The following is a 57,671-nucleotide window of genomic DNA, read 5'->3' as shown; positions in this document are numbered from 1 at the left end:
TCTGATAGGTAATCGTGAGGCATTTATTTTTTCAGGACTCGTTGTGTTGGTTGCTGCTTTGATAGCCACGTTTTTCGTGCATGAGAAAAAGTTCAATCGTTCAGCCGTCCGCTCATCCATTAAAGACGACATCAAACATGCCTTATCCAATCGAGCCTTCGCGACTTTGATTGCTCTAGCAGGATTAGCGACGTTCTCAGTCATGATCCTTGAGCCTTTGCTAACCGTATTCGTCATGCAGCTTGGTGTTACACCAAGCGAAGCGGCCTTAAAATCGGGTATTGTTTTCTCGGCCATGGGTATAGCAACATTAATAGCCGCTCCGCAATGGGGTAAATTAGGCTCACGTATCGGCTTTTCTCGTGTATTGTTTATTGGACTGCTTGGAGGAGGAATCGGCAATTGCCTGCAATTTTTCGTAAACGGCTATGTACAATTCGGCATACTACGTTTCATGTACGGATTGTTCTTTGCCGGCGTTTATCCTTCCATTAATGCCATGATTGTCAAAGTAACAGAAAGTGAATTCCGCGGTCGCGCATTCAGTTTGAATCAATCAGCCTCACAATTTGCGACAATGCTCGCGCCCGTCATCGGCGGAGTGCTTGGCGGGATCATTCCTATACGCTGGGTATTCGTCATTAACGGGGTGCTGCTCATTACGGCAGCTATTCTTGTGCGTAGGCAGCTGCGAGAGGACAAGCTAAAAAGAGGAACTACAGTAACTTCATAAGCTTTTACTCTTGAATTACAGCGACTCATAAAGAGGCAAAGGAACGGACGCGAACGCAATGGCGCCGATCGGTGGGTAGGATTCGCCTAATCTACATAAAAAGGCGGCAGTCTAGGACTTTTTTCTCGTCCCTGGCCGCCGCTTTTTTTGTTATTGGGGGTAAGTCTAAAATTTTATTTTCCTCGAACACTTGTCCGCTCATGCTTTCTTCCCTTACTTCTCTTACTTCTCTTGAGTAGGAGCAAGAGGAATGACCATATTCCAAGTATGATCGAACTGCCACATTTTTTCTCCCGAGCCGGTTGCAGCAAACAAATGCGTAGGTACGCCATTCTGAAAGAGTAAGTTAGGCCGCTCCAAATTGATCATTTCCGACTGGGTTCCGTCATCCCATTGAACCGTACGGGAATACGCTTTCGGGTTCGGGTGAATCGTCCAATTAACGCAATCCTCGCTTGTCGCATAGACGCCGGCCCCCCACTCTCCCGTTATACCTTTACTTTCATTCTTGAAATCATCCTTCATTAATAGATGGAACAGACCATCCGCATGCCATAAATAAGGGTCCTCGACATGTAAATCTGGATCAGTGAAACTCAAGATCGGATCATCCGTTAAGCGACGGAACGGTCCTTCGGGGTGGTCGGCAACGGCAATGCCTAATTGCAGGGTAGAACCGGCATACTCACGTGATTTGTATATCATATACGTCGTTCCATCCTCTAATATAGCTACCGCAGGATTAGTTGTTATCGTACAGTCCCATTTGCCTAAGCGTGGTTCTAATAGAGGCGTGTCTCTTCTCGTCCATGGGCCGAACACGGATTTCGATACTGCCAAGCCTATTCTTTTGTTATTCCAAACCTCAGTTACTCGTTCAGATGAAGGAGAATCTCCCGGACCTGGTATCGGTCCTCCGAACGTCGTTCCCATATAATAGAGATAATAGCTTCCATTCCAATACTTAATATGAGGGTTGTGCTGATTCATACCGTCAAAAAAGGTACGCCCTCTTCGTCCGAGCACCGTTTCTTCGTATTGATAGGGCCCTTCAGGAGTTGTGCTGGATGCTCTCACAACCTCGCAGTTAAACAGCCAGTGCGCTCCAAAACCAAGCTCTTTCTTCCATCGTGAAGCAAAGAGATGATACCGCCCATCTTCGCCTAAAACACAAGATCCGCACCAGATGTAGTGGTCATCCTCGCGATAGCCTCCTGTTCTCGATGCTGGCATTAATCGACTGAATATTGGGTTTTCCATACGATATAAACCTCCCATTTATTGCTAATACTATCCTTTAACGCTGCCCATCACAATACCCTTCATGAAATACCTTTGCAGGAATGGATACACCATAAGAATCGGAAGCGTACCTAGAAAGATTTGAGCAGCTTTTGATGTACGATCAGAAATAATACCGAGCAAATATCTAAAAAAACCGTAAATAAATACCACCGATCGCTGATCAGTGATTTTTATCTACGGTTTTTATTTGGAACGTTTTATTAGTCTACCGCTATAAGGCAACGAGAATCAATGACTATTTCTAGCTGAATGTAATTCATGCTCATTTTGATGCAGTTCTTTAAGCATGTGCTGATAGAAGCTGCTCTCCTGAGAGCTAAGCCCTTGCTTATTATTCTTCTTAATCATCGTATCAATATTACGTTTCAAGATCGTGCTCCGACGTCCTAACATGTCCGTATAACCCAAGTAAAATCACCCTCCAGTTTATGTCTCTCAATCGGTCTATTTAAGTATAGCGAATATTCAAATAATTGAAAAACCGCTTATCCACGCCTTTTCTTCGATAATTAGCGCTGAGATAGGATGTGATTTAACTACCACAACCTATTCGAAAACATCCTGCAATATCCTCCATGTAACGTTATTCATCATCCTCATTTACTCAACCTTTTTCTGTTTCAGTGGTATAATAATTGGACTACATTCTCAGGAGACTAAATATTTATGAACCCTACCGATACGATGGATGATATGCAATGGAATATGCTCATACAAGATGTAGCTGACAATTTTGATCAAAAAACGATAAATCGCGGAGCGCCTTATTTTAGACAAGGCCGCGTAAAGCAGATGACCCTACCTGGACCTCGATTGGTTCATGCTGTCGTTGATGGAACCGATCGCTATTCCGTAAAGCTGAATTTGGACTTTTTTTCACTGAGTCATTGTAATTGTCCGGTTGGCGGTCCCTGCAAGCATATGTTTGCCGTTCTTCTCGCTTATGCCGATCTGCAAGAAAGGCCTGTCGCTATGCTCATCGACGCCGAAGCATTTGCCTTGCCCAAAATAAGAAAAAAACCTACGCCGCAAAATGTAGCCTACCAGCAAGCACTTCAAATAGCAGAGAAAAAGAAAGAAAATCGAGCTAAATTAAAAGAGCAAGCAAAACGAATACCGACTATGAGCATTCCAGAATGGCATGAGTTGTTTGAGCTTTGCAGCTCCTCATTAGAGAATAACACTCGAAACAGTCAATACGTGAAGGAAGCTTTGGATTCTATTCATAAAATCAAACCTGCGCTCCCACCTGTATTGGATAAGCTTTTTTCACTGCATGCTCACCTCTACGTGCTTCAGCAGGTCACTCAGAAAGCTGAAATTTCTGGCTTCAATTATGGGTCCTATATGCTGTTCCACACGCATGTTGCTGCATCAGATTTACAAGGCTCGTTCGAGCGTATCTTCGCCAATAAGTCTGAAATAACTAGAGATTCCGAGTATTGGCCGTACGTCCTCGAAACATTGACCTTTTTGCGAAAACAGATGCTGATCGAAACCCAAGAGCGCAGTTATTTCCTCAATCATTATGACCAGCTCTGGAAAGATTGGCTTATTCCTTATTTAACGGATGGGCAGATGTTTGAAGAGGAGTTACAGCACCTGCACTCAGCCGAAGATGAGTTAGGCACCGAGCTTTACCGCTCACCCTGGCTGTTAGCTCAGAGCTGGATGCATTTCTATTTATCACAGGATCAAGAAGCTTGGACACTTTTGAAGACCCTCAGCAATCGATTTAAAATACAGCTTGAGCATTTATTAGGCTTCCTTTACAAATTAGTTGACGCTGAGGAATGGCCGCGGTTAAGCCAATGGTTAGTTGTATTCATCCCCCTAATGGAGTACCGACGAGATGGCTTGAATGAATACACCGGTATTTGGGATATCGTTATTGAACATATTCCCGAAGCTGAACAGCAAATGTGGGAAGCGCTCATTCAAATGCTGCCTGCTTCTTATTCTATTTATGAAGATAAACTGCTTGCTAGAGGTAAATGGCAGCAATGGATGGACTACCAATTAAGCTCAGGTGGTGAGCCCTTAAATTTTCGCGCCACTGTATTTGCACCTATAGAAAAAAATGCACCTGAGGTGCTGCTGCCCTTTTATCATCAAGCCGTTGAGAGATATGTGCTGCAAAAAAATAGGGATAGCTACAAAGCAGCTGTCAAATTGCTGAAACGTTTAGCGAAGATATATAAAAAAATGAGGAAAGAGTCGACTTGGGAGCTGTTCTTCGACGCTTTTACCTTGCGCCATAGTCGGTTGCGTGCGCTGCAAGAAGAGTTGCGGAAAGGAAAGCTTATATCATGAGCATGTATACAGAAACCATAACTGTCAACGTTACCTTAAGTACACACGGTGACGCCCTTCTATACGGAACGACATCAATGAATGGCACCATATCTGGCATAAGATTAAAGCATTGTCTGTTTGCATGGCATGAGCCTTCTTTCTACGGAACTGAGCTTGCCCTACAACAGGTTCAAGATGTCGAGCTCGTCATCCTGCCCGCCGAGCATGTCCTTTCATTTTTCGTAGAATCGAAACTACTAAGTCATTTGGAATGGGTATGGGAAGGCGATGCCTCGCAAATAATAGAGCAGGCTTCCTTACTAACTAGTTGTATTGATCAAAAAAAATATATACCCAGCTTCTCCTCCTTTCAGCAAGGCAAGCTGAAATGGACTTGGGATGAAGCCTCTTTAGACGAGCAAACGCTCCAATCATTAACCGAAACAAGCAGTGATGCTCGCTTTACAGAAGGCTTAAAGGCTGCATTTTCTGCCACTGTATTTGTACGCTATTACGGAACGGAAGTGGCTTCTACCGATTTAAGGAGAGAATATCCACTGCTATTCGCGAAAGCTGCTGCAAATATGGCTGGTTTAGATCCACAAGCATGGCTAGTTGCAATAGGTTGGAAATCTGATGTTGCGCCTTTCCGGCCGCTGCTGCAGCTGCTTGAGCCAGATGAAATAGAGGCAGCTTGGCGACTTAAGCTTGTTCTGCAGGACAAGCAGGACGCTGCAGTGCTCGCAGATGTACGCCTCGGTGAGGACGGAGCAGCATTTGGCTCCTTTCCTGCCGCATGGTCGGCACTCGTGCGTGAACGCTCTGCCGGTTGGCTGAATCATCTGCGCTCAAGTCTGCCTGCCGAAAGATTGGCAGGTCCTAGGGAAGATGTGCTTCAAAGTCCATTGACCGATGAAGCTGCTTGGCGATTCTTAACGACAGACAGCCTTCGTCTGCTGGACGCCGGATGGCAGGTTCTTCTGCCTGCTTGGTGGGAAGCGGCAAGTCGGAAGAAGCCAAGGCTTCGAGCCAAGGTGAGCTCGGGGGCAGGAGGCGGCGCAAGCCAATCGCTGTTCGGGCTGGATTCGATCATTGATTTTGATTGGCGCATAGCTATTGGCGAAACAGACCTTACCGAGGCGGAATTTGCCGAGCTTGTTGCTCGCAATGAACGGTTAGTTCGTTTCAGAGGGCAATGGATATCGCTTGATCCTTCCTTGCTGGCCCAAATTCGCAAGGCAATGGCTAGTGTAGATCGTACGCAAGGCTTGTCCTTTCAAGATGTGCTTCAGCTGCATTTGCTTGGGGGCGGAAATGATGCGCAAAAGGATGAGCCCGAGCAATCTCCTGAGGACGCAGCGCGCATCAAGCTTGAGATCGAGCTGAATGAGCATCTGCTTCAACTTATTAGTCAGCTTAGCCAGCAGTCACAAATGCCAGCACTTTCAGTACCTGCTGGGTTGAAAGCGGATTTGCGTACTTATCAGCATGACGGATACGCATGGCTTGTCTTTTTGCGTCGCTTTGGACTTGGCGCATGCCTAGCGGATGATATGGGACTTGGCAAAACCGTACAGCTTATTGCTTATTTGTTACAGCTTAAGGAATCTGCTGCAGCCGATAAAGTAACCCAGCCGCCTTCTCTTATTATTTGCCCGACTTCGGTGCTCGGCAACTGGCAAAAGGAAATCAATCGTTTTGCTCCATCGCTTAATATCATGCTCCACTACGGAAGCAAGCGTCTTAGCGACGAGACCTTTTATGAAGAGGCTAGTCAAGCAGATGTTGTCCTGACCTCCTATTCTGTAGCAGCTCTGGATCAGGCGCTGATCGGGGATTACATGTGGTCTTCCATTTGCTTGGACGAAGCTCAAAATATTAAAAATGCCCAAACCAAGCAGTCTTCAGCCGTGCGAAGCTTCTCTGCGAAGCATCGTATCGCGCTTACTGGAACACCGATCGAGAATCGTCTGTCTGAACTTTGGTCGATTTTCGATTTCATCAATCCTGGATTCCTGGGCAGTGCGCATGGCTTTAATCAGCGGTTCACCAAAGCCATTGAATTGGAGCACAACGAGGAGCGTACGGCTGATCTTCAGAAGCTGGTCAAGCCATTTATGCTTCGTCGCAAGAAGAAGGATCCTGCTATTCAGCTTGATTTGCCGGATAAAAATGAAATGAAAACCTATATACATCTTACAGCCGAGCAAAGTGCTCTTTACGACCAAACGGTCAATCAGCTTATGGAGCGCATGCAAAAGCTTGAAGGGATTGAGCGGAAAGGCGCTATTCTTGCCGCGCTTACTCATCTCAAGCAGCTTTGCGATCATCCAATGCTCTTAACGAAGGAGCCTATTCCGGATCGTGTCTCTACCGCTGAAGGTGAAGTGGATATAGAAACGCTAATCAATCGTTCTTCCAAGCTTGAGCGTCTGCTTGCAATGGTCAAGGAGCTGCGGGAGGAAGGCGAACGTTGCCTGATCTTCACGCAGTATATTGGGATGGGTCAGCTCTTGCAGCTTGTGCTCCAGCAGGAGCTGCAGGAGCCCGTTCTTTACTTGAATGGGAGCATATCCAAGTCAGCACGTGATGTGATGATTGATAAATTCCAATCCCAAACATTGCCGCCTGATGAGCAGCCCAATGTGTTCATTTTATCGATAAAAGCAGGCGGTGTCGGTCTGAACTTAACAGCTGCCAACCATGTGTTTCACTTCGACCGTTGGTGGAATCCAGCTGTTGAGAACCAAGCTACCGACCGCGCCTACCGTATTGGTCAAACCCGCGACGTGCAGGTGCACAAGTTCATTTCGATGGGTACACTCGAAGAACGCATAGATGAGATGCTGGAGAATAAACAGCAGCTTAGCGACAATGTCATCTCCAGCTCTGAGGGCTGGATAACTGAGCTATCTACGGATGCGCTGAAGGACCTGTTTACTTTGCGGAGTGATTGGAGTGGCTAGTTACGGTACTCAGCTTGAATACGATGACGTAGCAAAAATAAACCCTCGGCTGACAGCGGTCGGGGGTTTATTTTATATAGCGAGGTTGGATCATAAAAATAAATTGTACCTGATTGTATGATCTTAATGGTGAAAAAGAAGCCGCTAAGTGGATCATTGAACTGTGACCCACAAGAGGGTACTTTTTTTCAAAGTGTCCTTCTTGTAGGTCACAGTTCATCATTTGGCAAATTGCAAAATAGCTATAGCCGCCCGCTCTCTTCGGTCGGAGTCCGCGCTTCCCATAGCTTCTCTCAAAATTTCTAGTGCTTGCTCAATCGTCTTGCTGTCTACCGTTATTGGAGTACCAGTCTCCGTCTCTAGTGCAATCTCCTTCGGTTTAGAAATCCAATGTTCCAATTCTTCTTTAGACACAGGACGCTTAAACCTCGCAATTGCTCCTGGTTCATCCAAAAATAGCTGCAGCTCCTTCACTAGTTCCAGTCGCATAACACTCTTTAACCATGTTACACCTCGCCGATGGCACATGAAGTTATCTGCATTGTCGAATTGGTCGATGTAATAATAGTCGCCAAGGTCTCCGAGATGAACCCACTCTTCCTGTTCAACTAACAGATAATCGCCGTCCTGCATCACATGTACGAAGGTGCTCAACTCTTCCAATCGATTAGCCATTTCTTTCCCCTCATACTTGTAAACTTGAGTTAAACGATCCTTAAGCTCATCCTTGCTTATATACTCTAAATCTCCGATATCCGGATAGCCAATTGCAACAAAATTATCCCTCAGAAATTCCGTCATTCCGTCCTGCCCGCTAAGATCTGATTTCATCTTAAATAGTTGCAAGGGTCATTCCTCCACAGTCATCAGCTTCATATTAATTCGCTATTAAGTAGTAATAACGAGTATACCTTTTAATGAAATAAATAGGGAGGGCAGAATGATGTCGTCTAATTGGAAGAACAAGTTTCGCCAGCCATTCCTAACAACATGCAGTATCGGTTGGCGATTATATCGAAGAAAATAACGGAGTCACTGTGGAGTGGAAAAGCTATACGAAATCACTAGTGGTCGACCGATGCCACCGAAGGTATTCCCTGTCACCGACTCCCTTCGGGTCGGTCTAACAGTCTTCATCAACTAGCCTCTGGCGGAGACGAGGCAGCGCTAGCACACCCACGCCGCTAAAACGGAAGCACCTGAATGACATATCCCTTGTTGCTGCCTTACGGAATCAACAAGGGATACAGTTTAAAAACAATTCATACAAAATACATATTGTGCAGCCTTCAAGTGCGGTTCTTTTTCTTTACTTTCCTTGGGTGAAACCTCATATTAGTCACTCTATTCCTGGCTCTATTTAATTGGATCCTCCGCATCCCTCGTTGCCTTCCCACTCAGCCACAAGCATTTGATGAATGTGCAGTTCGGGGATGATGGCGTGGAGCACCCCTTCCTCCAGATGCCACTCCACTGGCCGTCGTTCTGGGGCCAAATAAACACGGGCAGGCTTTTGGGGAACTCGAATCCGAACGGGAATATCTCGCCTCACCGGCAGCTCTTCAATGACCGTATGACCGGTATGCCGTTTGGCGCCGTATTGCACCAGATGCAGCACCCAGCAACGCCCTCCGCCCGGCGCCCGCTGCTCCATCAGTGAAATTTCCACCGACGGACTGGCCGCGTCGACCTCCACAAGACGCTCGGAAGGAACAATCAACCAATCTAACGCGTTCGTGACCATCAGGCGCAAATGTCGGCTGCCGATGCGGAAATATTCCTGTCCGAGCGGGGCCGCGAAAACGGCGATCTTCCCTTTGCCGTATTCGTTCATAACAACTGCCGGATACTCCGTATCTTCGCCAGCCGGCGCATGAAAGTGGCCGAACCGCCGATTTAGATCAACTTCCTCATAAGACTGTACAAGACGCGCCGCCATTTGGGCATTGTCCCCCATCTTCCAAAGCGGAACCCGATCCTTGAATATAAAAGGAACTTCCGGTACGTTCCTGAAGAACTTCTGCATCGGACGGAAATAAGCGCCTCCTTCAGCTTTGAAGCCCTCCATTTCAACATTTGCCCAGCGTTCCAAATAAGGCCGCCATTCCGGACGGCTCCATAATCCACTGCCGGTAACCAGCAGCTTGCCGCCCTCCCGAACGAACGCCTCGATCTGCGGCGCGAGCTTGGCATCCAACGTCCGATTCTCAGCCAGCCATAGCAATTTATAGGGTGCAATATCACTTAGTTCGTCGATGACGTCGAAATGGCGGCTGTCCTCGAGCAGTGCGAGACCGGAACCATACAGCGAATCCGTCGTCTGATGATCGTAATAGTCCGGGCCGGCGGCCCGGACCTCGGCATTACGCTGCAGATCGGCAAGGACAGCGATATATGGCACGCTGCGCGCATTCAAAGCCCATTCTTCCCGTTCCTCCACGAAACGATAAGCTTCGCCGATCAACTCATATACGCCCTCGTCCGGCCGACCGGACGGATGCAGTTGGTCGCCAATGCAACAGGAGCCGAGCGTGGACAAAATGGTCGCGCATTCGAATTTCAACTGCGTTTCATTGTTCAAACTGCCGAAATAGCCCCAGTTGTGGGGAAACCGAGTCGTCATGCCGCCGGAAGGTACCGGCAACGTACGGATATAGCGTGCCATGACAGGATAATGATAGGAGTTCCAGCTAACAGGTGCTTCCAACTCGACGAAATCGAGCGATTCGCTACGCGCGCCTCCAATGAACCATTGATTGTTACAAGTGAACTCCATATCCGGGTTCAGCTCGCGGATAATCCGTCTCGTCTCCGCCATGAACCGTTCGAGCGTGAGCTGTTCGAAGCGCTGCATATGTTCCGTGCGATTAATGTCCAGTCCGGCCGCCGCCGCTTTCTCGCGGCAGTAAGTACAGTAGCAAGTGTCCGTCGGAAACATAACCATATCTAGGAAGATGCCGACCACATCAGGATAACGTGGAACAAAGTCCCGTAACTGCGGCCAAAACCACTCCTCCACGAATGGGCTGTTCAGGCATGGCCAGCCCCATTCCTGACCTTCGCGCGTGTCGTAAAGACTCCCGTCCTTGCGCTTCATCGCCCACTCGGGATGCTCAAGCACCGCGCGATCATGAATACCGATGGAAAAATGGACGTAAATAGCAATTTCAGCGCGCTTGGCCGCTGGGAGCAGCAGACCGAGCAAATCTTGTTCCAGCCCCGGGTGAACCTGCCCTGCCGGGCTGTCGTAGTAAGCATTGCCGCAAGCGCAATAGCCGAACACGGCTGTAACTGCGTTGACGCGCGCCTTCTGCCAGACGGCGACGAGCGCTTCCGGGTCGAAATGTTGTCCCACCTGCTGCACCCAGTGAGGCGTATGAAAATCGAGATGGATTTTGCGATTGATGGTATGCTGTAATGCTTCCATTGGTGGATCAAACTCCTTTCGAGGGTGTAACTAATATTTTCCTATATTTCAAAAAATGCAAGGCGGCAGGCATAGCCTGTCCGCCTCACTTTGATCGCTTAGTCTTCAAGTTACCGCCAAATCTTCAGGCGCAGGCAGCGACTGGAAAGTCACATGCGGCTCCAATTGATACCAGAATGTCGTCGAAGAAATGTCATCCTGCAGCGGCAGATAACGCCGACCGGGAGGATTACTCCAACCGAGCGCCTGGATGGTCACGCGCAGCCGCTTGCTGAAGCGGATCGGATCCATGATGTGCCACCTATACATTCCGAACCTCTGTTGGCTCTTATACAAGCCGTCTGGCCGGATCACCTGCGGCATGCCGAGGAATGGCGTCGAATAGCTGCCGTATTGGCCTCGTGGCTCTTCGAAGTTCCACGCTCCACCGAAATAATCCTCCGTACCGGTCCCGCATATCGTCGGGAAATCGGTGTCGTCGTCCATGTAAAACTTAATCTCACCCTCGCCCCACCAATTGTTGTTGTTGACTCCCCAGGCAATATAAGTACCGACGTAATGACCGGACCCTTCGATGCCGTCGATGAGCGTGTGCACCTCTTTTTTCTGCAGCGGGTTGCTGCGTCGAAATGCCGCATGCAAATACCCCGCGTCTTCCGGTACCTCGGTGAGACTGTACGTAAATTGATAGAAAAGCACTGCGTCTTCATGCGACGTGTTTTCCATCGTGATTCGCGCCGAGCCACGGAATGGCATCTCCCAATACGAGTTAAAGCCTCCGGCCGGGTTGACCGCGATCGGCAGCGAATTGACTTTGCAGCCCTCCGTCCAGCCATTGCAGAAAAAGTCGCCGATAGGCACTTCTATAGACGGAGTCACCTCGTCATCCCAGTAGACCCGGAACAGAAACGATCGCCAAACCTCAGGCCCGCACGTCATCCAGATATGTTGGATCACACCCGGTCCCTCGATCTCCGCCAGCGTGAACGTCGTGCCGGCCGGAATGACAACGGAAGGAGACACTTTCCAGCCAATGCCGAGATCTGTGGAAGGGCCTTTGCCCGTGCCTTCAGTAGCTCTGCCGCCTTGTCCCGGAGCCCCAGTCGGGTTTTCCGCGCTGATAGAGCGTGTCTGTGCCGAGGTGACTCGGCTTACGCCGCCGAGCCCCATTCCCCATTGTTGCATCATATGTTTGTCTCCTTTACCTGTATTTTGTAACCTATCACGTTTCCAGCGCACAATCTTTTCTTCGAATGTAGATGAGCGACGAGTTTTCCTCCGGCAAATGTCCGAACGTCAGCCCTTCCGACATCAGCCTGCGACCGGTCCAAACGGGGTTAAACGCCGCTTCCCCTCCGTCCCCGGCTCCGCCGATCTCCTCTAGAGCATAGAACGCGTCGGATTCCAGCCCTTCCAGCCGGATCGTCCGCTCCGCCTCCCCTCCGTCAAGCCGGAAGACGAACAGCAGCATTTCACTGCGGTCCGGCATCGCATACTGGAAGGCCGCCCATCGATCGCCCAGTCCGTCTCGAAGGGGCTGTTCCGTCAACCGATAAACGTCCGCTTCGCGCACGAACCGCTTGATTGTCTCCCGGTAAAGAGCTGCATGCGCCTGAAAGCGCTCGGCCACCCAATCCGGCAATATTGGAAGCCGCTGGGATATACCAAATGCGCCCAGCATCCCCGTCCGGATGAAGTAGTCGAGACGCCCCGGCGTCAGGCTCGGATCATCGGGCTTAAACCGCTGCGACGGATGATCGCCCACCCAATCCGAATAACTGAAATGCAGGCACGCATCCGGCGGAAGCATCTCAGAAGCACCCCAGAACACCTGGAGACTGTGCTCCGGCCAATCAGGATCGCTCAGAAACGCCGCGTGGACGTGCTGCAAAATGCCGAGGTCGATGCGCAGCCCGCCGGACGAGCAGCTTTCGAGCAGTACTTCGGGAAATTCCGCGCGGATCCGGTCAAACACTTCGTACAGGCCGATGTAATGCTGGTGCAAGCCGTCGCCGTCACCATGTCCGTGATCCGTCCGGTTGCAGCCCGCTCCGGGATCGAGATTGAAGTCGATCTTGATCCAATCGGCGCAATAATCGGTAATGAGGTGGCGCAGTACGCTATAAGCCCATTCCCGTACCTCAGGGCTGCCGAAGCAGGCATAGCCCAACCGTTCGCCTTCCCGTAATGCTTCATACTGAGGATATTCCACTGCTGTAACCGATTTTTTACCGAACGCTTCGATTTCGCACCAGATGCCGAACTTCAACCCTTTGCTGTGCGTGTAGTCCGATAACGACCGCAAACCGCTTGGAAACCGAAGCGCATTGACCATATGCCAATCTCCCCGGTAATCTCCCCAACCAGCGTCAATCTCCGAAGGCCCGAACCAGCCAGCATCGAGCGTGCAAACTTCCATTCCTAACTCCGCAGCCCGGTCAACATTTCGACGAAATGTCTCCTCATTAATTGCTTTATCCTCGTAGCTCCACCAGGTGTTCCATTCGACTGGCAGTTGCCAGTCGAGCGAACGGCCGGGGTACCAGAATTCCCGACCGACACGGGCAAACGCCTGCGCATTGCCATTCAGACTGCCGTCCTCGCCAAAAGCGACCGCTACCGAAGGAGAGACGAACGTTGCACCCGGCTGAAGGTCCGTATGAAATTCCCAATCGCTCATGCCACCGCTCACCCGGAAGATGCCTTCCTTCTGGCGCTCGAAGCGGAAAATCCAATTGCCCGACCAGAGGACCGAAGCCGTTACTACCTGGCCATTGCGGTCAGACCAAGCAAACCAGGGATGAAGATCACCGGAAGAACGCCCTTTACGCGTTTCCAGCGTTTTCGTTTCGATTAACGGCTCATGAACCGGTTCGAACTCCTTGCACCATTCTGATTTGTAATACATCAAATCCCCGCCGGACGGAAATTCTAGCATGCACGGGTCGATCCGCCCGATCCTTGCTGGACGGTCGCCATCATTCACAATCTCGATCCATCGTTCGACTAATGACCCGTTCTCATAGATCCGACTACGGACCGAAATCGTCAGATGCGTACCAGAATCGCTGCCGCCTTCACCAGAAGGGACGTAGATCCAATCCGTATCGTTGCTAACAACTTCTGCCGCTTCCTCCGATCGTTTCGATCCGGCTTCTTGAAGAACCACCATGTGCGGATTTAGAAGTTTTCCATCTACTTCCACATGAAAGTCGGTCGACTTCCGATACATTTCACTTATAAGCATGCCGTCCGCACCTCCTTAGTTATAACACCCACTCTTTTCCACATGCCGATACCGTCACGCCCGTCAAGTCGCCCTCGAGCACTTCGACTTCCGGCTCCCACTCCCCAGTGTCTTTACGGAATTGACGATACGTGCCCCACGCCGTTCCGGTGCTCCAGAACGTGCGGAACTCCTCACCTTCCGGCGCTGGCGGGGCGAAGGACATACGGCGGGCCGGCATATCGAAATGGAATCCGCTGAACGCCAGCAGCAGCCCCCAGCTCGACAATCCGCGAGCGTAGTGATGCCCGCACTCGATATCGTTCCACGGATTGCGGCGGTAACCGTCCTGACGCTCCCATACGGTGCGCACGATAGTAAGCCCTTCCTCGATAAAGCCCTCATAAATCAAATGCGTCGCAACATGATATTCGATGCCCGTCCAAACCTCGTCCGAATAAATGAAAGGGAAGTTCGGTCGGCCGCCTTTGGGCCAAGAACACAAAACTAACCCGCTCTCATCGTTCAGAACGTAAGTGCGCTGGCAATTCGTCACATCTTCGAAATTGTGCTTGTAGTTGTGTTTATAAATCGCGGCCACCGCGGACTGAATATGTTCTTTTGGCGCCAAATAACCGAGCCCGTATACATGAGCCAGCTGCTGCCCAAATACCTGGTCGGACAGACATCCGGCACCATGCTGATATTTGTGCGCATTTACATCATCTAGCCGCTGCTCGTAATATTCCCCGTTCCACAAAGTCGTGTCCAGAAGCGTCGAGCTCTTCGCGGCAGTTGCCTCGTATTCGCGTGCCAGCTTCGTTTCCCCGAGGTGGTCGGCTATGCGGGTGGCGGCGCGAAGCGCGGCGATATAGATAAAGCCAGTCAACGGATTGGGACCATAAAATTCGATATCGTACGTGTTGTGTTGTTTTGCTTCGAGCAAGCCGTCGCCGTCTGGATCCCAGTTGGCCGCTGCGAAGGAGAGACAACGTTTGGCCGGCTCCCATAATTGACGAAGCCACTCGTCATCGGCGCCAAGCTGCCATTCCCGGTAGAGGCGCAGCACCGAGCCGAGCTGGCCATCCACCGCAGGCGGTGCGTCGGTATCATCGAACCAGCGCCATTTATGTTCGAACATCGAGTATGCGCGAAAACTCATCTGACCTTCGGCATTCGTCTCATCAAGAAGCTCCGTGCGCCGCATGCTCCGTTCCAGATTCGGGAACAGGAATGCCATCGCTTGGCTATAATTCCACACGTGCGTGCAATTGCCCTCGCAGCTGCCGACGTTGTCTAAGCAGCCCTCGTAGGCAAGAAACCGCCCGTCCTCCAGACGGAAGCAGGTCTGGCTGCGGATCGTCGTTAAGTTCGCAGAGATGACATCAAGCGCATAACGCGGAATCGTCGTTGAATACAAAGTGTCATGGAAGGTTCGCGTCACTCGCTCAAGTCTCTCGCGATGTTCCGCCATATAGGAAGCGGCCTCCCATGAGCTGGAGAATAATGTCGCGTAATAATTGCGTATCGTCTCCCGACCGGGCACCTTCACGCGGATATTTTCATTCCATCCATTGATCCGATTCGGAAAATGCCACGCAAGTACAAAGCGGAAATCACGCGATTCCCCCGGTGCCAGCGTCGTACGAATACCGATCGTACCCGTGCTTGCATGGCCGTCTCTGTATGGCGTATCATATTTCAAATCATTCAACAGTCCGTCCTTCTTGAAATCGTCCCAAAACTCCTGCAAGAAGTCGAACCATCCTCCCCTGTACCAAGCTGGTTTGGAAGTAATGAGGTCTCCCTCCACGGTTTCGGCCAGCATCGTCATATCGCCATATGACAGCTCCTCTGGCGCAAATTTTTTCGAATGCAGAAATAGACCTTTTCCATAGTCCGATTCCCGAAGTTCGTTCAGATGGCCCCCTGCCTCATCATAATTGACAGAGCCATAACCATCATATTTGATGCCCGATGGATTGCAGAGTGATCCAGCGAGTGTTATTTCGACGGGAACGGCAAGCGGATTGCGCACCCGGTAAGTGAGATAAGCACCCGGAATACTGGATTCCCGATCATTTAACGGCAGAAATGGTGTGAAAGCTTCCAGCTCAACCTCAAGAGGCAATTCAGCATCTTGAAACTGTACTTTCGCCAGCGGATATTCGCCGATCAACTGCGAAGCATCGAGCCGCGGAAGTCCTGCTCCCGTTTCCGGCGCATAGCCGTTAGCTCGACCGTGAGGCGGCAGCAGCTTCGATTCCAGTACTTTCGCCAGCGGCTCACCGCCCTCGGGCTTCGTCCAAATGACAAAATACGAATTCGGAAGTACATTGCCCTTGCCCGGCCGATTGAATATTTCCCAATCCCGCAGATCGCCCCGGCTGCCGAGCGAAACGTTGCCTGTGCCGATACCTCCAAGCAGAAACGCAGCCTCCCGCGCTTCGCGTGGATATTCACGCGGCTTTTTATCTCCAGCTAACTGTTCTTTCGTAAAACGCATTATGACTCCTCCATTTCCCATCGTTTATTTAAATGCCACGTGTACTATAACTATTAAGGCCTTCCAGCCAGTGATTGTTCGAAAAGGTGCTCTTCCTCATATTTGCTGCGCAGTTGGCGTACAAATTCAGTCAGCGGCTCAATGACACCCTGATGGTGCATAACCAACTGCCCCTGCTCATCGCAAGATTGTACCCAAGGTGCGTAAGTTTCCATATATTGTTGCTCCAACCTAAGAGCCTCTTCTGCTTCGGCCAACAGCGCAAGTAACTGATCCGGTGCGGGCCAGGCGGCATGCGCTGCGTCGGCAGGCCATGCCTTATAGCCAAACAGCGGTAACTTCGCGCGTTGCAGTCGGTTCACCGCCTCGATATGCACGGCGCTAATCAAGCACAAGTCCCTCATGTATGCAGCCTGAGCAACATCGGCACCCACAGTCTCGCGGGACGCTGATTCATGAAGCGTCTCAAACGCATCCGCAGCCTCGCGGAAGTTCATCGCGGACTGTGCGAGTACCCGCCAGCTATAGCCTGGCGCATCCGTAGCGTAGTTGAACACCCAATCGGAGGTGAATCCGATGTTATAGTTGTGCTGCTTGCTGTACAGAGTCGCTTGCTCTAAAAGCCGGTAGGCCTCGTGGGCCGCATCTGCAATCGTATTCCCTGTTCCGAATAATCTGCGGAAATAATCGCGCTCGAAAGACTCCGCGCCGTCTAGATCCCAACAACAGGCTGCTGCGATAGCAGTGTTATGCTCGAGTGAACGAACGCGCCAATGGTTGAAGTAAATCGTATCCGCACCGAGCTGCACCGCGGCTTCCACGTTGAGGCGCAGCGACTCTCCCCAATCCTGAGCGAGCATCATCGTACCATCGAACTCCAGCCAAGAGATAACACCCGGCTGGATGCCATGGTCCTTGAGCGGCTGCCAGTTCGGCATTTGCTCCGCGATGCTGCTCGCGCCGTAATCGGCGATGCAGTGAAACCGCATGCCAGCGGGCAGCATTTGTGAGACAACTGCCATCATCAGCTCAACGCTGCGCGGGTTTGGATTGTATAAGGCAATCGTCGCTGCTATTCCCCTCCGCTCCAGCTTTTCCCGTACGGCCGGATCGGCGAGCACCTCGAGTGCGAATTCCACGTACCTCAACGAACCGATTACCGTCGGATAGTAATCGCTGCCAGGCAACACTGTCCAATAAGGATGTGCTTTCGGATTCATCTCCGGTCCTTCGTCCGGCTGTACAACTTCGCCCAGCGCCGCGAGGTCGAACACCTCAAGCGGCAAACTGAATTTCGCCGTTAGTCGAGCGATTTCCGCCTCGTAAGATTCTCCTTCGCCGGGACGCCAAGCGGTCCCTTCGCGAGAAATAAGCTGCAGATCGTCCAAATCCTCGAACGCATCGATGCATTGCAGACAACGCGCAACAGCAATGCTGCTCATGAGCGGATGGCGCAAGTTGGATTGCGCCAGCTTGACGCCCGACCAGCCTTCCTGCCAATCGTCAACCAAATTGTCGTCCCGCTCGACACCTCCTGACGTCTGCCCAGCTTCGACTGTGTCTGCCGCCCGGCGTTCCAGTTGTTCCATCAACTCGATCGGCACGGATTCGGGCTCAAAAGATACGCAATTGCGGATGCCACGCTCACGACTGCGTCGCATCATCCGGCAATACCGCTCGTACATCGCGGTTAACAGTTCCTCCGGATCACGAATCGGTTCCAGCTCACGCGGAAACCAGTGATCCTGAACCTGTACTTTGTCGCGCCCCGTCATAGCAGGATCGATCGGTTTACGGTTCAGGTTGCCGAGCGAATGCTCAAGCGGCCGAATGCCTTCGTACTCGAAAGGAAACCATTGCTGTGGAGTGTACATGTGAAAGCAAACGTAGTTCCATTTCTGCCGCGCCATGTTGTCGATAAAGGCGGCGAACTCATCCTCCGAAAAAAAGGACTGGTCCTGCACGAAGTTTAAGTGCATGCGGATGCCGCGTTCCCGAATCGTTGGGGTGTGGCGAATATTTAGAAGGGGGATATCCAGCACTTCCCGACGCTGCGGTACGCGCTCCCCAGACATTTCAAATACATAGTCCAGCTTTTCGCAAAACGTGTACACGGCATGAAGCAAGGTGGCCGGGCTTCCGCACGCGATTGTCGCCATGCGTCGTTCCGCTTTGATCTCCATTTCCTCGTGTGCCAGGGTAGGCTCAAGGACGAGTTCGATCCGTCCGCTCTCCCGATCCGGGAGTGAGGACAGTGAATGTTCCCTTTCAATCCCTTCGATAACCCCTGCCTTTAGCAAGCGAAGCAACTCCTCCGCAGCGTAAGCCGCGATCGCTATCTCGTCTTGGGTCCAGTTGCCTGTTTCGATATTTGGTCCTGAAATTATAATCATGTCGAATGCTCCAATCTCTTAAAGCTTGATTGATCCACCGGTCAATCCTGCGACGAATTGACGCATGCCTAAAATGAACATAATAAGCAGCGGGATGCTGGCAATGACGTATCCGGCCATCTGCGGGCCGTAATCTCCTGGAAATCCGGTCGTTAAATAAGCAAGACCAACCGTGAGCGGACGTTTTTCAAACGTCTGAATGGTCACGAGCGGCCAGATATAATCGTTCCATACTCCTAAGAACACTTGCATGCCGCACAGTGTAACCATTGGCTTCAACAGCGGCAGCGCGATATTCCAAAATATCCGAAACTCGCCAGCGCCGTCGATGCGTGAGCTCTCGAACAGCTCGGTCGGCTGCTGCGCCACGAAAGTTCGCATGACGAAGCACCAGAACGGCATGTTGGCCGCGGCACCGAACAATATGACTGCCCAATGCGTGTCGAGCAAATTCAAGCGCCAAGCCAGCACGAAAGCTGGTACGAGATTGATGACGCCGGGCAGCAGCATTTTCGCGAAAATGATCCAGTACACGACCTCTTTGCCGGGAAACTGGAGCTTGGCGAACGCGTAACCAGCGATCGACGACATTAATATGCTTAGCACCGCGGTACCAACCCCCATAATGAGGCTGTTTAGAATGAGTGGACTTACCTGCGACCAAGCGCGCGAGTAATTTTCGAAGTGATACGTACCAGTCCAGCTAAAAAAGTGATACATAATTTGCTCGATATCTTTGAATGACATCTGAACCATGATGACGAGCGGATACAGAATAGCCAAAAAAGTTATCCATATAAATACATGTTTTGCTACTTCTGCCCAGGCAGAAGAAAATCTTTTGTATTTGCGTACGGATGCGGGAATCGTCTCTACTTCATTTAGGATACGCGCCATCAATGATCACTCCTTATGAATTTCATCGATGCCAGTGAGATGATAAGCGCGACGACGAACAACACGAGGCCGACCGCGGAAGCGTAGCCGTAATCGCTCTGGGTACCGGAGAAGGCATTCTGGTACATGTACAAGCCGGGTACAAGCGTAGAATAACCCGGACCGCCGTTCGTCATAATAAGTTGCGTACTGTAGCCGGTTATCGTCCCAGCAAGAACGCCGATCAGGTTCAACTTGAATTGTCCGGCGATGAGCGGCAGCTCCAGACTCGTCATTTTGCGGAACCAGCCTACGCCGTCAATTTTGCCCGCATCCCAAATGCCTGAATCGATGCTTTGCAGACCGCCTAAATAAATAAGCGCGGCAATCGTACTAATAAACGGAAATCCGGTAAGCAGCAAGCTCCATTTGGCCAGCGCTGGATCAGCGAGCCACAATTGTTGATACTTGTCCAAGCCCACCGCAGCCAGCATCTGATTAATGAGCCCGAACTGTGGGTTGTACAGAAACTTCCATAGCAGCATCACGACGACGCCGGGAATAACCATAGGCAAGCAGTAAAGCAGCCGGTAAAAATATTGCACACGTTCGCTCTTAATACGAAACATCACGATGCAGGCAATAATGGTCGGAAACATAAGAAGAATATTGAAGAACAGGAAAAACAGCATATTGTAAACAGACGTCCAAAAAGCTGAATCTTTAAAAATTCGAATGAAGTTCTCTAGGCCGACAAACCTTTCAACCGTTGAACCGTTCCAGCGGAAAAACGAATGGTATATCCCGTCCAACATCGGATAATATTCAAACAACAGCGTAAACGCGAACGCTGGGAAGATAAACACTATGCCAATCCACCCTAAGGTAGTGAATTTGTAGCGTTTTTTCTTGGCACTAGGCCGGATAGCAGTCGCATCGTTCATCGTATACATTCTCCTTTCTGTGAGCGCCAATGCGAAACGGCTGTCGCCGTCCTTATAGCAGCGGCGCGTTTCGCGGTGAAATATAGGCAAAGTATAAAGATGAAACTTATAATCTCCTATATTTGAAGCAAAAACAGAGGGGGAGCGATGGCCGCCCCCTTGTTTTTGCTTCCGTATTACTTAACGATCGAAGCTAGATATTGCTGGTAAAACTCATACTTTAGTTTGGCGAGGTCGAGGCTTTCCTGTGTCGTATCGCTAATGATGGCCGGCACTTTCGCCGCTACCTGCTCGGACAGCAGCTTTTCCAACGTAGCAATCTGATTTGGCAGTCCGACTTTCTCGTCGAGCATGTCACGTACTTTTTGCAGCGATGATTCCTTAGCTGCCTTGAACATGTCGTCCATGTACTTGTCGTCGTCCATTTTGCCCGTCAGCCATTCCTGGCTGAGCGCCTTGGCTTTTCCGCCCATATCGGCAGCTTGGAACAATGGATTGTCGATTGGTTCTTTCAGTGAATCGCCTTCCGTGGCCAAGAAAGGAGCCAGCTTTTCCGGCGCAACCACGCCTTGGGTAACCGGAGCATACACGCCGATTTCACTCATTTTTTGTTGCATGTCAGTGCTAGTCAGAAATTTGAAAAGATCGATGACTACTTCGAGCTTGGCTGGATCCTTCTCCAAATCTTTATTCAGACCCCAACCGTAATCGAGTTGAGAGCCGGGTGCCGGCATTTTTTCGAGTGACAGCGGCATCGATTCCTTGGTGATGAGCGGAAACGGCATTACGCCGAATTCGAAGCCTTTGATGTTTTCCTCGAAATAGCCATATATCCAGTTGCCGTCCAGAATGAACGCGGCTTGACCGAAAGCGAACAGCTGCTCCGCCTGTTCAGTCGTGCCCGCTGACCAGCCCTTCTGCCAGTATTTCGAGTAATTTTTCAAGAGCGCATAAATGCCTTGCAGCTCCGGATCTTCCTTCGTCAGCTTGTCCAGCATAATGGCTGCGAGAGCCTTATCTTCGTACAGTTCACTGTTATGATATTTTTCATCGAAAAATTGGTTGAAGTACCCTTCTCCCGTCTGGTTTGCGACCCAAGAGAATGTCCATGACAGGAAGCGGTCGTTGTCCGCCGCAATCGGATTGTATCCGGCAGCCATAATTTTTTCGCAGGCTTCCATGAACTCGGCCCACGTTGTCGGCACCTTGTCGACGCCGGATTTCGCCAAAATATCCTTGTTGTAATAGAACGGTCTGAGCGGCGCTATTCCGGGGCCCCCGTCGATGGAGACGAACGAGATCGCGCCGTACTTATTTCTGGACTTCATGCGTTTGTACGCGCCCTCTCCGTTGATGAAGGTATCGACCCATGTTTGGTTGTCGTTGTAAGGATTGCCCTCCTTCATATACAGATCTAGTTGAAGAAGATTATCTTGGTCCATATATTTTGTGATTTGACCATCGTTCAACTGCACGGCATCAGGTGCTTTGTGGGAGACGAACTGAGTGTCTAGAAGCGTGTCATATCCGTTGGACGGTTGGTAGACGTGCTTGATTTTTACATTTGGGTGCAGCTTCATATATTCGTCGAATCCAAAATTGTAAGCCTTTGCATATTTACCACTCGGATCTTGCCAGTCCATAAGAGTGATCTTAACTTCCTTGCCCCCAGCGATTTGGCCGGTCTCCGAGCCTGGTCCAGCGCTGGCGGATGGACTCACCCCCGCATTGTTGCTGCTGCAGCCCGCCAATAGCGAGATAGTCAACAGCACCGCCGTACCTGATGTCGCAGCTTTTCCAAATAGTTTCTTTAACATGTGTATGACCCCTTTCGTATTTGCTTTGAGAATACATGCAACATTACGACGTGTTCATCTTACATAATATCATTGCGGTGCATTTTTTCCGGATAAAATGCTTCGCTGAATTAAGCTTAAGTAATTCCAATTATCCCAACAAGGGTAAAAACCTCTGTTTAGGTAGAAATATGTTGGTTGACCCTTCTATAAGGAACGGACTATGATGAACTTAAGTATGGAAAGGTGGGATACCGTATGTTGAGCGTGATTATCGTCGATGACCGGCCTGCGGTATGCAAAGGCCTTCAAAAAATGATCCGCTGGGATCAAATTCAGGCGCAGGTGATCGGCGTGGCCCACAATGGGCAGGATGCCCTGAACATGGCAGTGGTCAAGCATCCGGATGTCATCATAACGGACGTGCGCATGCCGATCATGGACGGACTGGAGATGGCCAGACATATTTCCGAGCGGTTGCCGGACACCGTCATAATCGTATTAAGCGCCTACGATGACTTCACTTTTGCACAATCCGCCTTGCGCTTTGGCGTAACCGACTATATTTTGAAACCGATCGACCGCGACAAAATCGAGAAGTTGGAGCGAAGAATCGCAGAGATTTCCATGAAGCGAGTTAACAAACGTAAAGAATACGGAGCACTGTACGAATCGGCTCTGCCGGAAAAAGCGAGCCTTGCCTTGAAGACGGCCAATCCGGATGACATTGCCTTCCACTTTGAAAATGAGTCGGAGAAATTGGTCGACTATCCGCTGGCGTTGTACAAAGATTTATGCGCCCGACTCGCCGCCGTTTTTTTTGATACGTTGAAACAAATGAATGTGGACGAGCCCAGCTTAAAAGTGACGCGGGATGAGGTATGGGAGGAATTGGTTGGACTCAAAACGAAATCCGACCTAATGTCTTATATGAAAGCGCTCTACATGAATGCGGCCGAACTACTCCATGAGCGTAAAAGCGCTCGCTCCGACACCATCGTCGAGCACGTGCGCCAATATATCGCCGATCATTATCAAAATTCCGATTTGTCGGTCTACTCGATCGCCGACGCGAACGGTCTGTCCGCCAACTATACGAGCATTCTTTTTCGTCAATTGACGGGTATCAATATTTCCGCCTATATCACAAACATGCGGATGAATAAAGCAAGGGAACTGCTAAAGGATATGCGCCGATCGATCCAGGAGGTTTCTGCCCTTACGGGTTACGCTGATTCCCATTATTTTGCGAAGGTTTTCAAAAAGCATGCGGGCGTCACACCGTCAGAATACCGCAATTTGGCGGACAAGAAGAGCGAGACGTCATGATCGGGCGCAAGTACAAGCTCAGCCTCGGGATGCGGATTTCCGTGCTGTTCATTGCGGTCATTCTTCTCATCGTGACGCTGTCGGGCCTCGTTATGTACGTGGAGTTCCGCGACATTTACCGTAAACAACTTACGGAGGACCTTAACCAAATCACCAATCAGAACCGCATCAACCTGGAGAACCTTGTGAGTGGTATCGGACAAGCGGTCACTTCGCTGTATTCGGACATGTATTTCGCGCAATTATTAACAGACCCGCTTACTCTGGAGCATGATTATTTAAAGCTCGACGAGAATAAGAAGAAGCTGAACCAGCAATTTTTGAAAGACATTTACGTTCCACTCAGCAACCTGATTCCTTCTTATCATATTTCTTTTTATGCAGACTCATCTCTCCCGTTGGCCCAGATTTTTTCTGCCGGAAACTTGGGACTCAAAGGGCTGTATACCGACGCGAGTATCCGCAGCGAGACTTGGTTTCAAGACACGATGGCCGACGACGGCGCGTTGCATTGGTTCCAAATGCCAGACAGCGACAACCGCCTCTATGTGGCAGCGCTTATCAAAAACCCGTACAAATATTCGTTGTCCTACCCGTATTTGTCCGAGAAGGGCAGCTTAGCACGGAGGACGGAAATATCGAATCTTGGGGTACTCGTCATCGATTTTGACACCGTGCAAATCCGTGATCAGTTGGACGCTTCCCGGCTGACGCCTTCCACAAATCTGATCCTACTCGACCAGGATGACCGGATTTTGTACGGCTCCGACATGATGATTGCGCGTAGGTTGATCGACACTCATGTCGGAGTGCTGAAAGAGGGAAAAGTCTCTACCGCGAACGCGGAGAATGATTTAGAATTAGACGGAGAGAGGTACATGTTCAGCGAACACCCGATGGAAAACGGCTGGACGCTGCTCGCCCTCATTCCGAAATCGGATATTACGAAGCGAATGGCTTTTTTACAGCCTATCATCCTGACGGTCGTCGCCGCTTCCGCGGTCATCGGCACGGTGCTGTCGTTGTTCATCTCCCACCGCGTCTCGCGGCCGATCCGCAAGCTGGCTTTAACCATGGGAGGCATCCATAACACGGAACATATGCAGATTCATCTCCGTCCGAAGTCGACCGATGAGGTCGGTATGCTCATGCTGAATTTCAATAGGATGATGAAGCGGATGAACGACCTGATGAATGAAGTGTACAACAGCGGCATCAAGGAGAAGGAGGCGGAGCTCAAATCACTGCAGGCGCAAATCAATCCGCACTTCCTTTACAATACACTCGACTCCGTCAACTGGATGGCCCTCGAAATGGGAGCGGACCGGATCGCCGAAACCATCTCGTCCCTTTCTAACTTGCTGCGATACGCCATCAAAGACCCGAGCCGGCTCGTGACGTTCCAAGATGAGGTTAGCCAGGTCACGGATTATCTAAACGTGCAAAAAATTTGCTACGACCATTCGTTCCAGGTCGAATTCCACATCGATCCGAGCATAACGGGAGTCATGGTGCCCAAGCTGTTGCTGCAGCCGCTTGTGGAAAATGCGCTCCAGCACGGCATCGAACAGACGAACGGAGAAGGCATCATCTCGATCACGGCAAAAGTATCGGGCAAAGACTGTACGATAAGCGTGACGAATTCCGGCGATGGAGCAGACGCCCCCGCGATCAACGCTTATTTAAGAGCGAAGGAGACAGCGGACTATCCGAGTAACGGTGGCCTGGGCATCCGTAATATCGATCGGCGGATCCAACTGTTGTTCGGGCCTGAACACGGCCTTCATTACGAGAACAACGAACTGGGCGGCGTAACGGCCATCATAACGCTGGCGAGATATTCCGGAACGGCCGGTTCAAATTAGACGTAAGGAAACGCAAGTACGCGCGGACTAGCGCGTGCTTGCGTTATTTCATCATTCTATCTGCGGCTAGCTCGACCTGGGATCGAAACGAACGAGATAGGACTGGATCTCATAAGGCCGAATGCTTGCTTGCAGCTCAGTCGGGTGCGACAGGTTGCTGATTTCAGCCGCTGCTGGGCGCTCTAACAGATCGACCCGCGTCCAGCAGGCGACAGGCAGGCTGCTCCGAATGGAGAACGTTTCACCGCCTCCACCGAATTCGTGAAGTCGAAGGATAACGGCGTCTTCGTCCTCTGCTTTTTTGACGGCGTCAATCTGCACGTCCCCCTTGATGTTACTATCGTTCAATCAAGCTATTTATTCTAATTCGTCCAGGCGCGGACGTCCGTCCGGCGCCATGGAGATCCGCACGAGGCGTGATTCCCCCGGCTCCAGTGACATCACTGGTCCCTCCCCGCAGCCGAGTGGTCCGATCGGTCGGCGAAGCGACTGCTCATCGTCCGCGCCAATCGTCACGTCCGCGCGGAAGGCAGACGAATTGCACACCTTGACCGTCAAAGTTCCTTCACTGGCGGACACGGTGTTCGCATCGATTCCATCGAATACGGTCACCGACCCCAAATCCGTCCGTACGTAAAGACCCGGCAGCTCCACATAAGTGAGCATGAGCGAGATTTCGCACCAGCACGTGCCACTGAAGACACCGCCGATTTTGTCTTTGCCTTCCCAATCACTCAGATTGACCCGCTCGCACATCCACCCCGGCGGCAGTGCCGGTCCCTCGTCCCAGGAATAAATGGGGCGGTCGGTCCGCGACAAATATTGCGGCAGTCCCACCGCGATTTCGGCGCACAACTCCAAATAACGGTGATCGCCCGTCATCCGGTACAGCTTGAACAGCGCGTCGCCCGACAGCGTACAGATGCCCGGCGAGCTATGCCGGTTCTGTGCGTTGGCGATGACCGAGCCGCGGCTATGCAACCCGAGCCGTCCGAATTCGCTTCCTTCCGGCCAAGCATAGTCATAAGACACGCACCAGGTCATGCACTGGTTGGCCATTTCGGATGCCCTCTTTACCCATACCGGGTCTCCCGTCACCTCCGCCAATACGACGAAAGACTCCAGCAGCGCGAACGCCGATTCGCTGTCCGGGCATTGTAAAATTTCGCCAGGTCCGCCCGTCGTGACGCACGACTGTGCATCCAGCAAATAATACCGCTCCGCAGAAGCGTACGCCACTGCCCTATACCTTTCCTCGCCGAAATAGTCGCTCGCAAGCATCAACCCCGCTGGTATGATTGCGCCGCTGGTTGATCCTCCCGCCAAAATTTCACCAGTATTCACATCAATAAATTGCCCAAATTGCCCGTACTTGCGCCAAAGCCCCACGAATGCGTCGGCCAGTCGGCGAATGCCGTACAACCATGCGGTCGGAACCGAGCCTTCTCCCTCTTGCCGTTCCAACAGCCGGATTTGCTTCATGACATAATACAGGACGTCACCGCTTTTGCGAATCAGATGCCAACGGTCCGAATCCTCGCGATGGAAGCCGTCACCGTACTCTTCTCCCTGATAGACGATTCCCGGGAAAAAACCTGATTCTCGCTGCGTCATAAACAGAAAGTCAAGCGTCCGCTTCGCTTGTTCGCGCGACTCGTGGTTTCCACGCATGAGCAGCGGGTACGATGAAATACCGCCGCCTGTCCACCCCGGCTGCCAGTCCTGATAACGGTTGTCTCTGATGCCAACCGCATAGTAGCCTTCACGCGCTTCCCAATTTTGCCGATTATATTTCTGTTCTTGAATGCGCCATGCGGCAGACATCGGCAAAGCATTGCTTGGCTTACTCCCGTCCGCCAAGTCTTTGCGGACATCCGCAAATCGGTCGAACAACCCCTGAATGCTACCGCATGCGAATACATAAATCCGTATACGCAATGTTGCCGTGTCTCCAGCTCGAAAACGACGTCCTTGATCAGGCTCCGGAGATCTCCGGCGCACGCCTGGCGCGGACAGCCGCAGCGCAGCCTCATCCCGCGCTTCGTTCTCCTCCAGCGATATGCCTCCCGGTCCGCAAGCCGTCAACTGCTCCGTCAGTAGCCAGAATCCGGCTTTCCGCGCAGGGAAATAAACACCAATTGCAGGTGTAGCCGGATCCAACGTCGTCAACTCGAAGCCCGACCGGCAGGACGGTTCCAAGCTCAGCCGCGGAATATCCGTTACCGTCACCGGCATATCCGGACCTATATCCTCGTCGTTCTCGTATATCGGCGGATAAGGAACGGGTAAGCTTTTGAACCTGTTCCCAGCATAGATGCTACCGGGAACGAGCACATAATTGTCCGCCGACCAGCCAGAAAATTGGATTTCGGCTGCCAGGGTCGCTTCCGCGGTCTCACCCGATTCCACTGCGAGTGTTACCGTCAGGTCAAGCGCGTCTTCCCGGTCGGAAACGGCCGCCGACGCCAATGTGCACGTTACCGAAGCCCCAAATGCTTCACGTCGCTGCTGAACCGACTCCCCTGCAAGCGGAATCCCCGCGGTCAAGCCGGCGAATTCCGCCGTTTCCGCAGGCTCCACTCCGTCGTAGCGCGTCAGTGATATCGCGCAGGCTGCTCCGATTCGTTCCAAAAACCCATTCATCATTAGTTGCCCGGCCTTTCCTCGTCCGATTGGGCCGCAATGCCGTACTTCTCGGCAAGCATCTCCAAACCGTGTCGCAGAATATCATAGTAATCCGAATCTGCAGGCTCCCACGGTGAAAAGAAATCTTTTTTCATGCCGAGAATGTTGCCGATTTGTACCGAACACTCTTCCTCTTTCGCCGTGCGGAAATATCCTTCCAGATTCTCGACGTAGCAGTGGAAATCGAAAGCAACCGGAGTGCCAGGTGAAGTCGCGGCCAGCATGCGACCGCGCTCGCAGTGCTCAAGCATGTTCGAACTGAAAATGTCGTATGTCCGGTTGATGTCGATAAAGTCGCTCAAATATGGATGCCCGGAGCAGCCGATATGGCAAGCATCTTCTTTATAGCTCTTCATCATCGTATAGAACAACCGGAACACTTCGTAAAAGTAAGTGTCCTCTCCACGCCATGATGGGTTATGCACCGGCATGTCATCATGCACCTTGTCTGCGAGAAAGTCCGTTTTGATTCCGTCGATATCGTAGCAATCCGCTTCGGAGGAGAAAAACTTCCGAAACAGCGGCTGCAAATATTCCTCTTGCGTAACTGGATTGGAATAATCGCGCATGCGCCGGCCGTGGCGGTTGCGTTTGCCCCCACCGATCAGATGTGCCGAATCCGCATAGGCATCATCGTACAGTTCCGCCCAATTCCACCAAAGGATCACCTTCATCCCCTTGGCGTGAATCTCGTCCACCAATCCGCGCAAGTTCGGGAACCGCTCGGGATGCGGCACCCATTCGCCCGATATTTTTTGCCATCCAACGTCGATCAGTATCGTCGTAAACGGCAACCGTTCCAATGCGATAACGTCCAGCGCCCGTCTCACCTGCGCCTCGTCCAGCACGGCGGATGCGTCGTCCAAGCCACCCGTCACGCTCTGCTCGCTGAGCTGCGTCGGAATGGCCGCTAACGAACGGTAGCCTTGATCGAGCCAGGTGCAGTACAGATTTTGCCTATGCCAAGCAAATCGCTTCTTCGCTCGCGGATCCGGAATTCTCCCTTCACGGACGAGAATATCCGTGTACCGGTCCAGCACCTGGCGCACTTCTTTCCCTTCCTCCGCGAATAGCGCGAATACGGGAGATTGGAAAGTTTCGCCCGCCTTCAGCGCAAGACCGGCGCCCGGCGCCCCATAGTCCAGGTCCCACCGTTTCAGTACGAAATCCTCGGCCGCCAGAGGCATGCCGAAAGAAGACGTCAAATTTTTGGCACCGACAAACAGGCTCTCTTCGTTTCGCCGCAAAATGTATAGCGCCGAATGCGGCGCGAATTGCCAATCGTTCGAGTACGTCGTCGTGTCGATCGTCTCGCCGAAATTCAGCTCCGGCCAAGTTTGGGGCGTATGGTGCCGGTTGCGATAATTAACGAGGTCGTATAAGTTCACTCCGGTTTCAGCCGGGAACAGCTCCAATCGGTTTAACTCGCAGTCGCGGGCTGCAGTGAAGGCGGACGACATTTCCATATGGTCCTCCTGGCTGCGCAACGTCAGTATATACTGCCCGATAACCGGTTCATGCTGGGCGTCATCAAGATCAAAGAAAAACCGCAGCTCCTTCTCGGTTTCCTCGATATGCCGTAGTGACCAATTTACTGTCATCCCACCGGCCGTTACCGGCACGAAAAGGCTTGTTTGCGGAGCGATCAGCAGCCGATGCCCCCGCCCTTCATGGTATAAAGTAAAGCGATTCAAAACAGAGTCCACTTCGGCGCGAATACCGCCGGCCGCAATTTGATGTCGTGTCATTCAAAGATCTCCCCTTTCTCATACTCCCATTGTGGCAAAATGAGCAGAGGCATCCAAGGGGAAATATCATACACCCTGTGTAATTTTCCTGCTTTCGCATAATATTGATTTTCAAATGGCTTATGCTCTCGGCATTTTCGGATGAGCACAAGTGAAACCATTTATTTTTTAAAACGAAAAATTCGAACTCATATTAAAATCAAAGCGATAGAACGCAAAAATCCACAACATCATACGGTTGTGGGTTTACATGTGAGGCTGCAAGCTATTTGAACAAGAATTCAAAAAGGCGAATCGCAGCTATACAAAGCCACAATCCGCCTCTATGTTACTACTCAAATATACTGCGAGATGCTAATCCTATCTTACTCCTGACCTAAGTAAACGACTTTTGAAGCTTTTCCGATTGGAGGCAAGCTTTTCGTAAGTGCAGGGCTATAGAAAGTGAGAACTTTCCCATCCTTTTTCAATTCGCTTTTCTCCAGCTTTTTACCGTCTTTATCGACAATGATAGTCTCCGGCTGAATCATTAATACAACTTCAGCTGGTGATCCCTCTGTCATACCGAGCCCTTTAACTAATATGCTTGTGTTGCCTTTATCATCAACCTGTACTTCTTGGATCGCACCAGATGTTCCAATGTAATCAGCTGCCGCGGTATCTGATTGAACAGTAATTTCGTAAGCGTAGGTTTGTCCAGGCAAGCTCATTGTCATAGCAAGACTGTGCACAGCTTGAATATCCATACCGAGCGACAAATCTTTAAGCTCAATTTTCTCGCCATCAGTGTTACGGATGACCGTTTTCTCGTCAATATTAAAAATCAAGCCTTCCGTACCTGCTCCATCTATGTGTATGGATTTATAGTCTTCTTCGTTATTAATCCCCGTTATAACGCCATTTCTGGTCAATGTCTTAACTTCCTCCGCTTGGGATAAAATGGTCACTTGGCTGCCATTTACCGATACATTTGCCTGCAGCACTTCACTAAAGAAATTAGAAGGGACATATAAGTTACCCCCTTTAATTACTGGTGCAGAACCAAGAGGCTTGTACATTTTGTTAATCGTATAATTGTCCTTACCCGTCTGAACGAGCGTCCAGATCGGAGATTCCGAATGAGACAGTTCTGCTGACCTGTTCTCTACGTTCCATTTGATTTCGAATCCAAGTGCTTCTGACAATTCGCGCAGCGGCAGCATAATTTGCTGGCTGTCCTCATTTAGAAATCCTGTATTCAAAGCATCCTTACCGTTAATCGTGATAGCATATTTAATAGCTGACGAATCTGTAACCGACTCCACTCCAGCCACAGGTACTATATCCGTGCTCGGCGCCGCATATACAGCTCCCCCCGATACGACCATTGTCGCTACTAGAATAGTTGCTGCTTGCTTTTTCAGTTTCTTCTTCATGCTTATCATCCTCTCTTGTTGTTGACACTTGTCCTACTTTATTACCGACGTAAAAAGTCCGCAGAATGTTCCAACATTTTCATAAACTCCTTTGAACCAACACTATAGATAGCGCCGCTGCTGGTCTATATTTGCTCTAATCTCCATCGCAGGCCAAAGATCGTTGCTCGTCTAACCTTCACTTACTGTATCCGGAATACATGCGCAATCGGCGCTTTATCGAGCCGTTCATTCTCTGGAAGGCGTACAGCTATCCCATTCTCCGTCAGGCGATAATCCAGACTCTCTTGTCCGCCTATGAGAGCAATGTGACTAAAGGTTGCCTGCACCGGAATGTGAATCTCCTCCTCAACCACCTCATGCTCATCTTTATATAAGTAAAAGGCATATGTCGTATCACCTTTTTTAGTGAATTGGCAATTGCCTACAGAATACGGCTCGCAAATACGCGTTCCATAGATCGCTTCACCATGAACCTTGAGCCACGCTCCCATTCCCTTGATCCGAGAAATGACGGTTTCAGACAGCCTTCCGTCAGGCTGAGGTCCGACGTTAAGGGCCAGGTTGCCGCCTTTAGCGACAATTTCAACTAGCAGATGAACCAATTGCCTAACAGATTTGTATTTATCCTCATAACGGAAAGAAAACGCGGTTCCCATCGTTATACAGCTCTCCCATGGAACATTCAGCGGACGCTCAGGAAGTGTCTGCTCCGGTGTAATCAGGTTCTCGTATGGTCCTCCGACGGTACGGTCGGCCGAGAGAAGCCAAGGCTGGATTTCACGAGCCTTCTCCACTACTTCACCCAGTCTGATGTTCTGAGCACGGAAGTCATTGACCCATCCGGCATCTAGCCACAGCATATCGATGCGGCCGTAGCGCGTCATCAGCTCCATAATCTGCTCATGGGTAAACTGCACGAATTGCTCCCATAGCCACGGATATTCCTTCGGGTCATAGGTTGGTCCCCGTGACGTAAAGGTTCCACGCCTCATACCTGGTGCCCAGTAGTAAGGCGTGTTCCAGTCTGCCTTCGAGTAGTAGGCAGAAATCCCTAAGCCTTTTGCACGGAATGCATCAAAAAGCTGCTTGCAGATGTCGGCATGTATATGCGTATGGAATGGACAGTCTGGACCTGTGATGCGGTATTCGGTTGTGTGGGTGTCCCACATGCAGAAGCCGTCATGATGCTTAGTCGTGAAATTTAAATACTTGAAGCCGTTCTCCGCAGCCAGGTCTGCCCATAGCTCAGGCTGAAAACGGAGCGGATTGAACGTTTTGTTTAATCCAAAGTACTGCCGTTTCAGTTCCTCCGCGTCGACATCCCAATCGATCTCGTTGCGGGACCATTCCTCATCCTCGTCAATGAGTGCCCACGATTCTACGACGCCAAGCTGAGAGTACGGTCCCCAGTGCATCATGAGACCCAACTTCTGGTCCTTGAACCATTCAAGACGCTCCAGCAGAAGCGGATCCTCTGGCTTCACCCACTGTTCTTCACTGCTGTAGTTATGAACGCCCTGCTGGACAACTTGCTCTTGTTCCTGTTCTTTAGCATTCAATTCACTCATGGTATACCTCCAATGAAATATTCGGCATCTAGCATATTATCCCTTATGCCCATCGCTCTATGTCCAAACGGTAAATTTGTTGATATCATTAGAAAGGCTCATCCCTATCGGCAAACAACAGGAGGCACACACAATGAATCGTAATTACTTCAGATCCAAACTATTTCTAAAATATATCTGGTCCTACTTATTCATTCTGCTTCTCCCCTTAATCCTCATTACCGTATTTATTTATGAGAACGCTGTCAGCAATTTAAGGTCAGAGATTGAACAGTCTCATCTTAATCAATTAACACAAACCGAAAATATTATTGACGCCCGAATGAAAGAGTTGAGTGAAATCGCCTCTCGTGTCTCCTATGACGAAAGGCTGACCCCTTTTCGAGTCCATGATTCCTATTACGGCGGAGAGGCTATTCAAGCGCTGGATCAATACAAAGCAACAAGCTCTATCATTGGCGAAATGTTTCTGTATTTTCACAAGGATGAGAAAATCTACTCTTCCGAAGGAATGTCGAGTCTTGACGTGTTTGTCAATAATTACAGCTTCCACAATTGGAAGCAAGCAGATCTCGTCCAAGATTTGAACAGTGTCGTATTTCCATCCATGCGGCCGGCCGATCTCGTAAATCGCAACACCCACTTGCAGCAATCGATGTTGGCTTATCTGGTTCCAATTACACCAAACAGTACTAATCCGCACGGCACGATCATGTACTTGATCCCAGAATCCGAGCTCACCGGCTTAATCAATTCGATTCTAGGCAAGTACAAAGGATTATCCTATATTTTCGATAACAACGGCCAAATTCTGACCAATAATCAACAAGGTGAATCCCTTATGGATGCAGAGGCCAAATCTCTCTATAAGCTGCCCTCAGGCATTCACAGTAAAACCATTAATGGTGAACAGCATTCTATCGTATCTGTAAAGTCTGAGGAAAACGGATGGACCTATATGACATTGATGCCAAGCTCCCAATTCTTCAGCAGCGTGCTGCATGTTCGCAGCTTCATCATCATGTTATTCTGCATTGTCGTGCTTGTGGGTGCAGCGATCGCGCTCATGCTTGCTAAAATGCAATACCAACCGATATCCATGCTCGTTGAGTTCGCGAACTCCAAATCCAAATCAAAACGTTCGGCAGGCGAATCCGCCCCATCCGGCAATGAGCTTGAGCATATCCGGACAGCGCTGCAGGATTACAGCTCGCGGGTAGATCTTCAGGAGCCCTATGCTCGCAATCACTTTCTGTCCATGCTGCTGAAATACGGAAACGCCCAGAGCATGACACCTGATCTCCTGGAAGCATTCGACCTTCAATTCAACCGTTCTCATCACTTCGTGATGGTTATCGGATGGGCCCAATTTGAAGATCATCCGGACGACAGACAAGATCGACAAGAAATTATCGAGCTGCTTGCCCAGGTGGAGTTTCCAGAGCTGATCGCGCATGCCTATGGCGTTGAGCTCCCGCAACCGGATCAGCTGGCACTCATAGTCAGCTTCGACCTTGATAGTAATCTGGAGGAATTCACTCACGTCCGCCATATTGTTGAAGCTATACGCAGCAATATGCTCGAAATGTTTGATTTGATTCCGATGATTGGCGTCGGACTCTGCTATTCGAATCCTGACCAGATTAATCAGTCCTTTATTGAGGCCTGTTCCGCATTTGAGCTTCGTATGTCAACCGGGAATGGCGCGGTCACTTATTTTGAGAAGCTGTCTTATACGCCAGATCACACCTACTGGATTCCTAATAATGTGCTGATGAAGCTCTCGCAAAGTTTGAAGCTAGGAAGCTATGATGTGGCGGCACAGATAATCAGTCCGACGATCCGAGGCTTGCAATCTTCCGATCTTTCCACATTGGTTATACGCTGCATAAGCTTTGACATTCTGAATACGATGTTGAAGACCGCATCTGAACTCGGCATCCATAACGTCATGCAGGAAATTGCTCCCCATATGAATTTCAATTCATTGGATGAATTAGAGCGTAATTTCCTGAATCTTGCTTCCCGGATCTGCACGCAGGTTGAGCGCAATACGAAAAAGGAAGAACATTCACTAATGGACCAAGTAGTTGCTTACATTGACAGTCACTTCATGGATCATACACTCAGTCTTGAGACGATATCCTCTGAGTTCGCCATATCGCCTTCGCATGTCAGTCGTTCATTCAAGGAGAAGATGGGCCTGAACTTCATTCCATATATTTGGAAAAAAAGGGTGGAAGAGGTCATGCACCATTTAAAAACAACGAATGATCCGTTAAAAGATATCATTATACGAGTCGGTTACCTCGATACGCCTAACTTTATCCGTAAATTCAAAAAGGAAACTGGCTATACCCCAGGCCAATACCGCAAGCTGTACTCAGAGAACGAGCAGACAGATACAGCACAGGACCTCGATGAAGAATAACAAAATAGGATGCAATATACCCGGTCACCATTTAGCGTGACCGGGTATATTAGCTTATTTCATTCTACTTGTTCGAATCGTTCCAGCGATCGTATGCGCCTTGATAAAGCTCTACTATACGATCACCACCCATTTTCTTGATTTGAGCCGTATAATTATCCCAGTTAGAGATCGGTTCATTACCTGTTACGAACTTCGCTTCCATCTGTTTAACATACGTGTTTAGATCGGACAACAAAGCGGAAGCTTCGGACTGCTCTTCATTCGTTAAATAAACGTTAGGGAAAGGCGCTTTGCCGATTGGAGTAAGCTTTTCCGCATTTTCCTTATCAATCCATGTGTCGAAGTCACTTTTAAGTCCTTTTGTAAGCTCAGTATCGTTTATACCAGGAGTGAGGATACCATAGTTCGGTGTCATCGTACCTCGGTATTCTTCACGATCCACGCCGCCAGGAACCGGGAGCCATTCTTTCTCGTGTGTATCCTTGTTTTTATATTTCCACAGTAAGTTCTCAGGACCTTGGGCGAACAGTGTAGCGCCTTCATAGCTGTATAGGTAGTCGATCCAGCGCATTGTCGCTTCTGGAGCTGGGTTGCTGTTCGTAATTGCAAAGGTACCGTTCGCAGAGATACCAGGATGCTTGCCATAGACTGGGGAACCAGCTATTTCACTCTTCACAGGAGTCATCAATGGATTGTCTTCACTTGGTTCACCGCCAAGCGTGAAGTAAGGGAAATAATCATTGAACACTGCAATTTGATTATTTTCGCCTTTAGCTTTCTTCTGATCATTTGTTTGAGAGAATGTCTCGTGGTCGAGCAAATTATCATTCCACAGACGATTCAAAAATGTTAAGTAGCCTTTGTAGCCCTCTTCTTGTGGAGTATAGTGTACTTTACCATCCTTATCGGCATAAACGACCTCATCATAAATGCCCCAAAAACCAAGGAAGAACATGCGCAAATCGTCTAATTTAACGGAAGTAAGCGGAATTTCATCCTTTTTCCCGTTACCGTTCGGATCTTCATCTTTAACTCGCTTTAGATAGGCATAAAGCTCATCAGTTGTCTTAGGCAGTTCAGTTACCCCAAGGGCTTTCAAGAATTTACCGTTATACCACATCGGGCCGCGATACCAGACCGCCGCTAAATCGATGTTGGGTAGCGCATACATATGACCGTCGGGTGTTGTAAACGACTTACGAATATCCGGATTCTCGTCAAAAATCTTTTTCAGGTTAGGCGCGTAACCGTTATCAATATAACCTTCAAGAGGGATAAGAACGCCCTGACTGCCGTAGGTTACTTGTTCAGCAGGCTTAAGATCCGCAGCGTAGAACACGTCCGGTAAAGTACCGCTGGCAAATACTAGGTTTTTCTTCGTTGCGAAGCTGTCGCTCGGTGAATTTTGATATTCCAGCTTGATTCCTGTCAATTTCTCCATCTCTTGAAGAACAGGCATTTTATTCCAATCCGCAACACCGACATCTTGTGACATCATGGTCAATGTAAGCGGCTTATTAACAATTGGAAAACCTTCTTTCGTGACACCCTCAGCCGTCTTGGAGGCAGCCGTGTCATTTGTACCGCTAGCAGCACCTTCGTCTTTGGATGATCCGCAAGCTGCCAATAATGACATGAGCAATGTGAAACATAATAACAATACTGAAGATTTCCGAAGCTTTTTCATTATAAATTCTCCCCTTTAGATTAATAAATGTATGAGCAAGATTAGCCCTTAACGGAACCAATCATGACACCTTGCACAAAATAACGCTGAAGGAACGGATAAATAGCAATAATGGGTACTGTTGCCACGATAATGACTGCGTATTTAACCAGCGCGGCGATCTCCGCTTTGTTGTTAAGTGCCGCTGCTGATGACGCATCCATGGATCCCCCACCCTGTGCCGACATTTCTTGCAGAACAAGAATTTGGCGTAGGACGAGCTGCAGCGGGTATTTATCAGCATCATTCAAATAAATAAGTGCCGAGAAGTAGCTATTCCAGTTGCCTACACCGTAGAACAACCCCATAACAGCGATGATTGGCATTGATAACGGCAAAATAATTTTGATGAACAACCGCATGTTCGTGCACCCATCGATTTGAGCGGCCTCTTGCAGTTCTCTCGGAATCGAGGACTGAAAGAACGTCCGGGATACAATGATGTTCCAGATCGAAGCGGCTGAAGGAATAACAAGTGCCCACATCGTGTTTATCATGCCTAATTCCTTGACGAGCAAGTAAGTTGGCACTAGGCCGCCGCCGAAGAACATAGTCACCATGAACATGCCCATAAAAAAGTTTCGTCCCACAAAGTCTTTGCGGCTCAAGGCATACGCCGCAGGCAGCGTAACGAATAAATTGATCAACGTTCCTACCACCGTATAGAGGATGGTATTCCCATATCCGATCCAAATACTCTCATTCTCGAAAACTCTCTTATAGCCTTCAAAGGTAATACCTTTAGGCCACAGCCACATTTCACCCGAACCGACTAACTTCGGATCGCTTATTGAAGCACTGATTATATACACTAAAGGATAAGCCACGATCAGAAAAGCTAGGAATACATAAATATAGTTGCAAATAACGAATACTTTATCCCTACCGGTTTCTTTAACAGCAGAAATCATCTGCCTCACCCCCTTCTATTACCACAAACTGTTACTATCATTGGTACGGCGCACAACCTGGTTCACGACAATTAACAGGATCGCGTTGACTACAGAATTGAACAAACCGATCGCCGTTGAGAAACTGTATTGGGCATCTATTAACCCCGCACGATATACGAAAGTCGAAATGACATCCGACGAGCTCATGTTCAATGAATTTTGCAGCAATAGTATCTTCTCAAATCCTACCCCAAGCATACTGCCCATATTCAGAATTAATAGTATCGTTATTGTTGGAGCAATCGTCGGAATGTTAATGTGGCGAACTCGTTGGAAACGTGAGGCGCCATCGATAATCGCTGCTTCATGCAGCCCTGGATCAACACTTGATAACGCTGCCAAATAAATAATGGTACCCCAGCCTGCGCTCTGCCAAACGCCCGAGAGCACATACATCGTCTTGAACCATCTCGGATCCGTTAAAAAGTCAGGAGCGTTAAATCCAAACCATTCAATAATGTTAATAACAACTCCCGATGAGGGTGACAAGAACGTAATGATCATCCCCGCCATAACCACCACAGAAATAAAGTGAGGCGCATACGTAACGGTCTGAGCTGTCCTTTTGAAAAATCCGTCCTTTATCTCATTGAATGCCAACGCTAGTATAATTGGAATCGGAAAGCCGATGGCCAGTTCATACAAGCTGATACTTAATGTGTTCCATATCAAGTCCCAGAAATAATAGGAATTGAAGAAACGGATAAAATGGTCGAACCCAACCCAATCGCTTCCGAAGATCCCTTTTGTTGGAACGAAGTTCTTAAAAGCGATTTGTATGCCGTACATTGGTCCATAAGCAAAAATGAGAAAGTATAAAACCGCTGGTGCTATAAATATATATAGTTCCCAGTTTTGCAGGACTCTCTTCCATACTTTACTCTCTTCCTTCTTCTGCTTGGGAAGCGCGCTGCCCGATAAGATACTTTTAGTACCCTGCATATTATCTCCCCCTCCTACTTCTGTTATTGTTCTTCTGGATGCGGTATCAAAACCTGAATCGAGAGGTGATAGCGCTTACAAAAAGAATAGCCGAAATCAGAGAGCTTCGTATATATGTCATTTTCGATTAGGGCAACAACCGCATTACAGCGGGGAAATCACGATAATTGACAGCTGAATTAGATCTAAATAAGATGTGTAATTTTTGATCAAAACCCTCTATTTTTCCCCTTGCGCAATTTTGACCTATCCCCCATATCAGGTTAACTATCCCTTCATCATGGACTTTTCGTGAGAAATCAAGAATAACATGTATGCATTAATAATCAGGAATGTAGAAGTGTTCACCATTCGATTACTGGATATCGCCCTGGCAAAAAAAGAATCCTGATCAGTTTGCAAGAGGCAGTAATAGCTTCTCACCTGATCGGGATTCTTTACACCAAAGTTGTTACGATCTTGAAGTTGTGCTTATGCCCAATGTAATAATTTCATACGGCTTCACAGGCAACGATAAATTACTATCAGCATTAACATTTAACGTCATATCAGAGCCCTCAGTCTCCAAAATATCGCTGGTGTAAATACGCGGGGACTCGAGTCCGTGATTCAAAGATAGTTCTGTCTCCTGCGCACTCATATTGTACCAGCGAAGCATCATGTCATTGCTCTCTGGATTCAGCTTCATTGAAGAGAACGCGAGCTCCTTGCTCTCCCATTTAATAAGCGAGTAGCAAGCAGATAAAGAACCTTCATGAACGCCAGTCTGTTTGGCCATCCAAGGAATTTGGAACTGGTAAGCCTCCGTATAGGCGCCGCTGCTAATGCCATTTCCTCCGTGAGGAATCAATTCCATACGCACTGTGCTCTCTCCTAGGCATTGTGCTTCAGGAGTAGGGAAGTAACCCCAATCGCCAAGCTCGCCTGTTGAACGAAGAAGCGTAATCGCAATTGTATTCCGTCCGTCGCGCAATACCTCGTATTCATTTAGGCCGAAGTTTGCAACGGTGAGTCCAGCTCCAGCTTCACTTACATCGACAAATGCTTGCTGATGCTGAGCATTGCTTGGATTAGTCCACTCCGACGCTGGCTCATTGCCGCGCTGAGCAACTTCAAACATAGAATCCACTTGATGCACGGATGCATTCAGATCACTCGGGAACATTGCCCGTAGACGATGATCCTTCGCTTGGTTATTAAATGTTGCCTCGATCTCAACACCCTTGCCGGCGCGATTCAAAGTGATCACTGTTCTTATTGTCATCGGCACAGTCTCACTCACCCGCTGCGATTTGCGATCAGGGAAGTAGATTAGCTCATGCTGTTCTTCATCTAGTTTGTCCTCAGCTGAAGCTGGTACTGACCAATTATGAATAACCTCGATGGATGCACGGTAAGGAGTATCTTCAAGTACTTGAATAACAGCTTTAAAACCCTTGGTTGTGCGTGCAGCTTCTCCATCAGGCTACTTATACATATATTCATTTCCGATATCACCCGTGTCCTCATATACACCAAGGTCACTATACGTTCTACCGATTGTTTTGTCCGTTAGCTGGAAGGAGCCATCTTCTGCAACCGCAACCTTCAACAGCTCGTTCTCCATCACATGTTCACCTGTCAACAGCGAAGTGCCCAGCGTGTTGTTGGACGCAGCAGACGCTGCAAGTGCTTCATTCCGTACCAGTGCATATGTCTTCAGTCCAAGTGCCGGAACATTCTCCGCCTCAAACGTAAGTTTCACTTTGCGACACATATATGGTTGACGGAACTTGTCGTCCGGCAGGTCATAACCGAATTGCAGACCAAGATCATCCATTGTACATGGAATAACATGACCTTCAGCATCCACTAAAACAAATCCTGAAAGGTCTGCTTCCTTGCTAGACTTAGTACCCGCATCCAACGTAGGAACATTGTTGAAGTAATGACGCTCAGCGTCAACTTCTACCGTCAAGCTGCCAGTCCGCTCCCAGCCTGTTGTATTAAATACAACTACAGGCAGTGGATTTTCTCCCCACTTAGCAAATGGAGTCGTATCAACTGCATCAGCAATTGCCGCTTTACTATCATCGATGATGCTCTCAGCTACATGACGGCTCTTGTCAAAACGAGTGACCATCTCACGATGCACCTCGTCAACACTACAGCCGCAAATGCTGTCATGCGGATGGTTCTGCATTAACGTTTTCCAAGCGTAAGTGAACAAATGATGCGGATAGTCCTGACCAAGCGAATGAGCAAGCGCAGCAAGCGGCTCCGCTACTTTCTCCAGCATAACCTGACCCTGCTGATTCATTTGTTTCAAGTAGACACGAGCAGACGCCGTATTAACTAGCGTTCCCCATCCATCAGTCCGTTGGCTTCTCAGCTCACCCTTAACGGAAGAAAGCTGGTGATCCATTGATTTTTCTACTGCTACCAAATAGTCTTCAAAAGTTGAATGTATAAAATCAGTATCCGGATACAGCTTGCGTGCTGTCTCCAGCGCTTCCGGCAGATCAAGTTGAATAGGTTGATGATCGCAGCCGTTCATGAACAGCAATTGCTCTGTAGATGCATACTTCTCCGCATCCGCTAGCTTACGCTCCCAGAACTCTTTTGCTTGCTCTTCATCCACAGGTATCTCATTACCATTCGAATACCAGTTCGCAAACAAAATGCCTAGCACTTTCGATCCATCTGGGCCTTCCCATACCAATTCAGAGAAGGACGATTCATAACCGCCTTCAGACACCGTATTATTAAAGCCTGTCGGCTTTACTCCGCGTCCAAAGAAAGCATTCGTAATCCCCGACTGCAGCATAAGCTGAGGGGTTTGTCCAACTAGTCCGAATGTATCGGGGAAATAACCGATTTTCGCAGGACTTCCGTATTTTACTGAATCCTGATGTCCGATTTGCATATTGCGTACATTCGCTTCACCGCTAGTGAGAAATGCGTCCTGCAAAATATACCAAGGGCCGATAATAATACGTCCTTCTTGAATATATTTCTCCAAGCGTTCCTCCTGCTCTGGACGAACCTGAAGGTAATCTTCTAAAATAATCGTTTGTCCGTCCATATAGAAGCTTTTATATTCAGGGTCAGCGTCAAGCTTACCAAGCAAGGAATCAACCAGCTTAACAAGGTTTACGTGGTGCTTTTCATAGGGCAAATACCATTCTCTATCCCAATGCGTATGAGAAATGATATGGGCTGTTCTTTTTGACATGATAGTGATTGCCTCCTTTATGCTTTAGAATTATCATTCATTTCAATTGTAACCTCATGCGGCCGATATACAGACAGAAGACGTCCTTCTCGGTCAGCAGCAAACATAACGGTGCGTTCCGGCTCTAAGCAGAAGCTGTAAGAAGCACCTGTATCCGTATCTTTGACAGCAATGTCAGCATCCCAAGCAAATTCAGATACAAAAATATAGAGGAAACCATCCTTGTAGCTAAGCTTGCGGCCATAAACGCCGGAAAGCTCACCGCCCGAAAGCCACTCTAAACCACTTTTCACATCTACTGCTTCAACGGCATAGCTGTACAACTTCACCAGTGGCAAGATCCGTTCATTTAATTCGATCGGAAGGGGACTCCAGATGATACGACCTTTTCCATGTGGAAGATCGATAACATCTGTTCCTTTACCTGCGATACCAGTACCAGCCTTCTCAGGTGTATCAATGCTTACTTCTTTAACAACCTCAGCGATTCGACGGTGTCCATAAGAGACCGATAACGCTTCGCCAGCAAGGACAAGCATTTCTTCCCTTTGCACATTACGAAGCTCTGTCTTGCCAAGGATAGGATGAAGACGATCTGTCACATGCCAGTAAGCATCCAGATTAAGCGCACCCGTTGCAAGCAATGTAGCACCCGTATGTTCTACAATATCCAGAAGCTGCTTCATCGCTTTGTCATCTACATTATGAGCGCTCGGCAGTATGATAAGCTTCGCCGGCTGCGTTTCAAGGTCTGTTAGATGGTACTCTGAAACCGCTCGGAACGGTACATTCATCTCATAAGCTAATGCCCGAGTCAGCTTGGTTGTCGCATCAAAGGCTAGCTTTCTATTTGAAAAATCATTGGAATATGGGAAAACAACAGCCACTTCTTCCAGCTTGCGGTCACTAAAGAGGCTTCCGATTTCACCCATAAAGCTTCCAAAATCATAGGATACGTCAGCCTCTGGCTTCTCCGTTCCATCCGCGCGCAGTGCGCCAATTTGTGATTCATTGGCATTGTCCATGTAGAAGTTCGTATTCCAAATCCACTGAACAGCTCCTGCTCCGCCAGTTGCAAAGGCATAGGCGTATTTACGCTCTAATAAATTGCGAAGCTCGAACTCCGAACGCTTTGCTCTACCATCAGGCGTCTCAACGTACATAATGCCCGTTTCCTGAATGAGATTCGGTTTATTCGCCGTTTTAGCGAAGATACCATCCCATAGCAAGTAATCGTTAAACCACCAAGAGTGAACAGTCGTATAATCAACCGCTTCTTCATAGAAGAACGGTGACGGTCTTTGGGCGCCAAGCCCTTCGTCCTGCCCGACTGTAACCATATGGTCTGGACATTGCTCCTTAATCGTTGCATAAAGCTGTTTCGCCCAAACATTGTGCATATCCATGGAAAATAGTACGTAATCCAGCCAACGTGTTCCTTTTTTCCCTGAGTGGATGTCCTGAATATTAAAGTTGATCTCTTCAGCAGCCGGCGGCTTAACCGAGGCGAAGTCAGGCAACTGTATAGCGGACATATTCCAGTGCTCCTGCAGCTTCTCAATTGATCCATGACGCTCCTCAAGCCACTGCGAGAACATTGCCAGCTCGTAAGGATCGTTGCAAGATCTTGGTCCATCGGAGAAAATCTGTACAGGATCGAACATCGAAGGCTCATTAATCAAATCCCAATCAATATTCGCTGTGTTCTTATGACGCGAAACGATAGAACGAATGAACCGCTTCTGCGCTTCCACACTGCGAGGATCGAGGTAAGGGTTTACACCTTCCCAAGTCTCAGGGGTGAAGGAGAAGAAAGTAAAGGTAAGCTGCAAATCATGACGCTTTGCTGTAAGCACAAACGCATCAATCGCCCGCAGCACTTCCTCTGATGCATGACCGTCAACTTGCATAATGTTGCGGTAGGCCGTCCAAATACCTGTACGAATCCAGTTGATACCCGCTTTTTTCATTTGCGCCATATCGCGATCCCATACGTCTGCATTAGGCAGGAATAAAAACTTACGCGCCACATCGGAAGTCATATACGTCATGCCGACAACCGGAAGGGACACTCCATCTTTGATAAAATAATCACGTCCAGCGCTTATCGGCGTTCCTTGCTTCAACAGCTCAGCATCAAAGCCCCAGAAGCCTTGCTTCAGCACACGGATTTCTCCGTCAGGTCCTTCTGCTCTGCATATGATTCTATATAATCCGCTTTGGATGTCTATCGGAAGCGAAATACGAACAAAGTTCAGTTCTCTTGTTACATCTTCTTGAAACTCTTTCGTCCAAACGGGTGAGGATTCGCCCTCACGTTCAACTGAGAGAGCAAATGTCCATTTATCGGAAGAAGCACTATTCATTGAACGGCTCAAAAGCTGGGTTTGCAGCGTCAACTGAACGCGCTCTCCTGCTTCATATGAAGCGTAATTAGGCTTGATCCACAGCTCGGTCATTCCTTTTCCGCTAAAGCTTGCCCACTCAGCAATAGAGCTGGCACCGCCGCGACTCCAGAAATCGGTTGGCAATGATTGACCTACAAACAGCCAACGCCCACCCTTAAAAGGACCGCCGATATGCTCCCATAGAACGACCGGAGCAGAGACTTCCCGGCCCCCGGTTGTAACTCCCTTAAGCAGTGGATATACACGAGTGTCCATCGGTCCTGATGATCCCATTTGATGCGGAAGGTCACTGCTTTTCGTTACATGCGGTACCAAATTCCATGTATCCGAAACGTCTAGCAGTGTCTCTTTTCCAGCAAATAACGGAATGTTTTGCGCAGCTTGATACCCAGCAACACGCGCTCCATCCACCCGCAATGCTTCATGAATATGAAGCTCCTGGTGATAAGCCGTTTGCTCTGCTTCTACAATCCACTCTCCGCCTTCCTGGTGAACAGGGTGTTTAAACGGCGCTCCGCCAATACTGAGCAAACCGCCGCCTCTTTTCAAATAATCCAATATAGCCGGCCAAGCCGACTTTGGAAAGTAAGGCGCATGCATATTAATAAAGCTTCCGCCCTCAGCACGCTGCAAAGAAGCGGCTAGTTCAGCCGCTCCAACAACAGTACCAACCTTTGATAAGGCTTCCGCAGCTGCTTCAGCATTCAATGCACCGCTCACAGGAAACTTAGGGTCGATAAAAATAATCATTTTGCTCATAGAATGCCATCCTTCATAGCCCGGTATACGAGCTGAGAGAACAGACTGTTCGACCACGCGAACCAGCTTCTTGTGAATACTGCCGGATCATCAGAGTGGAAGCCTTCATGCATGAAGCCAGTATCCGCGTCAGTTGCTTCCAGCATAGCGATCATCTCGAGTTTTTCCTCGTTTGTCGTTGCTGTAATTCCCTGCATGGATAGAGCCATATGCCAAATATAGCCTGGAGGCGTATGTGGACTGCCAATGCCCTTCGCTACTTTTCCTTCATAATAGAAAGGATTATGTTTGCTAAGCGCAAATCTCCGCGTATTTTGATAAATCTCATCATCCGCCGAAACATAACCAAGATAAGGGATGGAGATTAGACCAGGTGTACCGGCATCATCCATCAAGCAATGATTGCCGAAGCCATCTGTCTCATAAGCATAGATCGGTCCAAATTCCGGATGACGGTAAATGCCGTACAATTGAATCCCATGATCGATATCCGCTTCTAAATCTTTTAGTTCTTTCAGCAAATCCATGTCGCGGAATACCCACTCTGCAAATTCCTGCATTTGGCGTAGTGTAACTACTGCGAACATGTTACCTGGAATATTGTAATGGAAATCACAAGCATCATCGCTTGAACGGAAGCCCGACCAAACCATACCCGTATAATTGACAGGCATTCCGAGTCCGCTATTACGCAGTGAATCTTCCGGGATACCATTATCTCTTGTAAAACGGTAAGGCGATTGCTCGAAATGACGCTGTTCCGTCTTGAATAGTTCAAGAATTGTGCGTATCGCTTCCTTGAAGCCCGCATCAAAAATATCCGTTAGCTCTGTTTCTTTCCAATACTGATACGCGAGTCTCATGACAAAGCAAAGGGAATCGATTTCGAATTTGCGTTCCCATACCCATGGAGACATTTCCGTCTCATCCGTTGTATTCCAATGCCAATCATTTGCCGTTTCATTGAAAGCATTCGCATAAGGATCAATTCCAATATACATAATATGCCGTTTGATCAAACCGCTTATGATTCGCTGTAGGTCAGCATCATTTTTCGCAAAAGGTACATATTGAATAACTTGCTCAACGGAATCACGAAGCCATAGAGCCGGGATATCGCCTGTTATGATAAAGGTAGTACCGTCATCCATCAGCTTCGTCGTCGTTTCCAAAGTGTTAGGAAAGCAATTTTTGAAGAGTTGAAGAAGCTTCGGCCGGTGTGCCAGCTTTTGTTCTGCTTCTTCCATTATCTCTTGAATAGCTTTAGGCATATCGAGCTTAGGCATTGGTATTTTGGGAAGTCTGAATTGTTCCAAGACGTATCTCTCCTCAGTTACGTTGTATGATTTAGTTTAATGGTTTTAATCTCAAAAGGAGCAAATTGCAACTCGATGCGGCCTTCTGCAGCTTCTACATTCTCAAGCTCTGCTTCCAAAGCGTTCGATAGGAAGATCGCAGAAACGGGCTGAGGCCAGCTGATGCTAACCTGTTCGCGGCCGCCTGACGATTCATAAAGACGAATGATTGTACCACGTCCGTCTTCCGACGGCTTGACCGTATCCAGAATAACATGCTCTCCTGAGAAGTCAATTAATGACCCGGCTGCTGGGCGTCTACCCTGTTTTGCCGTGGTTGCCCTATAAATAGGTCCATGATTTAATTCCGCTGCTTTCCGTACAACATGAGCACTTTGCCAATCACTCTCGTGCGGATACAAAGAATAAGTAAATGAATGATCACCAAGGTCTGCTGTTACATCTGGCCATTTGGGTGCGCGAAGCAGCGACAACCGGATTGTACTTCCAAGAACATCGTAACCGTATTTGCTGTCATTTAATAGACTTACTCCGTAACCTCGTTCCGATACATCTGCAAAACGGTGTCCGCAAACCTCATATTGTGCTTGCTCCCAACTCGTATTGCGATGCGTCGGACGCTCTAAAGCACCGAATGGGATCTCGTAAGTCGCCTTTTCCGTAATGACATTGATCGGGAATGCAACCTTGAGCAATTTATGCGCTTCATTCCAAGATACAGAGGTTTCAAAATCAATTCGACGATCATGATGATAAAAAATAATATCCTGGCTAATCTCCGATTGATTCAGCTTCCAGCGGAATCTAAGCACATCCTTGACCTTGCCCTTGAGAAGCACTTGCTTCTCTAACAGCTGGGCGTCTCCTGCAGGCTGCTGCTCGTAGCGATCGTCAATGTCCCATGCATCCCATAACGTCGGACGATCATGGAAAAATTGAAAATGATTGCCTCGCTCGCCCTCTTGCAGTACTTCACGACATGCCCCTTTATCGAATAAGCTTACCATTTCTCCGTTTTTATTAAAACGAACTTTATAATATTCAGTTTCCCATTCATCATTAAATGGTGCCGAAGATGTTGAACTATCAGAGCGCTCATCAGCTGAAACCGACTGCTTCAACCATATTGTCTTATATCCAAATGCCGGAACTTCCTGAACATTTATTACTGCTTGTTTTGTTCCGTCTGCCGCATCGTTTATAAGGTCGATAACAATCAGCATTCCATCTGCATCGCGAGCCTCTAGTTTATTTTGCTCAGCGGTTAATTCGATCTGCAAGACCATATCTCGATTCCATCCGAGACTATTAAATACAATATAAGGCGTACCTTCACCTTCTGTAGAAATCGTAGCGGTTAATGCTTCCATGCCTTGCTGCAAGCTGAAGCCGCCTTTATCGAATATTTCCGTATATTCCTTCTCAGATGTTTCATATGCTTCCGTTATTGCTGAACCCGGGATAATATCGTGGAACTGGTTGAGCAAAATAAGCTTCCAGCCTTCATGGAGCTGCTTGTTCGTTTCCGCCGTCTGATCCGCGTTCATAACCTCGGCAGCGAGCGCATTCCATAGTTCTGCTTCTCGGTACAATATTTCAGCTTTGCGGTTTTTTAGCTTATTGCGCGCATGCGTCGTATAGGTTCCGCGATGAAGCTCCAAATATAAATCACCGCGCCACTTTGGAAGCGCAGGCTGTTCCTTCTCAATGCTGTCAAAAAACGCAGCCGCCGTACTGTATCTGCTTTCAGGCTGACCAACCATTAAATGAGCGCGGTCAATATACTCTAGCATTTCACGGGTGACCCCGCCGCCTCCATCGCCATGTCCGTAAAGCAGCATCTGTTCGTTATGCTTCTCTTTCTCGCGATAGGATTGCCAATGGTCGTGCACATCTTTGGGCAGCGTATTCTCATTCACACCGTGATTAAGGTATGAGAGCATCGGTGTCCCATCAATACCAACCCAATGAAACAGATCATAAGGGAACACATTCGTATCATTCCATCCAAGCTTTGTTGTCATAAAATAATTAATTTCGCCATGCTTTAAAATTTGTGGAAGCGACGCACAATACCCAAACGTATCCGGCAGCCACTCGATTTCTGATGTTTTACCGAATTCTTCTTGGTAAAAACGTTGTCCGTACAGCATTTGACGCATCAACGATTCGCCGCTTGGTATATTAAGATCAGGTTCTACCCACATACCGCCAACTAATTCCCAGCGCCCTTCCTTAATTCTCGCTTTCACTCTCCCATACAGCTCCGGATCGTTATCTTTGAGAAATTCAAAAAGTAGAGGCTGGCTTTGAGCAAACTTATAATTCGGGTATTCGTCCATGAGAGCATCTACTGTTGAGAACGTCCGGCTTGTTTTCCGAACCGTCTCGCGCACCGGCCAAAGCCAAGCGATGTCAATATGCGACTGGCCGACCATATGAATCGTTCCTTCGGCATTACCGCCAATCTCGCTAGCCTTTTGAACTAACTGTTCTTCAATTTCCTTTAAAGCGCTGCCTTCGGCAATCGCATCCTTGTCCAACTGAACAAAGCTATCCATTGCTTCATGCAATACCGCCATAAGCCTCGTCCGACGGAAATCCTGATCCGGTAGCAGCAGCATGCTGTCCCGAATAACCGTTACCGTGTACATCAAGCTCTGCACAGCACGATTCACTTGCACTAGCAAGCTTTGAACAGAAGTGATTGGTGGTTGAATAACTGCTTGCTGGTTAAGTGGATCCACGGGCTCTGGAATCGGATCGTACAGCTCGATTTCCAGCTTCAAAGGCCAGTTTGACCTAACCGAATCGAGCGTAACGAATGTATGATTACGATCTAATCCTTGAACAGAGGCTCCATTTATACGAAGCAGTCCTTCTCCTCCAGATTGAAACGATAGGCCGTAATGGCCATCGGTCCAAGAAGAAGGCAATTCAATGCTTTTTCTAAAAAAGTAGGTTGTCCCCTGCTTACTAGGAAAGTGATCTAAATCTTTTCCTTCAGTAAAATCAGCAAATTGATCATACTGACCTGGAAGCATGTACGTGGAGCGGATGATCTCCCAATCTCTCAGCTCTTGCTGCTGCAGCCACTGCCGCTCGGATAGCTCTCTAATAAAACGTCTGATACGTTCCATCTCTACTTATCCTCCCGTACTACTAGCTCTGCGCTAAGGGTGTCATTGACATGCTTACCTACTAGAATTCGGAACAAACCCGGTTCAACAACTGGTTTTAAATCTATTCCTATATATTGAAGCTGTTCTGAACCTACCTTAAATTCGACGGTACGGCTCTCTCCAGCCATAAGTTCTATCTTATGGAAGCCCTTCAGCTCTTTGGCGGGCCTTGTTACCGTGCTTGCTACATCTGACACATAGAGCTGAACTACCTCGGAACCATTGCGGTTACCCGTATTTTTCACTTCCAATGACACGACCGCTTCTTCTCCCGGGGCTATCTGATTAGGCGTAACCTTCAGCTCGGAGTAAGTAAATTCCGTGTAGCTGAGCCCGTATCCGAACGGATAACGAGGCTGGGAATCCTCCTCAAGGTAACGTTTCCCGCGAGATCTTTTGCCATAGTAGTAGACTGGAAGCTGACCGACATGCTTAGGAATCGATATGGTCAATCGGCCAGACGGATTTTCATCACCGAACAAAATGTCCGCAACTGCATTTCCGCCCTCTTGCCCTGGATACCAAGCTTCTAATATAGCACTAGCATGCTCGTCAACCCATGGCTCAGAAATCGGTCTGCCATTGATATATACTATGATAATAGGTTTACCTAGCTTGTGTACTTCTTGAATCAATTCAAGCTGTACGCCGGACAGACTGAGTGTCATGCGGTCAATCCCTTCCCCGCAATCCATATCGCTCCAAGAGTGTTCTGTTACCTTAGAGGCGCCTGTCTTTAAATCAATACTACCTTCTCCAAAATCGCGGGCACTTGAACCACCGACGACCATTATGACTGTATCCGCTTGCTCAGCGCATGCCAAGGCAGCTTCAAAGCCTTCCCTTGAATCGCCTTTGATCCGGCATCCTGGCGCATATTGTACGAGATCAGGCTTGTCTACAAATTTATTACGAATACCGTCAAGCACGGTTACCACCTTGGATTTAGGCTGTGGTGAAGTATAATCGCCAAGCTGATTATAGCCAACATCCGCATTCGGTCCAATTACCGCTATTTTACCGGACGATGTTTTCGACAATGGCAATAGGCTTTGGTCGTTTTTGAGCAATACCATACCTTCTACAGCAATCTTACGGGCAATAGAGACATGCTCCTCACTTCCGATTAGCTGCTCCGCCTTTTGCGGGTCGGCAAATGGCCGATCGAATAAACCGAGCTTGAACTTAAGCTCCAACACACGCGAAGCGGCAGCATCAACGACCGAAACATTGAGCTTCTCTTCTTGCACGGCTTGTAACAAATACTTGCCAAACATTTCACCTGACATCTCCATATCGATGCCTGAAGAAATTGCCTGCACGGCTGCGTCCAATCCATCTTCCGCCACATCATGGCCCGATGCGAGCATATCGATTGCACCGCAATCGGTTATAATCATGCCGTCAAAGCCCCACTCCGTACGGAGCAGGTCATGAAGCAGCTGTTTGTTCGTTGTACAGGGAATACCATCAATTTCGTTATATGCCGGCATAATAGACTGCGCTCCGGCTTCAACCGCTTTCTTAAATGGAAGCAGATCAACTTCAAGCAATTCACGCATACCCATATGCACAGGACCCGCATTTCTGCCGCCCTCTGAGCTGCCGTATCCAACGAAATGCTTCAGTGTAGCGACAACGCTATCCTCATTATCTAGCGATGTGCCTTGAAGTCCTTCTACAGATGCTACTGCATATTCACTAATCAAATAAGGGTCCTCGCCGAAGCACTCCTCGGTCCGTCCCCAACGCGGGTCACGAACGACATCAAGCACTGGCGAATAGGTGACGGCGCCGCCTTGGCTTCGCGTCTCCTTTGCTACAGCGCGGCACATCTCGCGATACAGGTCCACATTCCATGTACTTCCAAGCGAAAGGGGTACCGGAAAGACGGTTGCTCCGATCGCCATATGACCATGCGAGCATTCCTCTCCAATCAAAATCGGAATACCTAATCTGGAATGCTCCATAGCATAACGCTGAATTTCATTTACCGCCTCAGCACCTTCTCGAGGAGAGAGTCCTGACTCCAATGTAACCCCCGTCCACGGGTCTGCGCGCAGCACACCGTATAGAGAACCAATACCACCGTTTTCAACCTGCTTCTTAAACGAATCTGAAAGTGCTATTTTTCCATCTACATAGTCATAGGTCTGCCAACCAAACGGCTGAAGCAATTGGCCGACCTTTTCCTCTAAAGTCATAAGCCCGAGCAAATGCTCCACTCTTTCTTCAATCGGCTTACCATTGTCTTTATAGATCATTCGTTCAACTCTCCTCTACGATGCATTTATTCTTTAACAGCCCCTATAGTAAGGCCTTGAATGAAGTAACGCTGGAAGAACGGGTATGCGAATATGATCGGTCCTGTAGCCAAAACAACCATTGCCATACGCGAAGTATCCTGCGGCATATTTCTTAGAGCATCTAGACCAAGCGAGCTGTTCTGTGAGTTTTGCAAAATGAATTGTAAATTAGTCTCGATCCGCATGAGCATGGACTGCAGCGGAACCAGATTCGGGTTTTCAATATAAAGCAGGGCATTAAACCAGTCATTCCAATAGCCAAGTGTACTAAACAAGGCAATCGTCGCGAGACCTGGCAATGATAATGGAAGCACCAAGCGAATAAATGTTCCAAACTCTCCTGCACCATCAATTTTACCAGATTCAATAATCGCATCCGGAACACTCGTGCTATAGAAGGTACGCAATATCATAATATAAAAAGCGTTGACCGCAAGCGGTAAAATCAGAGCCCATATGGAATCTTTAAGGTTGAGAAGCTGTGTCGCGACGATATAGGTCGGAACCATACCGCCATTGAACAGCATGGTGAAAAAAGCGAGAAAAGAGAAGAAATTACGGTACTTAAAGCTCTTTCTAGAAACGGCATAAGCATAGAACGCTATCATCAGCAGGCTTATAATCGTACCAACTACCGTTACAAATATAGTAACGCCATAAGCGCGAAGCAGTGTATCCCCGGTCTGAAAAACATATTTATAGGCTTCCAAACTCCATTCGGACGGGATCAATCTATATCCGTCTCTCGCTAGAGCGCCTTCATCGGTAAATGAAATAATAACTACAAACAAAAAAGGGAAAATACATAAAAAAGCGAAAATTCCAGCAAATAAGTTGAATAAGACATTCCACGTCCTAGACAGATGATGAAAATCGCGTGCTTTCTTTATTCTTTGAGACACTATTCTTCACTCCCTTCAGCAATTTAGAACAAGGCGTTATCCTTGTTGAATTTGCGCACGATGTAATTAGAGAACATAACAAGGGCAAAACCGACAACCGATTGATAAAGTCCCGCTGCCGTACTCATGCCAATTTCGCCGGTTGTTTTAAGACCGCGGTATACATAAGTATCGATAACGTTCGTTACAGAATACAACGTTCCCGAATCTCTAGGCACTTGATAGAACAAGCCAAAGTCCGCATAGAAAATTTTACCGATAGCGAGCAACGTCATAATGGTAATAATCGGACTTAGCATCGGAAGCGTAATGCTGCGAATCTGCTGCCATTTATTGGCACCGTCAATCATAGCCGCTTCATAGAGTGATTTATCGATCCCCATGATCGAAGCCAAATATACCACACTGCTATAGCCGACCGCTTTCCATAAATAAACGAATATCAATATATACGGCCAAAATGTAGGATCAGAGTACCATTGAACCGCATCCCAACCAAAATATTCAAAAATCTGGTTTAGCATGCCGCGCTCTGAGCTCAGAAAACTAAATGCGAAATAGCCGACAATAACCCAGGATAAGAAGTAAGGAAGGAACATACCTGTTTGATAAAGCTTTGCCAGCTTCTTATTCACAATCTCAGACAGCACCACGGCCATTACGACCGAAAGCACCAGCCCAAGTATTATAAAAGCAACATTATAAAGAATTGTATTTCGTGTAATAATGTAGGCATCATCTGTACTGAACAAAAACTTAAAATTATCGAGCCCGACCCATTCACTATTCACAATACTTGCCCAGAAGCCATCTTTACTGAAACGGTATTCCTTAAAAGCGATAACCGTACCAACCATAGGGAGGTACGAATACAAGAGGAACCACACCGCACCTGGCAAAACCATAAAGAGCATTACTTTATTTTTAACGACGTCTTTGAAAAAATCGCCGAACTTTTTCACGATTATCCCTCCTTTGAAAAAATCAAAAAGATCGGGCAAGGCATTTAACCTGCCCGATCTACACGACTACAATTATTTATTGTTTGCTGCTCTCCACGCATCAAGCTGTGCTTGTACTTCAGCCATGACTGCATCAAGTCCAGCTGCCTTAAATTTCTCGTTTGCTCTTGACAAATATGTTGCTGGATCAACCGTTCCTGTCATAAGAGAAGGCCAGTACTCAGCCCTAACGTTTTGTATAGCTGCAATTTCTTTGGATACCTTTGTAGCATCAAAGTTGAAACCTAGTAGCGGTGCATTTTTAGCGGAAGCATTAAATTCTTTAAACAATTCCCATTTGTTCTCTGGATCGTTTTCGTTCAAGTAAGTAATCAACATATTACCAAGAGAGAATGTTGGCATATCGTAGTTTTTTGATTCCGGCAAGTTTTTCATTACATTTTCGCTGACTTTCTCATAATGTACACCCTCAATACCGGAGTCCACCATGTTGCGAAGCACTGGATCTGTGTTCAAGAGATTAAGGAATTCCATCGCTTTTTCTGGATGATCAGAGTTAGCGGAAATCGCTTGCATTGAACCCATTACTGACCAGTTAAATGTGACTGCATCGCCAGCCGGAGTTGACGTTACAGGGTAACCATAACTTGCGGACCATGAATTCTCTGCAAGAGGCTGGGTAGCTGCACGATCTGTAAACCATTTACCGGATTTGTAAAGATCCTCTGCCGAAGTAGTTGTTGCAGCCTCTGGCGAAATATAGCCGGCTTTATAGTATTTATGCATAGTGTCAAGAGCTGACTTCAATTCTGGAGTTTCCAAAATATTAACAACTTTATAGTCCTTAGTATCCAAGTTAACCACCATTGGCAGTTTTTCGATAACGTAGTCAAACGGCAAGAGCGGGGTGAAATCTTTCGTGATCGCTAATGGTACAATTCCAGGTTCGTTTTCCTTGATTGTTTTAAGAAGCGGCTCAAGACTTTCCAACGATTTCACGCTTGAAATATCGAGGTTATGCTTCTTCACAAGCTCATCATTGAAGCGCCATACCTCTTGAGCAGGAAGCTCTTTATTAGCAGGAACACCGTAATTGTGTCCATCAACCTTGGAGCCTTCGAGGAAAGCAGGATCAAGTGTTTCCTTGATACCTTTGCCTTGCTTCTCAAGCAAATCATCAATTTGCATGAATGCGCCTTTACGTGCGTTTTGCACATAGTCAAACGCCCATGAGCTTGTAAAGACGATATCCATCGGATCGCCAGAAGCAGCCATTACTTGCATCTTCTGCGAATAGTCGCCGAAGTCGATCATTTTAATATCAACCGTTGTATTGATCTTTTCCTTTGTATACTTGTTTATTTCTGCTGTAACACGACTCAAATCCTTTTGAGGCACTCCAATTGTGTACCAGATCAATTCAGTCGTTTTTTCTGAAGTCTTCCCACCATTTGCCGCGCCGTCCGTAACGTTGTTTGTTTTGCCTCCGCCGCATGCGCTGACAACAAGTGTAAGAGCCAGTAGCGTTGTCAACACAAGAGAAAAGCTTTTTCTTTTTCTACTCATTTCTGTATACCCTCCCAGATGAATGTTGTCCCTGTATGGCTTCATTAATGTAGATTTTATCTGTCACAAGGACTACCTTTACTTTAAGTCATGAAAGCATTTACAAATAGGACATAAACTAAATAAATCATGTACAAAATAAAGAAAACTGCTTCGCGATTATCGCTTCAGCAGTCCTTTGTATTCTGTTGGGGATATCCCTACATACTTTTTAAATTGTTTATAAAAATATCCGGTTTCCCAATACCCTACGTTCCTAGAAATTTCGTGCACTTTAAGCGGGGTGTTTTGCAATTGTATCTTAGCTTGCTCCACTCGGTACTTATTCATGTATTCAGTAAAGGATTCATTCATTTCCTTTTGGAACAATTGTCCTAAATAAACAGGATGAATGTGATATAAGCTTCCCAACATCTTCAAAGACAAGTCCTCGTTGTATGAACCATGTATGTGATTGAGCACTTGTTGAACAACAGGACTCTTTACATCTTGAATCAAAGAATCTACCGTAATCTCAGCCGCCTCTTGAATCGCCCTTATCCATTCACCAATCTTATCAACGTCTCGCATTCGACTAAGCACTCCATTGTAAAACTCTGGTTCCTCGTCAAATCGGATTTCCTTGAGCAGCATTTTAAAACGAATGATCGTTTCCAGTCCTATATCTTTAATATCACTCGGCGTAATTCCATCCTGTTTCTGTAAGTTTGCAAAATCCTCGTCAATTCTACTCAATAATGAGTCCTTATCCTTAACCATGATCATCTTTGTGTATTCAGACCAATCTAACGGAAAGCCCTGCTGCTTCTGACCCACTCCACTTGGCAATTCACTATAAACGATCATGGTCTGGTCCTGAAGGATCATGAAATACTCCTGTGCTTTTCTGGCGTTTGCGTAGCTTGTGAAGGCCTCATCCACATACTCGACGCTGCCAAGTGAAAAACGAAGCGATTCATAATTAGAGAGCATATGCTTATAGCTGTGTATGACAGCTTCTGCTTCACGCAGGCCGCTGCTTTGTTCTTTGATTTTAAATACAATGACGATATCGCCGTCCATATCACGGAATGATACCATAGACTGGTTATAGGCCTGTTGCCTTGAAACGAATTCAAACACTTCTATAGTCTCATGCTCCTGACGCAGAATGGCAATCGCTACATATGGTGTATCCAACTGAATACCTAGAAATGTGGCGCGTTCATTAAATGACTCGACATCAATTTGGTGCGTCATCCACCTATACATCACGTTATCTTTTAAAATCTGCTTGCTTTGTTCATTAAAGGTGGATCTTGCTTTCGAAACACTCAGCTTGCCTAGTGTGTTCGTTAGCGTAGACTTAAGCTCCTCGAGATTAATCGGCTTGAGCAAGTAATTTTCGATACCAAGCCTCATCGCTTCCTTCAAATAATCAAACTCATTGAATCCACTTAGAACAATGACTTTAAGATCTGTATGAAATATTTCCCTAGCTTTGCGAATGAGGGTAAGCCCGTCCATAATCGGCATAGAAATATCTGTTATCAAAATATCAACCGGAGTCACTTTGATCAAATCCAGCGCATCTTGTCCATTCTCGGCATTTCCGACAATCTCCATTCCCATTGCCGCCCAATCCACAATATCGTAAAGTCCTTCTATAATAAACGGCTCGTCATCTACAATAAATACTTTGTACATAGCTCTATATAACCTCCCCTAAGTCCGGAAACCTGACCGTAACCGCTGTCCCTTCCCCTAGCTTGCTTTGAAGAGAAATGCCATAACGGTCTCCATAGAGTAGACGAAGACGTTCATGGATACTACGAAGCCCAAAGGAATCCGAGCTCTCGTCAGATGTCTCAAGAGCCTGCTTAATTTCATCTATTCTCTCAGGGCTGATACCCTTGCCGTTATCTGTTACACTCACTAGTAT

The 57,671-nt window shown here is 48.3% G+C and carries 34 protein-coding genes and 2 pseudogenes (1 of these 36 running past the window's edge); 6 read left to right on the top strand and 30 right to left on the bottom strand.

The window, feature by feature from the left end:
- On the top strand, positions 1-733 hold the 3' portion of the coding sequence (locus AC1DWN_RS00540; protein ID WP_477556995.1) for an MFS transporter. The gene continues 476 nt to the left of window position 1, outside the view; 733 of the gene's 1,209 nt are visible here — the last part of the coding sequence; its start codon lies off the left edge, out of view; its stop codon occupies positions 731-733.
- Positions 734-955: 222 nt separating this feature from the next.
- Here the strand turns inward: AC1DWN_RS00540 and AC1DWN_RS00535 are convergent, their stop codons facing one another.
- The 3 genes and pseudogenes from AC1DWN_RS00535 to AC1DWN_RS00525 all read right to left on the bottom strand — a co-directional run bounded on the left by AC1DWN_RS00535 (position 956) and on the right by AC1DWN_RS00525 (position 2,446).
- Positions 956-1,993 carry a glycoside hydrolase family protein gene (locus tag AC1DWN_RS00535; protein ID WP_477556994.1) on the bottom strand — a complete coding sequence of 346 codons (1,038 nt, stop codon included), beginning with the start codon at positions 1,991-1,993 and terminating at the stop codon, positions 956-958.
- 30 nt (positions 1,994-2,023) lie between these two features.
- Positions 2,024-2,155: pseudogene (locus tag AC1DWN_RS00530) on the bottom strand (carbohydrate ABC transporter permease); the annotation flags it as partial.
- 111 nt (positions 2,156-2,266) lie between these two features.
- Positions 2,267-2,446: a hypothetical protein gene (locus AC1DWN_RS00525; protein ID WP_477556993.1), complete on the bottom strand. Its 180-nt coding sequence runs from the start codon at positions 2,444-2,446 to the stop codon at positions 2,267-2,269.
- Positions 2,447-2,704: 258 nt separating this feature from the next.
- Between AC1DWN_RS00525 and AC1DWN_RS00520 the strand changes: the two genes are divergently transcribed.
- Positions 2,705-4,351 carry an SWIM zinc finger family protein gene (locus AC1DWN_RS00520; protein ID WP_477556992.1) on the top strand — a complete coding sequence of 549 codons (1,647 nt, stop codon included), beginning with the start codon at positions 2,705-2,707 and terminating at the stop codon, positions 4,349-4,351.
- Complete coding sequence (locus AC1DWN_RS00515) at positions 4,348-7,299, top strand: DEAD/DEAH box helicase (protein WP_477556991.1); 2,952 nt, start codon at positions 4,348-4,350, stop codon at positions 7,297-7,299. Before AC1DWN_RS00520 ends, AC1DWN_RS00515 begins: the two co-directional genes overlap by 4 nt.
- Positions 7,300-7,518: 219 nt before the next feature.
- On the opposite strand, the gene AC1DWN_RS00510 is transcribed toward AC1DWN_RS00515, so the two are convergent.
- The 9 genes from AC1DWN_RS00510 to AC1DWN_RS00470 all read right to left on the bottom strand — a co-directional run bounded on the left by AC1DWN_RS00510 (position 7,519) and on the right by AC1DWN_RS00470 (position 22,488).
- Positions 7,519-8,145, bottom strand: coding sequence for a hypothetical protein (locus AC1DWN_RS00510; protein WP_477556990.1), 627 nt, complete (start codon positions 8,143-8,145; stop codon positions 7,519-7,521).
- Between the two features lie 514 nt (positions 8,146-8,659).
- Entirely contained in the window at positions 8,660-10,726 is a 2,067-nt protein-coding gene (locus tag AC1DWN_RS00505) for an alpha-amylase family protein (protein WP_477556989.1), read from the bottom strand.
- A gap of 105 nt (positions 10,727-10,831) precedes the next feature.
- Complete coding sequence (locus tag AC1DWN_RS00500) at positions 10,832-11,914, bottom strand: glycoside hydrolase family 172 protein (RefSeq protein ID WP_477556988.1); 1,083 nt, start codon at positions 11,912-11,914, stop codon at positions 10,832-10,834.
- A gap of 34 nt (positions 11,915-11,948) precedes the next feature.
- Complete coding sequence (locus AC1DWN_RS00495; protein WP_477556987.1) at positions 11,949-13,973, bottom strand: alpha-galactosidase; 2,025 nt, start codon at positions 13,971-13,973, stop codon at positions 11,949-11,951.
- A 19-nt stretch (positions 13,974-13,992) separates the two neighbouring features.
- Positions 13,993-16,458, bottom strand: coding sequence for a GH116 family glycosyl-hydrolase (locus tag AC1DWN_RS00490; protein WP_477556986.1), 2,466 nt, complete (start codon positions 16,456-16,458; stop codon positions 13,993-13,995).
- Between the two features lie 53 nt (positions 16,459-16,511).
- On the bottom strand, positions 16,512-18,851 hold the full coding sequence (locus AC1DWN_RS00485) for a hypothetical protein (protein ID WP_477556985.1): 2,340 nt from the start codon (positions 18,849-18,851) through the stop codon (positions 16,512-16,514).
- Between the two features lie 18 nt (positions 18,852-18,869).
- Entirely contained in the window at positions 18,870-19,748 is an 879-nt protein-coding gene (locus AC1DWN_RS00480; RefSeq protein ID WP_477556984.1) for a carbohydrate ABC transporter permease, read from the bottom strand.
- The gene (locus AC1DWN_RS00475) at positions 19,748-20,671 is read right to left on the bottom strand and encodes a carbohydrate ABC transporter permease (protein WP_477556983.1); all 924 of its coding nucleotides are present in this window, start codon (positions 20,669-20,671) and stop codon (positions 19,748-19,750) included. Before AC1DWN_RS00475 ends, AC1DWN_RS00480 begins: the two co-directional genes overlap by 1 nt.
- Before the next feature lie 176 nt (positions 20,672-20,847).
- Entirely contained in the window at positions 20,848-22,488 is a 1,641-nt protein-coding gene (locus AC1DWN_RS00470; RefSeq protein WP_477556982.1) for an ABC transporter substrate-binding protein, read from the bottom strand.
- A 237-nt stretch (positions 22,489-22,725) separates the two neighbouring features.
- On the opposite strand from AC1DWN_RS00470, the gene AC1DWN_RS00465 reads away from it, so the two are divergent.
- Together AC1DWN_RS00465 and AC1DWN_RS00460 are read left to right on the top strand one after the other, a co-directional pair.
- Positions 22,726-23,796, top strand: coding sequence for a response regulator transcription factor (locus tag AC1DWN_RS00465; protein ID WP_477556981.1), 1,071 nt, complete (start codon positions 22,726-22,728; stop codon positions 23,794-23,796).
- The gene (locus AC1DWN_RS00460; RefSeq protein WP_477556980.1) at positions 23,793-25,661 is read left to right on the top strand and encodes a cache domain-containing sensor histidine kinase; all 1,869 of its coding nucleotides are present in this window, start codon (positions 23,793-23,795) and stop codon (positions 25,659-25,661) included. The genes AC1DWN_RS00465 and AC1DWN_RS00460 overlap by 4 nt, the downstream gene beginning before the upstream one ends.
- 66 nt (positions 25,662-25,727) lie before the next feature.
- Here the strand turns inward: AC1DWN_RS00460 and AC1DWN_RS00455 are convergent, their stop codons facing one another.
- From AC1DWN_RS00455 to AC1DWN_RS00435, 5 genes are all read right to left on the bottom strand, one after another.
- Positions 25,728-25,982, bottom strand: a complete 255-nt coding sequence (locus AC1DWN_RS00455; protein ID WP_477557023.1) for a glycosyl hydrolase-related protein — start codon at positions 25,980-25,982, stop codon at positions 25,728-25,730.
- 36 nt (positions 25,983-26,018) lie between these two features.
- Positions 26,019-28,307: a hypothetical protein gene (locus AC1DWN_RS00450; RefSeq protein WP_477556979.1), complete on the bottom strand. Its 2,289-nt coding sequence runs from the start codon at positions 28,305-28,307 to the stop codon at positions 26,019-26,021.
- Positions 28,307-30,094 carry a TIM-barrel domain-containing protein gene (locus AC1DWN_RS00445; RefSeq protein WP_477556978.1) on the bottom strand — a complete coding sequence of 596 codons (1,788 nt, stop codon included), beginning with the start codon at positions 30,092-30,094 and terminating at the stop codon, positions 28,307-28,309. Before AC1DWN_RS00445 ends, AC1DWN_RS00450 begins: the two co-directional genes overlap by 1 nt.
- A gap of 365 nt (positions 30,095-30,459) precedes the next feature.
- The gene (locus AC1DWN_RS00440) at positions 30,460-31,509 is read right to left on the bottom strand and encodes a copper amine oxidase N-terminal domain-containing protein (protein ID WP_477556977.1); all 1,050 of its coding nucleotides are present in this window, start codon (positions 31,507-31,509) and stop codon (positions 30,460-30,462) included.
- 182 nt (positions 31,510-31,691) lie between these two features.
- Positions 31,692-33,080 (bottom strand): alpha-L-fucosidase, encoded by a 1,389-nt coding sequence (locus tag AC1DWN_RS00435; protein ID WP_477556976.1) that lies wholly within the window; start codon positions 33,078-33,080, stop codon positions 31,692-31,694.
- Positions 33,081-33,213: 133 nt separating this feature from the next.
- Between AC1DWN_RS00435 and AC1DWN_RS00430 the strand changes: the two genes are divergently transcribed.
- Positions 33,214-35,511, top strand: coding sequence for a helix-turn-helix domain-containing protein (locus tag AC1DWN_RS00430; RefSeq protein ID WP_477556975.1), 2,298 nt, complete (start codon positions 33,214-33,216; stop codon positions 35,509-35,511).
- 64 nt (positions 35,512-35,575) lie between these two features.
- Here AC1DWN_RS00430 and AC1DWN_RS00425 read toward each other — a convergent pair whose 3' ends face one another.
- The 13 genes and pseudogenes from AC1DWN_RS00425 to AC1DWN_RS00365 form a co-directional block, all read right to left on the bottom strand.
- A complete protein-coding gene (locus AC1DWN_RS00425; protein WP_477556974.1) occupies positions 35,576-37,201 on the bottom strand; it encodes an extracellular solute-binding protein in 1,626 nt (541 codons plus the stop codon).
- A gap of 41 nt (positions 37,202-37,242) precedes the next feature.
- A complete protein-coding gene (locus AC1DWN_RS00420) occupies positions 37,243-38,151 on the bottom strand; it encodes a carbohydrate ABC transporter permease (protein WP_477556973.1) in 909 nt (302 codons plus the stop codon).
- Positions 38,152-38,169: 18 nt separating this feature from the next.
- Entirely contained in the window at positions 38,170-39,135 is a 966-nt protein-coding gene (locus AC1DWN_RS00415; protein ID WP_477556972.1) for an ABC transporter permease, read from the bottom strand.
- Positions 39,136-39,586: 451 nt separating this feature from the next.
- Positions 39,587-42,352: pseudogene (locus AC1DWN_RS00410) on the bottom strand (alpha-mannosidase).
- 14 nt (positions 42,353-42,366) lie between these two features.
- Positions 42,367-45,516, bottom strand: a complete 3,150-nt coding sequence (locus AC1DWN_RS00405; protein WP_477556971.1) for a beta-galactosidase — start codon at positions 45,514-45,516, stop codon at positions 42,367-42,369.
- Entirely contained in the window at positions 45,513-46,832 is a 1,320-nt protein-coding gene (locus tag AC1DWN_RS00400; RefSeq protein WP_477556970.1) for a glycoside hydrolase family 125 protein, read from the bottom strand. Before AC1DWN_RS00400 ends, AC1DWN_RS00405 begins: the two co-directional genes overlap by 4 nt.
- Before the next feature lie 17 nt (positions 46,833-46,849).
- Positions 46,850-49,972 carry an alpha-mannosidase gene (locus AC1DWN_RS00395; RefSeq protein ID WP_477556969.1) on the bottom strand — a complete coding sequence of 1,041 codons (3,123 nt, stop codon included), beginning with the start codon at positions 49,970-49,972 and terminating at the stop codon, positions 46,850-46,852.
- A gap of 2 nt (positions 49,973-49,974) precedes the next feature.
- On the bottom strand, positions 49,975-52,278 hold the full coding sequence (locus tag AC1DWN_RS00390) for a glycoside hydrolase family 3 N-terminal domain-containing protein (protein WP_477556968.1): 2,304 nt from the start codon (positions 52,276-52,278) through the stop codon (positions 49,975-49,977).
- Between the two features lie 26 nt (positions 52,279-52,304).
- Entirely contained in the window at positions 52,305-53,222 is a 918-nt protein-coding gene (locus AC1DWN_RS00385; RefSeq protein WP_477556967.1) for a carbohydrate ABC transporter permease, read from the bottom strand.
- Between the two features lie 23 nt (positions 53,223-53,245).
- Complete coding sequence (locus AC1DWN_RS00380; protein WP_477557022.1) at positions 53,246-54,136, bottom strand: ABC transporter permease; 891 nt, start codon at positions 54,134-54,136, stop codon at positions 53,246-53,248.
- 120 nt (positions 54,137-54,256) lie between these two features.
- Positions 54,257-55,750 carry an ABC transporter substrate-binding protein gene (locus tag AC1DWN_RS00375; RefSeq protein ID WP_477556966.1) on the bottom strand — a complete coding sequence of 498 codons (1,494 nt, stop codon included), beginning with the start codon at positions 55,748-55,750 and terminating at the stop codon, positions 54,257-54,259.
- Between the two features lie 159 nt (positions 55,751-55,909).
- A complete protein-coding gene (locus tag AC1DWN_RS00370) occupies positions 55,910-57,436 on the bottom strand; it encodes a response regulator (protein ID WP_477556965.1) in 1,527 nt (508 codons plus the stop codon).
- A gap of 4 nt (positions 57,437-57,440) precedes the next feature.
- The coding region (locus tag AC1DWN_RS00365; protein ID WP_477556964.1) for a sensor histidine kinase at positions 57,441-57,671 on the bottom strand (231 nt) is incomplete at its 5' end.

Source organism: Paenibacillus sp. P4_A7 (assembly GCF_056402455.1).
This window is presented reverse-complemented; position numbering and strand designations above follow the sequence as displayed.

Excerpts from the sequence above, each read along its gene's own strand:
- AC1DWN_RS00505 (WP_477556989.1), bottom strand. The coding sequence starts at position 10,726 with ATGGAAGCATTACAGCATACCATCAATCGCAAAATCCATCTCGATTTT.
- AC1DWN_RS00420 (WP_477556973.1), bottom strand. The coding sequence starts at position 38,151 with ATGATTTCTGCTGTTAAAGAAACCGGTAGGGATAAAGTATTCGTTATT.
- AC1DWN_RS00425 (WP_477556974.1), bottom strand. The coding sequence starts at position 37,201 with ATGAAAAAGCTTCGGAAATCTTCAGTATTGTTATTATGTTTCACATTG.
- AC1DWN_RS00520 (WP_477556992.1), top strand. The coding sequence starts at position 2,705 with ATGAACCCTACCGATACGATGGATGATATGCAATGGAATATGCTCATA.
- AC1DWN_RS00375 (WP_477556966.1), bottom strand. The coding sequence starts at position 55,750 with ATGAGTAGAAAAAGAAAAAGCTTTTCTCTTGTGTTGACAACGCTACTG.
- AC1DWN_RS00395 (WP_477556969.1), bottom strand. The coding sequence starts at position 49,972 with ATGGAACGTATCAGACGTTTTATTAGAGAGCTATCCGAGCGGCAGTGG.
- AC1DWN_RS00440 (WP_477556977.1), bottom strand. The coding sequence starts at position 31,509 with ATGAAGAAGAAACTGAAAAAGCAAGCAGCAACTATTCTAGTAGCGACA.
- AC1DWN_RS00535 (WP_477556994.1), bottom strand. The coding sequence starts at position 1,993 with ATGGAAAACCCAATATTCAGTCGATTAATGCCAGCATCGAGAACAGGA.
- AC1DWN_RS00485 (WP_477556985.1), bottom strand. The coding sequence starts at position 18,851 with ATGATTATAATTTCAGGACCAAATATCGAAACAGGCAACTGGACCCAA.
- AC1DWN_RS00405 (WP_477556971.1), bottom strand. The coding sequence starts at position 45,516 with ATGAGCAAAATGATTATTTTTATCGACCCTAAGTTTCCTGTGAGCGGT.
- AC1DWN_RS00465 (WP_477556981.1), top strand. The coding sequence starts at position 22,726 with ATGTTGAGCGTGATTATCGTCGATGACCGGCCTGCGGTATGCAAAGGC.
- AC1DWN_RS00435 (WP_477556976.1), bottom strand. The coding sequence starts at position 33,080 with ATGAGTGAATTGAATGCTAAAGAACAGGAACAAGAGCAAGTTGTCCAG.
- AC1DWN_RS00515 (WP_477556991.1), top strand. The coding sequence starts at position 4,348 with ATGAGCATGTATACAGAAACCATAACTGTCAACGTTACCTTAAGTACA.
- AC1DWN_RS00470 (WP_477556982.1), bottom strand. The coding sequence starts at position 22,488 with ATGTTAAAGAAACTATTTGGAAAAGCTGCGACATCAGGTACGGCGGTG.
- AC1DWN_RS00380 (WP_477557022.1), bottom strand. The coding sequence starts at position 54,136 with ATGCTCTTTATGGTTTTGCCAGGTGCGGTGTGGTTCCTCTTGTATTCG.
- AC1DWN_RS00450 (WP_477556979.1), bottom strand. The coding sequence starts at position 28,307 with ATGATGAATGGGTTTTTGGAACGAATCGGAGCAGCCTGCGCGATATCA.
- AC1DWN_RS00370 (WP_477556965.1), bottom strand. The coding sequence starts at position 57,436 with ATGTACAAAGTATTTATTGTAGATGACGAGCCGTTTATTATAGAAGGA.
- AC1DWN_RS00495 (WP_477556987.1), bottom strand. The coding sequence starts at position 13,973 with ATGCTTATAAGTGAAATGTATCGGAAGTCGACCGACTTTCATGTGGAA.
- AC1DWN_RS00490 (WP_477556986.1), bottom strand. The coding sequence starts at position 16,458 with ATGCGTTTTACGAAAGAACAGTTAGCTGGAGATAAAAAGCCGCGTGAA.
- AC1DWN_RS00475 (WP_477556983.1), bottom strand. The coding sequence starts at position 20,671 with ATGAACGATGCGACTGCTATCCGGCCTAGTGCCAAGAAAAAACGCTAC.
- AC1DWN_RS00430 (WP_477556975.1), top strand. The coding sequence starts at position 33,214 with ATGAATCGTAATTACTTCAGATCCAAACTATTTCTAAAATATATCTGG.
- AC1DWN_RS00390 (WP_477556968.1), bottom strand. The coding sequence starts at position 52,278 with ATGATCTATAAAGACAATGGTAAGCCGATTGAAGAAAGAGTGGAGCAT.
- AC1DWN_RS00480 (WP_477556984.1), bottom strand. The coding sequence starts at position 19,748 with ATGGCGCGTATCCTAAATGAAGTAGAGACGATTCCCGCATCCGTACGC.
- AC1DWN_RS00500 (WP_477556988.1), bottom strand. The coding sequence starts at position 11,914 with ATGATGCAACAATGGGGAATGGGGCTCGGCGGCGTAAGCCGAGTCACC.
- AC1DWN_RS00460 (WP_477556980.1), top strand. The coding sequence starts at position 23,793 with ATGATCGGGCGCAAGTACAAGCTCAGCCTCGGGATGCGGATTTCCGTG.
- AC1DWN_RS00415 (WP_477556972.1), bottom strand. The coding sequence starts at position 39,135 with ATGCAGGGTACTAAAAGTATCTTATCGGGCAGCGCGCTTCCCAAGCAG.
- AC1DWN_RS00445 (WP_477556978.1), bottom strand. The coding sequence starts at position 30,094 with ATGACACGACATCAAATTGCGGCCGGCGGTATTCGCGCCGAAGTGGAC.